The sequence below is a fragment of the Bacteroides sp. AM37-9 genome (assembly GCF_003603455.1).
In the GTDB taxonomy this organism is placed as follows: Bacteria; Bacteroidota; Bacteroidia; order Bacteroidales; family Bacteroidaceae; genus Bacteroides; species Bacteroides xylanisolvens.
Window position 1 is genome coordinate 117,399 of the sequence record NZ_QTNF01000007.1, and the last position, 57,671, is coordinate 175,069.

The 57,671-nt window shown below is 42.4% G+C and carries 44 protein-coding genes and 1 tRNA gene (2 of these 45 cut by a window edge); 20 read left to right on the forward strand and 25 right to left on the reverse strand.

Annotation, left to right across the window (positions count from 1 at the left end):
- Window positions 1–238 carry the final stretch of a hypothetical protein gene (locus DW862_RS07210; RefSeq protein WP_004315419.1) on the forward strand. It extends 242 nt beyond the left edge of the window, so only the last 238 of its 480 coding nucleotides appear in the window; its start codon lies off the left edge, out of view; the stop codon is at window positions 236–238.
- Window positions 239–420: 182 nt separating this feature from the next.
- On the opposite strand, the gene DW862_RS07215 is transcribed toward DW862_RS07210, so the two are convergent.
- Window positions 421–1,203, reverse strand: coding sequence for a head GIN domain-containing protein (locus DW862_RS07215; protein WP_008024080.1), 783 nt, complete (start codon window positions 1,201–1,203; stop codon window positions 421–423).
- A 129-nt stretch (window positions 1,204–1,332) separates the two neighbouring features.
- On the opposite strand from DW862_RS07215, the gene DW862_RS07220 reads away from it, so the two are divergent.
- Complete coding sequence (locus DW862_RS07220; RefSeq protein ID WP_120067567.1) at window positions 1,333–2,031, forward strand: SprT family zinc-dependent metalloprotease; 699 nt, start codon at window positions 1,333–1,335, stop codon at window positions 2,029–2,031.
- Window positions 2,032–2,189: 158 nt separating this feature from the next.
- Here DW862_RS07220 and DW862_RS07225 read toward each other — a convergent pair whose 3' ends face one another.
- Entirely contained in the window at window positions 2,190–2,585 is a 396-nt protein-coding gene (locus DW862_RS07225; protein ID WP_008024082.1) for a hypothetical protein, read from the reverse strand.
- Between the two features lie 172 nt (window positions 2,586–2,757).
- Between DW862_RS07225 and rimP the strand changes: the two genes are divergently transcribed.
- The 9 genes from rimP (at window position 2,758) to DW862_RS07270 (ending at window position 13,994) form a co-directional block, all read left to right on the forward strand.
- Window positions 2,758–3,225 carry a ribosome assembly cofactor RimP gene (gene rimP, locus DW862_RS07230; RefSeq protein ID WP_008642741.1) on the forward strand — a complete coding sequence of 156 codons (468 nt, stop codon included), beginning with the start codon at window positions 2,758–2,760 and terminating at the stop codon, window positions 3,223–3,225.
- Window positions 3,226–3,227: 2 nt separating this feature from the next.
- On the forward strand, window positions 3,228–4,508 hold the full coding sequence (gene nusA / locus DW862_RS07235; protein ID WP_008024083.1) for a transcription termination factor NusA: 1,281 nt from the start codon (window positions 3,228–3,230) through the stop codon (window positions 4,506–4,508).
- A 113-nt stretch (window positions 4,509–4,621) separates the two neighbouring features.
- On the forward strand, window positions 4,622–7,717 hold the full coding sequence (infB, locus tag DW862_RS07240) for a translation initiation factor IF-2 (RefSeq protein WP_008642742.1): 3,096 nt from the start codon (window positions 4,622–4,624) through the stop codon (window positions 7,715–7,717).
- 203 nt (window positions 7,718–7,920) lie between these two features.
- The gene (locus DW862_RS07245; RefSeq protein WP_120067569.1) at window positions 7,921–8,451 is read left to right on the forward strand and encodes a CvpA family protein; all 531 of its coding nucleotides are present in this window, start codon (window positions 7,921–7,923) and stop codon (window positions 8,449–8,451) included.
- The gene (gene sufB / locus DW862_RS07250; RefSeq protein ID WP_004309458.1) at window positions 8,429–9,931 is read left to right on the forward strand and encodes a Fe-S cluster assembly protein SufB; all 1,503 of its coding nucleotides are present in this window, start codon (window positions 8,429–8,431) and stop codon (window positions 9,929–9,931) included. Before DW862_RS07245 ends, sufB begins: the two co-directional genes overlap by 23 nt.
- Window positions 9,932–10,046: 115 nt before the next feature.
- Window positions 10,047–10,799 (forward strand): Fe-S cluster assembly ATPase SufC, encoded by a 753-nt coding sequence (gene sufC / locus DW862_RS07255; protein ID WP_004307398.1) that lies wholly within the window; start codon window positions 10,047–10,049, stop codon window positions 10,797–10,799.
- A 13-nt stretch (window positions 10,800–10,812) separates the two neighbouring features.
- Complete coding sequence (gene sufD / locus DW862_RS07260; protein ID WP_087317649.1) at window positions 10,813–12,156, forward strand: Fe-S cluster assembly protein SufD; 1,344 nt, start codon at window positions 10,813–10,815, stop codon at window positions 12,154–12,156.
- Between the two features lie 19 nt (window positions 12,157–12,175).
- A complete protein-coding gene (locus tag DW862_RS07265) occupies window positions 12,176–13,387 on the forward strand; it encodes an aminotransferase class V-fold PLP-dependent enzyme (RefSeq protein WP_004309460.1) in 1,212 nt (403 codons plus the stop codon).
- Between the two features lie 280 nt (window positions 13,388–13,667).
- A complete protein-coding gene (locus DW862_RS07270) occupies window positions 13,668–13,994 on the forward strand; it encodes a heavy metal-binding domain-containing protein (RefSeq protein WP_004315412.1) in 327 nt (108 codons plus the stop codon).
- A 107-nt stretch (window positions 13,995–14,101) separates the two neighbouring features.
- Here DW862_RS07270 and DW862_RS07275 read toward each other — a convergent pair whose 3' ends face one another.
- Window positions 14,102–16,291, reverse strand: a complete 2,190-nt coding sequence (locus tag DW862_RS07275) for an alpha-galactosidase (protein WP_087320776.1) — start codon at window positions 16,289–16,291, stop codon at window positions 14,102–14,104.
- Window positions 16,292–16,373: 82 nt separating this feature from the next.
- On the reverse strand, window positions 16,374–18,764 hold the full coding sequence (locus tag DW862_RS07280; RefSeq protein WP_120067571.1) for a TonB-dependent receptor: 2,391 nt from the start codon (window positions 18,762–18,764) through the stop codon (window positions 16,374–16,376).
- Window positions 18,765–19,008: 244 nt separating this feature from the next.
- On the opposite strand from DW862_RS07280, the gene DW862_RS07285 reads away from it, so the two are divergent.
- The 4 genes from DW862_RS07285 (at window position 19,009) to DW862_RS07300 (ending at window position 27,109) form a co-directional block, all read left to right on the forward strand.
- Window positions 19,009–21,963, forward strand: a complete 2,955-nt coding sequence (locus DW862_RS07285) for a two-component regulator propeller domain-containing protein (RefSeq protein ID WP_243636456.1) — start codon at window positions 19,009–19,011, stop codon at window positions 21,961–21,963.
- A 525-nt stretch (window positions 21,964–22,488) separates the two neighbouring features.
- A complete protein-coding gene (locus DW862_RS07290; RefSeq protein ID WP_120067603.1) occupies window positions 22,489–24,693 on the forward strand; it encodes a sodium-translocating pyrophosphatase in 2,205 nt (734 codons plus the stop codon).
- 91 nt (window positions 24,694–24,784) lie between these two features.
- A complete protein-coding gene (locus DW862_RS07295) occupies window positions 24,785–25,387 on the forward strand; it encodes a ribonuclease HII (RefSeq protein WP_120067605.1) in 603 nt (200 codons plus the stop codon).
- 180 nt (window positions 25,388–25,567) lie between these two features.
- Window positions 25,568–27,109: a DUF5723 family protein gene (locus tag DW862_RS07300; protein ID WP_008024097.1), complete on the forward strand. Its 1,542-nt coding sequence runs from the start codon at window positions 25,568–25,570 to the stop codon at window positions 27,107–27,109.
- Between the two features lie 139 nt (window positions 27,110–27,248).
- Here the strand turns inward: DW862_RS07300 and DW862_RS07305 are convergent, their stop codons facing one another.
- Both DW862_RS07305 and DW862_RS07310 read right to left on the reverse strand, forming a co-directional pair.
- Entirely contained in the window at window positions 27,249–28,178 is a 930-nt protein-coding gene (locus DW862_RS07305; RefSeq protein ID WP_008770430.1) for a magnesium transporter CorA family protein, read from the reverse strand.
- A gap of 244 nt (window positions 28,179–28,422) precedes the next feature.
- Window positions 28,423–30,882, reverse strand: coding sequence for a TlpA disulfide reductase family protein (locus DW862_RS07310; RefSeq protein ID WP_120067573.1), 2,460 nt, complete (start codon window positions 30,880–30,882; stop codon window positions 28,423–28,425).
- A 172-nt stretch (window positions 30,883–31,054) separates the two neighbouring features.
- On the opposite strand from DW862_RS07310, the gene gpmI reads away from it, so the two are divergent.
- Window positions 31,055–32,569 (forward strand): 2,3-bisphosphoglycerate-independent phosphoglycerate mutase, encoded by a 1,515-nt coding sequence (gene gpmI / locus DW862_RS07315; RefSeq protein WP_087317654.1) that lies wholly within the window; start codon window positions 31,055–31,057, stop codon window positions 32,567–32,569.
- Between the two features lie 66 nt (window positions 32,570–32,635).
- Window positions 32,636–33,217 (forward strand): DUF3109 family protein, encoded by a 582-nt coding sequence (locus DW862_RS07320; protein ID WP_120067576.1) that lies wholly within the window; start codon window positions 32,636–32,638, stop codon window positions 33,215–33,217.
- Here DW862_RS07320 and DW862_RS26150 read toward each other — a convergent pair.
- From DW862_RS26150 to DW862_RS07340, 4 genes are all read right to left on the reverse strand, one after another.
- A complete protein-coding gene (locus DW862_RS26150) occupies window positions 33,214–33,423 on the reverse strand; it encodes a hypothetical protein (RefSeq protein WP_170849023.1) in 210 nt (69 codons plus the stop codon). The genes DW862_RS07320 and DW862_RS26150 overlap by 4 nt on opposite strands.
- A gap of 212 nt (window positions 33,424–33,635) precedes the next feature.
- Window positions 33,636–35,594, reverse strand: coding sequence for a DNA topoisomerase (ATP-hydrolyzing) subunit B (gene gyrB, locus DW862_RS07330; RefSeq protein WP_004315406.1), 1,959 nt, complete (start codon window positions 35,592–35,594; stop codon window positions 33,636–33,638).
- Between the two features lie 198 nt (window positions 35,595–35,792).
- Window positions 35,793–36,047, reverse strand: a complete 255-nt coding sequence (rpsT, locus tag DW862_RS07335) for a 30S ribosomal protein S20 (protein ID WP_004309474.1) — start codon at window positions 36,045–36,047, stop codon at window positions 35,793–35,795.
- Between the two features lie 41 nt (window positions 36,048–36,088).
- Window positions 36,089–36,160, reverse strand: a tRNA-Glu gene (locus DW862_RS07340).
- Window positions 36,161–36,679: 519 nt separating this feature from the next.
- On the opposite strand from DW862_RS07340, the gene recO reads away from it, so the two are divergent.
- The 3 genes from recO (at window position 36,680) to DW862_RS07355 (ending at window position 39,699) form a co-directional block, all read left to right on the forward strand.
- A complete protein-coding gene (recO, locus tag DW862_RS07345; RefSeq protein WP_004309477.1) occupies window positions 36,680–37,408 on the forward strand; it encodes a DNA repair protein RecO in 729 nt (242 codons plus the stop codon).
- Window positions 37,409–37,502: 94 nt separating this feature from the next.
- Window positions 37,503–38,450: a hypothetical protein gene (locus DW862_RS07350; RefSeq protein ID WP_087317655.1), complete on the forward strand. Its 948-nt coding sequence runs from the start codon at window positions 37,503–37,505 to the stop codon at window positions 38,448–38,450.
- A 22-nt stretch (window positions 38,451–38,472) separates the two neighbouring features.
- Window positions 38,473–39,699, forward strand: a complete 1,227-nt coding sequence (locus tag DW862_RS07355) for an acyloxyacyl hydrolase (protein ID WP_120067578.1) — start codon at window positions 38,473–38,475, stop codon at window positions 39,697–39,699.
- Window positions 39,700–39,734: 35 nt separating this feature from the next.
- Here DW862_RS07355 and DW862_RS07360 read toward each other — a convergent pair whose 3' ends face one another.
- From DW862_RS07360 to DW862_RS07430, 15 genes are all read right to left on the reverse strand, one after another.
- Entirely contained in the window at window positions 39,735–41,474 is a 1,740-nt protein-coding gene (locus DW862_RS07360) for an ATP-binding protein (RefSeq protein ID WP_120067580.1), read from the reverse strand.
- A 236-nt stretch (window positions 41,475–41,710) separates the two neighbouring features.
- Window positions 41,711–42,958: a C10 family peptidase gene (locus DW862_RS07365; protein WP_049701642.1), complete on the reverse strand. Its 1,248-nt coding sequence runs from the start codon at window positions 42,956–42,958 to the stop codon at window positions 41,711–41,713.
- A gap of 19 nt (window positions 42,959–42,977) precedes the next feature.
- Window positions 42,978–43,697: a hypothetical protein gene (locus DW862_RS07370; RefSeq protein ID WP_117809525.1), complete on the reverse strand. Its 720-nt coding sequence runs from the start codon at window positions 43,695–43,697 to the stop codon at window positions 42,978–42,980.
- Window positions 43,698–43,720: 23 nt separating this feature from the next.
- Window positions 43,721–44,470, reverse strand: coding sequence for a hypothetical protein (locus DW862_RS07375; RefSeq protein ID WP_117684399.1), 750 nt, complete (start codon window positions 44,468–44,470; stop codon window positions 43,721–43,723).
- Between the two features lie 7 nt (window positions 44,471–44,477).
- On the reverse strand, window positions 44,478–46,025 hold the full coding sequence (locus DW862_RS07380) for a C10 family peptidase (protein ID WP_120067583.1): 1,548 nt from the start codon (window positions 46,023–46,025) through the stop codon (window positions 44,478–44,480).
- A 7-nt stretch (window positions 46,026–46,032) separates the two neighbouring features.
- A complete protein-coding gene (locus tag DW862_RS07385) occupies window positions 46,033–47,475 on the reverse strand; it encodes a C10 family peptidase (protein WP_117684409.1) in 1,443 nt (480 codons plus the stop codon).
- A gap of 44 nt (window positions 47,476–47,519) precedes the next feature.
- Window positions 47,520–47,909: a DUF3244 domain-containing protein gene (locus DW862_RS07390; RefSeq protein ID WP_117684395.1), complete on the reverse strand. Its 390-nt coding sequence runs from the start codon at window positions 47,907–47,909 to the stop codon at window positions 47,520–47,522.
- 159 nt (window positions 47,910–48,068) lie between these two features.
- Window positions 48,069–49,766: a lipopolysaccharide assembly protein LapB gene (locus DW862_RS07395; protein ID WP_117809513.1), complete on the reverse strand. Its 1,698-nt coding sequence runs from the start codon at window positions 49,764–49,766 to the stop codon at window positions 48,069–48,071.
- 754 nt (window positions 49,767–50,520) lie between these two features.
- Window positions 50,521–50,970, reverse strand: coding sequence for a GatB/YqeY domain-containing protein (locus tag DW862_RS07400; protein WP_004324390.1), 450 nt, complete (start codon window positions 50,968–50,970; stop codon window positions 50,521–50,523).
- Window positions 50,971–51,056: 86 nt separating this feature from the next.
- On the reverse strand, window positions 51,057–52,367 hold the full coding sequence (gene ftsZ / locus DW862_RS07405; protein ID WP_004309506.1) for a cell division protein FtsZ: 1,311 nt from the start codon (window positions 52,365–52,367) through the stop codon (window positions 51,057–51,059).
- Between the two features lie 132 nt (window positions 52,368–52,499).
- Complete coding sequence (gene ftsA / locus DW862_RS07410) at window positions 52,500–53,957, reverse strand: cell division protein FtsA (RefSeq protein WP_004315397.1); 1,458 nt, start codon at window positions 53,955–53,957, stop codon at window positions 52,500–52,502.
- Between the two features lie 99 nt (window positions 53,958–54,056).
- Window positions 54,057–54,794, reverse strand: a complete 738-nt coding sequence (locus tag DW862_RS07415; protein WP_004315396.1) for a cell division protein FtsQ/DivIB — start codon at window positions 54,792–54,794, stop codon at window positions 54,057–54,059.
- A 78-nt stretch (window positions 54,795–54,872) separates the two neighbouring features.
- On the reverse strand, window positions 54,873–56,270 hold the full coding sequence (murC, locus tag DW862_RS07420; protein ID WP_120067585.1) for a UDP-N-acetylmuramate--L-alanine ligase: 1,398 nt from the start codon (window positions 56,268–56,270) through the stop codon (window positions 54,873–54,875).
- Window positions 56,271–56,382: 112 nt separating this feature from the next.
- Window positions 56,383–57,501: an undecaprenyldiphospho-muramoylpentapeptide beta-N-acetylglucosaminyltransferase gene (gene murG, locus DW862_RS07425; RefSeq protein ID WP_120067587.1), complete on the reverse strand. Its 1,119-nt coding sequence runs from the start codon at window positions 57,499–57,501 to the stop codon at window positions 56,383–56,385.
- Between the two features lie 60 nt (window positions 57,502–57,561).
- On the reverse strand, window positions 57,562–57,671 hold the final stretch of the coding sequence (locus DW862_RS07430) for an FtsW/RodA/SpoVE family cell cycle protein (RefSeq protein WP_008024120.1). It continues 1,213 nt past the right edge of the window; the window shows 110 of its 1,323 coding nt (coding positions 1,214–1,323); its start codon lies beyond the right edge, outside the window — the gene reads right to left on this strand; it ends in the stop codon at window positions 57,562–57,564.

Below are 57,671 nucleotides of genomic sequence, written 5' to 3' on the forward strand. Positions count from 1 at the left end.
GACCGGTCGTTTTATTCCTCTGTTCAAGGCCGCTGCCGTAATTGCAATCATCCTTTCTTTGGGGAATGTGGCACAACATTCTTTCTCCGGAGATGATGGAAGTGTATTGGCTACGGATACCATTGGTAAACAAGTAACTGCACCGTCGGTCGCTATCTCAAATGATGTGAAAGCGGAACAGGTTCTGGCTGATAGCCTGGCGAAGATCAACCATAAGGTGCAAGTTATAAACGAATAGACATTTTCATTTGCTTTAAACATATAATATAGTTAGTGTGCTTAATTAAAACAACAACGAAGGCGAAACTGTGAAGTTTTCAATTCTCTCAAATTTTTATAATGAAACTAACTAAATAAATGGGCTACCGCGTGATGCAGTAGCCCTTTTATGCTTTTAAACTGTCTTTATTTAAGCTGTCTTTATTTGATCTGCCGTATGTTTTTTCGTGGCGCATCCACTTCTTGAGGATCTCCTTTATAGGCAATATCACCGCTTCCTTTGACGCGGGCAACCAGCTTCTGACTGGCATAGCAGCTGATGTTGCCGGAGCCGCTAATGCTTGCGTCTGTGTTTTCTGCTTGCAAATCGGCAGCTTGAATATTTCCTGATCCGGCAATAGAATAGCTCGCTTGAATGGCTTTGCCGTTCAGATTGATATTGCCCGAACCGGAAATACTTGCCTGACATTCTTGGCTCTCTATTTGTTGTAGTCTTACATCTCCCGAACCATTAATTGAAACGGCCATTTTTTGGCAATTGAATCCTTCTCCCTGAATGTTGCCCGAACCGTTGATGTGGAACTCAATATCTTTAGAGGTTTGTATCCCATTGATTAATCTTATATTTCCTGAACCGTTGACCGACAGCTTATTCAGTTCCGGAGCAAAAACTTTTATTTCCAGTTTTCCTTTCCAGATAGTGACATTCTTCTTGAATTTTATAATGAATGTACTACCCTCCACATACGTTTCTATAAGTGGTATGATGTTGTCGGAACCATGAATTTCGACATGGCTGCATGTGTCTTGCCAATAACTGATGTTGGCACTTCCCACTAGTTTGATTTCATTGAAGTGGTCGGCTTTCACTTCTTTGGAGATGTAATTCTTACTACCTACGATGTGTTTTCCCCGCAAGCAAGAGCCGGCAGTAAGTACTAGAAACATTCCCGTGACTAATACGAGCAATAAACTTGTTTTCATAATTACGCTTTTCTATGATTGATATAATGGTTAGACGTAAGAACTTGATCTAAAGTTGCATCTTCCATAAAGTTTTTCGTTAGCATCTTCTTTTTTATTACTTTTGTGGCTGTTGATAGGAGGATTATAATGGATAAGATTATAGAAGATGATGAGTTAGGGCGTCTGGTGATACGCGTCAATTCACGTGCGAGAAGTCTTGTGTTTCGTACCAAGAGTGATGCTGTTTATGTTTCAGTTCCTCCCGGTACTACCCTGAAAGAAGTGAAACAGGCCATCGAGAATTTGCGTGGAAAACTTCTGGCCTCCCGGCAAAAAATCGCTCGTCCGTTGATTGATTTGAATTATAAGATTGATGCGGAGCATTTTAAACTATCTTTGGTGTCGGGCGAGAAAGATCAGTTTCTGGCTAATTCCCGGTTGGGTGTAATGGAGATCGTTTGTCCGCCTCATGCCGATTTTACAGATGAGAAACTGCAAAGCTGGTTGCATAAGGTTATTGAAGAATCATTGAGACGAAATGCCAAAAGTATTCTGCCTTCACGTTTGGCCTTTTTGTCCAAGCAATGCGGATTGCCCTATTCGAGTGTGAAAATAAACTCCAGTCAGGGCAGATGGGGGAGTTGTTCGGCTCGAAAAGCTATTAATTTATCCTATTACCTGGTTTTGCTGCCTTCTCATTTGATAGACTACGTGTTGTTGCACGAATTATGCCATACCCGCGAGATGAATCATAGCGAACGATTCTGGGTGTTGCTCAATCAATTTACAGAAGGAAAAGCATTGGCCTTGCGGGGAGAATTGAGAAAGTACCGTACGGAAATATAAAATGCTTTACAGCCAAGATAATATTCTCGCATTGTCACGAACTTAGTTTATTCTATCTTGGGTAAAGCCTTGTAAGCTCCTATTTCTGGCTGTTTTCTAAATCTTATACATTCCTGATAATGGTTCGTTATGATACGTAATAGGGGGATATGCCTTTATTATTTGGCTAATTGTTTAATTCCGTCCGATTCTTTTTCAAACTGATAAGCCCCTCCTTTTTCGCTAAGATCAAATGTAGAGACTAATTCTGTGTTATTATCTACGATCAATAAAGCGCTTTGTTCTGCAAAACGTCCTACTTCTACCGTGTAAGGCTCTTCCGATATGGTTTTATTGGAGATAAGACTGTCGTTGACAAACAAAGAGATAGAATCTCCGGCAAAACCTTTTACCAGACTGATTGTGTAGCTTTCGATGAAATGACGTTCTTCCTGCTTTTCCCGTTGTAGCCGCATACTCATGTATACGAAAATAACCACGACAAAAATGACGGCAAAAGCAAGAATTCCGTTACCTACCATAAACTGTTTATTTGTGTTGAGACGATGTGCCATAGTCGTTATTTTTTGAATTGTGGCGTAAAGATACGAATATAGCACTGTTAATTCATACTTTTTTTCTTTAATCTTTTGTAGTCGAATAGATTATTTATATCTTTGCAACCGGAAACGGATGAAAGGTGGAGGGGCAATTAAGCTCCTTTTTTTGTTCTTATATAGTTAATAAATGATAGAAAAGAAAACTGTTTGTCAGATTGTAGATGAGTGGCTGGAAGGAAAAGACTACTTTTTAGTAGAAGTAACTGTGAGCCCGGATGACAAAATTGTGGTCGAAATTGACCATGCAGAAGGTGTTTGGATCGAAGATTGTGTGGAGCTTAGCCGCTACATAGAGTCAAAACTGAACCGTGAAGAGGAAGATTATGAACTGGAAGTAGGGTCGGCCGGTATCGGACAGCCCTTTAAAGTACTGCAACAGTATTATATCCACATCGGACAAGAAGTGGAGGTATTGACTAAAGACGGACGCAAACTGGCCGGCATACTGAAAGATGCCGATGAAGAGAAGTTTACGGTAGCCGTACAAAAGAAAGTAAAACTAGAAGGAGCAAAACGTCCGAAACTGCAAGAAGAGGACGAAACCTTTACTTATGAGCAAATAAAATATACTAAATACTTAATTAGCTTTAAATAGTTATGGCCAAAAAAGAAGAAACAATCAGCTTGATTGATACATTTTCGGAATTTAAGGAACTGAAGAATATCGATAGAACGACGATGGTTAGCGTACTCGAAGAGTCGTTCCGTAGCGTAATCGCGAAAATGTTTGGCACCGATGAGAATTACGACGTGATCGTGAACCCGGATAAGGGTGACTTCGAGATCTGGCGTAACCGTGAAGTTGTGGCCGATGAAGATTTGACTAACCCGAATATGCAGATTTCGTTGAGCGAAGCACAGAAAATTGATGCTTCCTACGAAGAAGGTGAAGAGGTGACTGATGAAGTGATCTTTGCCAAATTCGGACGTCGTGCTATCCTGAATCTCCGCCAGACATTGGCTTCCAAGATTCTGGAACTTGAGAAAGACAGTATTTATAATAAATATATAGATAAGGTAGGTACGATCATCAATGCAGAAGTGTATCAGATCTGGAAGAAAGAAATGTTGCTCTTAGATGATGAAGGAAACGAGTTGCTGTTGCCTAAGACCGAACAAATCCCGAGCGATTTCTATCGCAAAGGTGAAACGGCCCGTGCAGTAGTTGCCCGCGTGGATAACAAGAATAATAATCCTAAGATTATCTTGTCACGTACTTCTCCCGTTTTCCTGCAACGTTTGTTCGAGATGGAAGTACCCGAAATTAATGATGGTTTGATTACCATCAAGAAGATTGCCCGTATCCCTGGCGAACGTGCCAAGATCGCGGTAGAATCTTACGATGACAGAATCGACCCTGTAGGAGCCTGTGTAGGTGTAAAGGGAAGTCGTATTCATGGCATTGTTCGTGAACTTCGCAATGAGAACATCGATGTAATCAATTACACATCGAACATCTCATTGTTTATACAGCGCGCTTTAAGCCCGGCTAAGATTTCTTCTATCCGTTTGAATGAGGAAGAGAAGAAAGCGGAGGTTTTCCTCAAACCGGAAGAAGTTTCGCTGGCTATCGGTAAAGGCGGTTTGAACATCAAACTAGCCAGTATGTTAACTGAGTACACTATCGACGTGTTCCGTGAGTTGGATGAGAATGTAGCGGATGAAGATATCTATCTCGACGAATTCAGAGACGAAATCGACGGATGGGTGATCGACGCCATCAAGGCTATCGGCATTGATACAGCGAAGGCTGTGTTGAATGCTCCTCGTGAGATGTTGATTGAAAAGACGGACTTGGAAGAAGAGACAGTGGACGAGGTAATACGCATTTTGAAATCGGAGTTTGAAGAAGAAGGTGAAAATTCAGTAGAAAATTGAGAATTTAAAATTGAAAAATGAAAGTTATCTCTGTTATACTACATCGTAACTTTTAATTCTTCATTCTTAATTCTTCATTTAAACAAGCTCCATTTATTCATTAATTTTAAAATATGACGATAAGGTTAAACAAAGTTACAAGAGATTTGAACGTAGGAATCGCGACGGTAGTTGAGTTCCTGCAAAAGAAAGGGCATACCGTAGAGGCTAATCCTAATACCAAAATTAGCGAGGAGCAATACGCTATACTCGTAAAAGAGTTTAGTACAGATAAGAACCTTAGACTTGAATCGGAGCGTTTCATACAGGAACGTCAGAATAAGGAACGTAATAAGGCGTCTGTTTCGATTGAAGGCTTCGAAAAGCAGCCGGAGAAACAGAAGTCGGAAGATGTGATTAAGACAGTCGTACCTGAGGATGCACGTCCGAAGTTTAAACCTGTCGGAAAAATTGATTTGGATAAACTGAATGGTCGTAAACCTGAAAAGGTGGAGAAGGAACCGGAACAGAAACAAGAAGAACCTGTTGTAGAACGGCCTGTCGTTAAACCCGAAGTAAAAAAGGAGCCCGAGAAAAGAGAACCCGAGGTGAAGAAAGAAGAGGTGGTGATACCTCCTGTTTCTGTAGTAGAGCCTACTCCAGTGGTAGTTGAGCCCGTAGTAGTGCCGGAACCTGTAGTGGAGACGAAGCCGGTAGAAGTTGAAAAAGTAGTAGAAGAAGTGAAAAAAGAAGAGCCGAAGGTAGTAGAAACTGCACCTGTGAAGGCGGAAGAACATAAAGAAGAAAAAAAGGTGGAAACTGCACAGGCTGAAGTAACCCCGGTAGCAGAAAAAGCTCCGGAGGATGATGGTGTTTTCAAAATCCGTCAACCGGAATTAGGCGCGAAGATCAATGTGATCGGTCAGATCGACTTGGCTGCATTGAACCAGTCTACTCGTCCGAAGAAAAAATCGAAGGAGGAGAAGCGTCGCGAACGTGAAGAGAAAGAGAAAATCCGTCAGGATCAGAAGAAACTGATGAAGGAAGCCATCATCAAAGAAATCCGTAAGGATGATTCTAAAGTGGTGAAGAACGGTCCGAAAGAAAGCGCAGATGCTGCTAAGAAAAAACGCAACCGTATCAATAAAGAAAAGGTAGACGTTAATAACGTTGCGACTTCCAACTTTGCTGCGCCGAGACCTAATATACAAGGTAAAGGCGGCAATGGTAATGGCAATAACAACGGTCAGGGCGGACAAGGAAATAATAACAGAAGAAATAACAACAATAATAAGGATCGCTTCAAGAAGCCGGTTATCAAACAGGAAGTGAGCGAGGAAGACGTAGCAAAACAGGTAAAAGAAACTCTTGCACGTCTGACAACCAAAGGTAAGAACAAGACGTCCAAATACCGTAAAGAAAAACGTGAAATGGCTTCCAACCGTATGCAGGAACTGGAAGATCAGGAAATGGCAGACAGCAAGGTATTGAAGTTGACCGAGTTTGTTACGGCTAACGAACTGGCAACGATGATGGATGTATCTGTCAATCAGGTTATCGCTACTTGTATGAGTATTGGTATCATGGTTTCCATCAACCAGCGTCTGGATGCGGAAACAATCAATCTGGTGGCAGAAGAGTTCGGATTCAAGACAGAATATGTAAGTGCGGAAGTGGCACAAGCTATCGTTGAAGAAGAAGATGCTCCGGAAGATTTGCAACCGCGCGCTCCGATTGTTACAGTGATGGGACACGTTGACCACGGTAAGACCTCTTTGCTCGACTATATCCGTAAGGCGAACGTAATTGCCGGTGAAGCCGGAGGTATTACACAGCATATCGGTGCATATAACGTGCAACTGGAAGACGGTCGCCGTATTACGTTCCTCGATACTCCGGGGCACGAAGCGTTTACCGCTATGCGTGCACGTGGTGCGAAAGTAACGGATATTGCTATCATTATTGTGGCTGCCGATGATAACGTGATGCCGCAGACAAAGGAAGCAATCAATCACGCGATGGCTGCCGGTGTACCTATTGTATTTGCAATCAATAAGGTGGATAAACCGACTGCGAATCCGGATAAGATTAAAGAAGAACTGGCTGCAATGAATTACCTTGTTGAAGAATGGGGTGGTAAGTATCAGTCACAAGATATCTCTGCCAAGAAAGGTATGGGTGTGGAAGACTTGCTGGAAAAAGTATTGCTCGAAGCAGAAATGCTCGACCTGAAAGCAAATCCGGACCGTAATGCTACGGGTTCCATCATCGAATCTTCACTGGATAAGGGACGTGGATATGTAGCTACTGTATTGGTATCTAACGGTACTCTGAAAGTGGGAGACATCGTACTGGCAGGAACCAGCTACGGACGTGTGAAGGCTATGTTCAACGAACGTAACCAACGCATCAAAGAAGCAGGACCTTCCGAACCGGCTTTGGTATTGGGATTGAACGGTGCACCTGCTGCAGGTGATACATTCCATGTTGTTGAAAGCGATCAGGAAGCTCGTGAAATCACCAACAAACGTGAACAGTTGGCTCGTGAACAGGGCTTGCGTACGCAGAAGATCCTTACGTTGGATGAGTTGGGCCGTCGTATTGCTTTGGGTAACTTCCAGGAATTGAACATCATCGTTAAGGGTGACGTGGACGGTTCTGTTGAGGCATTGAGCGACTCGTTAATCAAGTTGTCTACGGAACAAATTCAGGTAAATGTCATCCATAAGGGTGTGGGAGCAATTTCCGAGTCGGATGTTTCTCTGGCTGCCGCTTCGGATGCGATTATCGTCGGATTCCAGGTACGTCCTTCGGGTGCTGCCGCTAAGATGGCTGAACAGGAAGGTGTCGACATCCGTAAGTACTCTGTCATCTACGATGCAATCGAAGAGGTGAAGGCTGCTATGGAAGGTATGTTGGCTCCGGAACTGAAGGAACAAATCACGGCAACTATCGAAATCCGCGAAGTATTTAACATTACGAAGGTGGGTTTGGTAGCCGGTGCAATGGTGAAGACCGGAAAGGTGAAACGAAGCGACAAGGCTCGTTTGATCCGCGATGGTATCGTCATCTTTACCGGAAACATCAACGCGTTGAAGCGCTTCAAGGACGATGTGAAGGAAGTAGGTACAAACTTCGAGTGTGGTATCAGTCTGGTGAACTGCAACGACATGAAGGTAGGCGATATGATCGAGACATTCGAAGAAATAGAAGTGAAACAGACTTTATGATTTATGAGTTATGATTTATGAATTATAAGGGTATAAGGCCATTCGCGAAGTAATGGTTGCAACAATAGATGGGTGGTAATGTGGTACTATTTTATATGGGACACCACCTTACCACTTTATTGTTTTATCACCTGACAGAAATATAAATCACAGATCATAATCATAGAAACATAAATCATAAATCACAAATCATAAATCACAACGTGGCAACGATTGATATCATTATCCTTATTGTAATAGGCGCCGGAGCGGTGGTAGGCTTTGTAAAAGGCTTTATCCGTCAGTTGGCTTCTATTTTGGGGTTAATAGTCGGGCTGTTGGCGGCGAAAGCTTTGTATGCCTCTTTGGCGGCGAAACTTTGCCCGACAGTGACGGATTCGATGACAGTTGCGCAGGTGTTGGCTTTTATCATGATTTGGATTGCCGTGCCGTTGATTTTTGTACTGATAGCTTCGTTATTGACAAAAGCAATGCAGGCAATTTCGCTGAACTGGCTGAACCGCTGGTTAGGGAGTGGGCTGGGAGCACTTAAGTTTCTGTTGTTAACGAGTGTAGTGATCGGTGCGATAGAGTTTGTGGACAGCGATAATAAGTTAATTAGTGCAACAAAAAAGGAAGAATCTTTGTTATATTATCCGATGGAAACGTTTGCGGGGATCTTTTTCCCTGCTGCGAAGAATATGACGCAACAATATATATTAGAGAATAAAGATGCAACAAGAAGAACCCAATAAAATGAAACCCAATCAGAAAGATGAACTCGAAAAGAAGACTGATAATGAGTTTGTCCGGAAATTTGCGGAGGAGAAATATAAATACGGCTTCACCACAGAGGTGCATACAGACATCATTGAGCGTGGACTTAATGAAGATGTCATTCGTCTGATTTCATCGAAAAAAGACGAACCGGAGTGGTTGCTGGAGTTTCGCCTGAAAGCGTACCGCCACTGGCTGACGCTGGAGATGCCGACTTGGGCACATCTCCGTATCCCTGAAATTGACTATCAGGCGATTTCTTATTATGCCGATCCGACGAAGAAGAAAGAAGGACCGAAGAGCATGGAGGAAGTCGATCCTGAATTGATAAAGACGTTTAATAAACTGGGTATTCCTTTGGAGGAACAGATGGCTCTTAGCGGAATGGCGGTGGATGCCGTTATGGACTCCGTTTCCGTAAAGACTACCTTCAAGGAAACGCTGATGGAGAAAGGAATTATCTTCTGCTCGTTCAGTGAAGCCGTGCGGGAGCATCCCGATTTGGTGAAGAAATATATGGGCTCGGTGGTAGGTTACCGGGATAATTTCTTTGCCGCGTTGAACTCCGCTGTCTTTTCTGACGGCTCTTTCGTGTATATTCCGAAAGGGGTACGTTGTCCGATGGAACTTTCCACCTATTTCCGTATCAATGCCCGTAACACGGGACAGTTTGAACGTACACTGATTGTGGCGGACGACGATTCATACGTTTCTTATCTGGAAGGATGTACGGCGCCGATGCGGGATGAAAATCAGTTGCATGCCGCTATCGTTGAGATAATCGTGCACGACCGCGCAGAGGTAAAATATAGCACTGTTCAGAACTGGTATCCGGGCGATGCGGAAGGTAAGGGCGGTGTATACAACTTTGTGACTAAACGTGGTAATTGCAAGGGAGTGGATAGTAAATTATCCTGGACACAAGTGGAAACCGGTTCGGCCATCACTTGGAAATACCCTTCCTGTATTCTGACGGGCGATAACTCGACCGCTGAATTCTATTCCGTAGCTGTAACGAACAACTATCAGCAGGCTGATACCGGAACGAAAATGATTCATCTGGGCAAGAACACCCGCAGTACGATTGTAAGTAAAGGTATCTCCGCCGGACATAGTGAGAACTCCTATCGTGGGTTGGTACGTGTGGCCGAGAAAGCGGATAATGCCCGCAATTATAGCCAGTGTGACTCTCTGTTGCTGGGAGATAAATGTGGTGCGCATACTTTCCCTTATATGGATATTCACAATGAAACGGCAGTGGTGGAACATGAAGCCACAACGAGCAAGATCAGTGAAGACCAGATATTTTATTGCAACCAGCGCGGTATTCCGACAGAAGATGCGATCGGACTTATTGTGAACGGATATGCAAAAGAAGTATTGAATAAACTTCCGATGGAATTTGCGGTAGAAGCACAGAAGCTGCTTACTATCTCATTGGAAGGAAGCGTGGGGTGATTTACTAGTTGGCAATTTACGATTTACTATTTGGCTGCGCGCTTGTAGGAGGTAAATTGTCGGTAGTATAGGTTTTTAATAGTAAATAGTAAATGGAAAAATAGTACATATAATCATGTTAGAAATAAAAGACCTGCATGCCAGCATTAATGGCAAAGAGATATTGAAGGGTATTAACCTGACGGTGAATCCCGGTGAGGTGCACGCTATTATGGGGCCGAATGGTTCCGGTAAAAGTACGCTTTCTTCCGTATTGGTGGGAAATCCGGCTTTTGAGGTAACAAAAGGTTCGGTCACTTTTTATGGAAAGAACCTATTGGAGTTGAGTCCTGAAGATCGTAGCCATGAAGGGATCTTTCTTAGTTTCCAGTATCCGGTAGAGATTCCGGGTGTGAGCATGGTCAATTTTATGCGTGCTGCTGTGAATGAGCAACGCAAATATAAAGGTCTGCCTGCGCTGACGGCCAGTGAGTTTCTGAAACTGATGCGTGAGAAACGTGCGGTGGTAGAGTTGGATAATAAGTTGGCTAACCGTTCGGTGAATGAAGGCTTTTCGGGTGGTGAAAAGAAACGGAACGAGATCTTTCAGATGGCCATGTTGGAACCGCGGTTGAGCATCCTTGATGAGACAGACTCCGGTTTGGATATTGATGCGCTCCGTATTGTTGCAGAAGGAGTGAACAAACTGAAAACTCCTGAAACAAGCACAATCGTTATTACTCACTACCAACGTTTGCTTGATTATATCAAACCTGATATTGTACATGTCCTTTATAAAGGTCGTATCGTAAAAACTGCCGGACCGGAACTTGCGCTGGAACTGGAAGAAAAAGGATATGATTGGATCAAGAAAGAAGTAGGAGAATAACAAATAATAAGTTATGATAGTTGAACAACAATATATAGACCTCTTCTCACAGACGGAAGCAATGATCTGCAAGCATAGCGCCGAAGTGCTGAATGCGCCTCGTGCAGCTGCATTTGCCGATTTTGAACGCCTCGGATTTCCGACCCGTAAGATGGAGAAGTACAAATATACGGATGTGAGCAAGTATTTTGAACCGGATTATGGTTTAAACTTGAATCGTCTGGCTATTCCGGTCAATCCGTATGAAGTGTTTAAGTGCGATGTGCCGAATATGAGTACCGCCCTGTATTTTGTGGTAAATGACGCATTTTATAATAGAGCACTTCCTAAAGTCAATCTGCCGGAAGGTGTGATTTTCGGCAGCTTGAAAGAAGTGGCCGGACAGCATCCGGAATTGGTGAAGAAGTATTACGGTCAGTTGGCAGATACTTCTAAAGATGGAGTGACTGCTTTCAATACAGCTTTTGCACAAGACGGTGTTGTATTTTATGTGCCGAAGAATGTAGTAGTAGAAAAACCGATCCAGCTGGTAAATATCCTGCGTGCAGATGTTAACTTCATGGTGAACCGCCGCGTACTAATCATCCTGGAGGATGGTGCGCAAGCCCGTCTGCTGATTTGTGACCATGCAATGGATAACGTGAACTTCCTGGCAACACAAGTGATTGAAGTATTTGCAGGTGAGAACACGGCATTCGATATGTATGAACTGGAAGAAACACATACAAGCACCGTTCGTATCAGTAACCTGTATGTAAAGCAGGAGGCAAACAGCAATGTATTGTTGAATGGAATGACCTTGCATAATGGTACTACCCGCAACACCACTGAAGTATTGTTGGCAGGAGAAGGAGCCGAGATAAACCTCTGTGGCATGGCAATTGCCGATAAGAACCAGCACGTAGACAATCATACAAGCATCGACCATGCCGTACCGAACTGCACCAGCAATGAGCTGTTCAAGTACGTACTCGACGATCAGTCGGTAGGTGCGTTTGCCGGACTGGTACTGGTGCGTCCCGATGCGCAACATACGAACTCCCAGCAGACTAACCGGAATCTTTGTGCTACGCGTGATGCGAGAATGTACACACAACCTCAATTGGAGATTTACGCGGATGATGTGAAATGTTCGCATGGAGCAACGGTAGGCCAGTTGGATGAGGGTGCATTATTCTATATGCGTTCACGAGGTATTGCGGAGAAAGAAGCCCGTTTGTTATTGATGTTCGCATTTGTCAATGAAGTGATTGATACCATTCGTTTGGAGGCACTGAAAGATCGTTTGCATCTATTGGTAGAGAAACGTTTCCGTGGCGAGCTGAATAGATGTCAGGGCTGTGCCATTTGTAAGTAACCACTAATAATTAATAAACGTGGATATTCAAAAGATACGTGAGGATTTTCCGATATTGAGCCGTACGGTTTACGGTAAACCTTTGGTTTATTTCGATAACGGTGCGACGACGCAGAAACCCCGTCTGGTGGTTGATGCGTTGGTGGATGAATATTATTCCGTTAATGCCAATGTGCATCGCGGCGTGCATTATCTTTCGCAACAAGCTACGGAATTGCATGAGGCTTCCCGTGAAACGGTGCGTCAGTTTATTAACGCCCGTAGCACGAACGAAGTTGTCTTCACCCGCGGAACGACGGAAAGCATCAACCTGCTTGTTTCCAGCTTTGGCGATGAATTTATGGAAGAGGGGGATGAAGTGATTCTTTCCGTGATGGAACATCACAGTAACATCGTTCCCTGGCAACTGTTGGCTGCCCGAAAGGGAATTGCCATCAAAGTGATTCCAATGAATGACAAAGGCGAACTCTTGCTGGATGAATACGAAAAACTATTTTCCGAACGAACGAAAATAGTCAGCGTGGTTCATGTTTCGAATGTGCTGGGTACAGTGAATCCGGTGAAAGAAATGATTGCAACGGCTCATGCGCATGGCGTACCTTGTCTGATAGACGCTGCACAGTCTATCCCTCACATGAAAGTGGACGTACAGGAGTTGGATGCTGATTTTCTGGTGTTCTCTGCCCATAAAATATACGGTCCGACAGGTGTCGGAGTGCTTTATGGAAAAGAAGAGTGGTTAGACCGCCTTCCGCCTTATCAGGGAGGAGGAGAGATGATTCAGCATGTCTCTTTTGAGAAGACCACTTTCAACGAACTTCCTTTCAAGTTTGAAGCCGGTACGCCCGACTACATCGGAACTACCGGACTGGCAAAAGCCCTTGATTACGTGAATGGACATGGACTTGAGCAGATAGCCGCCCATGAGCATGAACTGACAACTTACGCTTTGCAACGGCTGAAAGAGATTCCCCAGATGCGTATATTCGGTGAAGCAGCCGAACGGGGAGCAGTCATCTCCTTTCTGGTAGGAGATATCCATCATTTCGACCTCGGAACGTTGCTGGATCGTTTGGGTATTGCCGTGAGGACGGGACATCATTGTGCACAACCTCTCATGCAACGTCTTGGTATAGAAGGAACTGTACGGGCTTCGTTTGCCATGTACAATACGAAATCGGAAATAGATACATTGGTGGCGGGAATTGAACGCGTCAGCAAGATGTTCTAACAATATAAGCCGCTATTCCTGTGGGATGGCGGCTTTTTTTATTCTTTAACTAAAAAAAGATGCTTTCAAGTGCAGTGATTTGAGCTTTTGTGCGTCTAATAGGTAAAGAAACAAAATGTTCATTGAATATTAGGAGGGTCGTGAGACCATGCTCATATTATATAAATTCTCTCTCTTTAACATTAATCGCAGCTATATCGTAAGAAATTACGGTGTAGCTGCAACTTTTTTAGGGGGACTTGCGTCTAACTAAATACATATAACTAATAAAGAAAAAACTATGCTGATGACAACCACTCCCATCATTGAGGGAAAACGAATAGTGAAATATTATGGAATAGTTTCCGGAGAGACAATCATAGGTGCCAATGTATTCCGCGACTTGTTTGCAAGTATTCGGGATATTGTGGGTGGTCGTTCCGGTTCTTATGAAGAAGTGCTGCGTATGGCAAAAGATACAGCGTTGAAGGAAATGGAGGCACAAGCAGCTCAAATGGGAGCTAATGCCGTGATAGGTGTTGATTTGGATTATGAGACAGTTGGAGGTAGTGGCAGTATGCTGATGGTGACTGCTAACGGCACAGCCGTAAAGATTGAAGAGGATTAATTGATTATTGTTTTTTTACTACAGAGAACACGGAAGACGCAGCGCATATACTTTGTTTATTATCAATGGTATAAAACACTGTGTCCTCCGTACTTCTGTGGTGAATATTATTCGGCAGTCAGCTCAATCACACGGCTGAAAGCCTGATTGGTAGTGAAAGCATTGATTCCTACTTTCATCAGATAATCTCCTGAATAAGTCTTCTCATTGGCAGCAAGATTCGATTTAGAGTTTGGCATCAGGTTGATTTCTTTCACCTTATACATTTTCTTCGCATCCAATCCCTGAAGTTTAACCGGGAGCAGCTTCTCACCGAAACGTGGGTGGATATCGTAGGTATAAAGCACTGCTTTGTTCTTATCCGGTGCGGCGTACATGACAGACATGTGATTACCATCGTATGGAGAAATCAGTCTGTACTGGTCACCATCCAGAATCACTTTCTTCAGACGCGTCCAGTTGGCAACTGCGTTTTGGCAAAAAGTCTGTTCGTCCGCATTCAGCTCTTTCAGTCCGAGGTCGAAGCCCAGTTTACACATACTTGCTACATCGGTACGGAATTTCACACTTGTCTTCTTGTTCCAGCTGGTTACGTGTGCATCCATTGCTTTTGCAGGGAAGATTTGTGAGAATCCCCATTGGATAAACAGACGCTCTATCGGGTCTGTATTGTCACTGCACCAGAATTCTGTGAAGTATTTCAATGCTTCGTAGTCGCAACGGGCGCCACCGCCGGAGCAAAGCATCATCGGTACGTTCGGATATTTGTCTTTGATACGTTCCAATACATTATATATACCACGTACATGGTCGATATAAAGTTGTCCTTGTTTATTCTTCAAATAGGGAGAATAAATATTTGTGATGGGAGAGTTGCAGTCCCATTTAAAGAAAGCCACTTCCGGGTTCGCTGTCAGGATGTTATCCACTACGCTAAATACAAAATCTTGTACTTTCGGATTGCTAAGATCGAGCACCAGTTGGTTACGGTAATAGTATGTTTCGCGATTGGGCAGTGTGATAGCCCAGTCAGGATGCTTCTCGAACAATTCACTTTTGGGGTTTATCATCTCCGGTTCGATCCAGATACCGAATTTCACTCCGGCTTCTTTGGCAGACTTCACGAGTGCAGGAATACCGCCCGGCAGTTTGGATTTCATCACTTCCCAGTCACCCAGTCCGGCATTGTCGCTGTTGCGCGGATGCTTGTTGCCGAACCAGCCATCATCCAACAAGAACATGTCTACACCGAGATGTTTGGCTTCTTTCATCAGTTCGGCAAGCAGTTTCTCATCGAATTTGAAGTACGTATTTTCCCAGTTGTTCAATAAAGTCATGCGGTCGCCTTGTCCGTCTTTCAGTTGGTGGTTGCGTGCCCATGCGTGGAGGTTGCGGCTGGCTTCGCCCGTACCGTTGTTGCTGAAAGTAAAGATGAATTCGGGAGTGGTAAATACTTCGTTCGGTTTTAGTTCATAATCAGATGCATACGGGTTGATGGCGGGGATGACGCGGAGGTTGCCTACGTTGTCCACTTCAAAGGTAAACTGGAAGTTGCCTGTCCATCCGATAGTCCCTAGCATGGCACGTCCTTGTGTTTCCTGTGCCGGTTGTTCAAAACCAAGTTCGAAGAACGGGTGGGTATGCATGGCGGCACGGCTTCCCAGTTTGGTGTCGATCACCTTTTTGCCGAACAATAGAGGTTGTGTGCTCATTTGTGCTTCTTTAGCCCAGTCGCTGCTGAATTCAGTCAGATAATACTCGTTTCCCGAGAAATAAAGCATGGTCGAGGCATAACGCCAGATGGTGACAGGTTTCTTTTCAGCATGTTTGATTTCACTCCACGTCTTGATGACGTTTTCTTTCGGATAAGCGATGTAATGCAGCGTGACTTCCACCGGGTACTGATCGTCTTTCAGTTGGATGACTGTCTCCGTGCCGCCTGCCACTGCTTTTTGTTCGGAAGATACATAACGGAGAATCGTGCTTGGGTTTCCATCATTGTGCGTGATTGCTACAGCCGGTTCAAAATAATCCTCGGCGCCGGAGCCCGGATATACTTCCCATCCACGGGTGGATACGCTGCCGTCACTGCCTCCTTTCACGTATGGAGAAAAGTTGTTGATGTCTTTCTCGTTCAGCAACTTATCGCCCAGATAAGCCTGATAAAGTCGTCCGTTGGGAGCTACTTGGAGAATTAAGTCTGTGTTGTCCGTTGCGATGCGGATAACGTTCTTTTCCTGGGCGTTCACTTGTGCCAGGGTAAACAATGCCGTAAGTAATACGAAAAGTTTCTTCATGGTTTTTTAATAATTAATTAGGTATTAGTTAGTTTGTGGGCATATAATGCCACAAAGATAATTATAATTTGTTTGGTATGAACTAGAATTTGATGCTTGCGCTAAATTCTACGGTGAATGGGCGTAAATAATTTCCACTCATATAATTTCCGGCGTACTGGGCAGCTTCTTCTTTCGTAATCAGTTCCGAACCGTTGATGGTTCCGCTGGCTCCTTTCTGATTCAGGAAGTTGATGACTGTTGCACCTAGAGACAGGTGTTTGTTTACGTTCCAGTTGATTCCTCCGAACGTTTCCCAGCGGCCGTTGAAGTAGAGCGCTTCCTGAAGATTGGCGTACGTCTTGCCGAAATAGCGGAAACTAAGCCAGAGGCGTAAGTCGTTCGTGATGTTGTAGCTTGGGTCGAGTTCGACAAGTATCTGCGGGATCTCTTTTACGATCATTTCGTTGGCATTGACAGACATCTCCGAGCCATCGTTGAAAGTGACACTTGCGTTATAGTTCTTGTAAACAGGCTTCTGATACGTGAACAGGGCATGCAGATGGAAACCTTTGAACGGGTCGATCTCGGCAGAGGTGGTCCATCCCAGTGTTTTGATATTATAGATAAGCAATACGGTCTTTCCTTCTTCCGTTCCCGGTTTCGTGAGGTTTTGCTGGTCGATGTTATTGGATTTAGAGATATAGGTCACCATAGAGGTGAGGTTGATCCAATGGTTCTTGTAGAACAGGCCGCCACGGATTAACGGTATGGTGACCCGTTTGTATTGTTCTTCCGTAGGACCAGTTCCGGCGTATTCGTTGATACGGGGGAAGCGGGTGGCTACTGTTCCGTCGGCAGTCAGTCCGAACTGCCGGGTTACGTTGTAAGTGGCGCGGAGCGTGGCGGCGTAGTTCAGTTTGTCTTTTATCACTTTGGCAGGATGAACACTGCGCGGGGTGGTGATGATATTTCCTGTTTCTTTCTCTTTATGATAAGTGGTAAAGTCGCCGATGTGGAAGTTCGGGAAACGGGAAGCGGATATCTGGTCGGCACTCATCCGGTAATATTCGAGGCGTCCGCCATAATAGATGTTGAATTTGGGAGTTACCTGCCAGTTGTCTGTAAGGTAGAGGGCGAGTTTGTTTTCATATCCCATTGTATATTCGGGGCTAAGCTCGTTGTAGCCGTATGTCTGCACGTGTTGACCGGTCAGTGTGGGATCTAGGGAACTTGTTGCGGTGGAAGTGAGCAGTTGTGGATAGTTCTCTACGGTAGCCATCCATTGCAGAGAAGAGGAGTGGTAGTCAAGATGATAATACCATTCGTTCAATCCCAGGCGCAAATCATGGTTGCCGAAAGTCTTGTTTAGTTCGGAAGTAATCAGGAAGTTTTTCACTTTACCTACGTGCAACCAGGTGCGGCGGCCTTCTGCCAGTCCTTCATACGGATGGCCGTTGGATAACGTAAAACCAGCGTCGGCAGTTACTTCGCTGATGGTGCTGCCTCCGAAATCCACATAGTTGGCGCGTGGGGCATCCATATATTTTAGGTTGAATTTCCACAGCAGGTCGTTTTGGAAACGATAATCGGCAATCAGTGCTATTTCATTGGCACGGTTTTCCGAGCCGTCGCCTAAATTCCATGTTTTCATTTTCCCGTCTCTCACGTCCATGTATTCAAAAGAACCGTTTTGCGGGACATACGAATTCGTTCCCAGTTTGAAGCCGTCTATCTCTTTCACCGAGCCGTCGCCGACATAGATAAAAGGAGCGGCATTGGCATAACTGCCCGGATTCTCACTGCGGGAATGTTTGTAGAGCAGGGATATTTTGCCCCGTCCGTTGTTGAAGAGTCGGGTCAGGCCGGCATGATAGATCTCGGTGCGGTCTGTGTAGTTTGTGAATTTGAGGTCGAAGCTTCCCGGATCGAAGTTCTGATAGATGCTTGCGGTGTAGAGCCAATGGTCGTTGATGGCTCCTGAAACATTGAAATCGAAGTTCTGCATTCCGAAATGATTGGTCCGGTAGTTGAAGATACCTTGAAAATCTTTTTGTCCCAGTTTGCTGAAGGAGTTGACGGAGTAAGCGATGTTACCGGTGGTGATGGCCGACTCGGAAGGAGATAAAAGTCCTACTTCTCCCAGGCTGCTGTCGCTGCGCCAATGGGCGGCGAGCTTGTGAACGGCCGAGGAATAGACGGCGGGAAGCCCATTCTCATATACATTAACGTCCTCGCTGGGAAGCCCGATTTGAATTTCGCGGGGTTTGTTGGCATCGGAAGCATTCAGCATCACATTGCGTTCGCCTTCTTCTGCTTCTTTTTTAGAAGGGTTGGCAGGTTCTTTTGAGAGATTGGCAGGAATTGTGTCCTGCTTCATTTCGGTTCGGTTCGTCTTTTTCTTTTGATCCTGAATGTTCGCTGCATTCCCGTTGGAGGGAATCAGTTGCAACAGGGTTGCTAGAGCAAGGCAACTAAAGGTTACTTTTTTCATTACTTGTATTCATTTTAAGATTTTGGAAGTTCACGTCGGTTGTGTCATTTTGACGAAGGCAAAGATAGGGGGAGGAGAAACAGGTGGCTATACTCTCTTTTGTCAAGATGTGCAAGAGATGTTTCAAATGTATGATAGCGCCCTTGTGGTGCGACATTTATTGCCATCCTTGCAACAAATGTTTCATCCTTCCTATGCATTTAGCGTAAAAAAAACTATATTTGTCGCTATCTAATATCTGTGTATGAAAAGGAATCTGCTGCTTTTTCTTCTTTCTGTTTGTTTCTTCCTTCCGGACTTTGCCGCGACGGGGCAGTATAACTTTATCCGTGTAGATGGTGAAAGCGGTCTTTCGAACAGTCATGTCAAGTCTATTATTCAAGATAGTTACGGTTTTATCTGGTTGGGTACCCGCAATGGACTTAACCGTTACGACGGAGTGTCGATGAAACTGTATAATTGCTATGACGAGACTTTGCAACATGGCAATCAGGTCATATCCGCTCTTTTTGAAGATAATCACCGGCAGTTGTGGATAGGCACGGACGATGGTGTCTATATTCAAGACCTTGCCACCGGGAAGTTTTCTTTTTTTGATGCCCGTACAGAGAGCGGAGAACAAATCAGATACAATTGGATTGAGGATATACTGGCAGACCATTCGGGAAATATATGGGTGAATGCGCCCAATCAGGGAGTTTTCCGCTATCAGGTGGAGACGGGGAAGCTGTTCCGCTACATTCCTTGTCCCGGTAAAGATAAAAGTAAGGACTTTCCGCAATCCATCTGTGTGGATAAAGACGGTACGATTTGGGTCGGTACGTACGGAGCGGGAATCTACCGTTATAGCCCGGAACAGGATAAATTTGTGGCGTATGCCACAGAGGCGCTTAAAGGAGATTTCATATTTACTCTGTGTGATTATGGCGATGAACTGATTGTCGGCGTGCATGAAGAGGAATTGAAACGGTTCAATAAGAAGACAGGGGAGGTGAGCGTGTTCCCTGCGCCAGAAGTGCATCGAAAGATTATTCGTTACGCAGTTTGCTTTGGAGACGAATTATGGGTGGGAACTCAAAATGGTGTTTATGTGATTAATGAGAAACAGAATAGTGTGCAACATATCCCTGCCGATGCCGGAGGAAAGTATGGGCTTGGTGATGCTATCGTGGATAAGATTTATCGCGATCGTGAAGGAGGAACTTGGATCTGTACGCAATTTGGAGGAGCCAGTTATCTGCCTGTACGCTCACTCGACTTTTCTGTTTATCTTCCGGGGGCGCCCGGTACGGTCTGCGGACGTCGCATCAGTGAATTGGCGGAAGGAAAAGACGGGACAGTGTGGATTAGTACGCAGGATGGCGGGGTTTGCTATTGGAATCCGAAGGCGCAGGCTTTTGTAAAAGTTCCCGAGTCGCCGGACCGTCAGAATGTGTTAAGCTTGTTTGCTTCGGATGATTTAGTCGGGGCGGGTTACTTTAAAGGAGGTATTGATCTGATAATTCCGGGGACAGCCTCTTTTGCTTCTTCTTCCATTTCTTCTTCGACTTTTTCATCTTTGACTTCTTCTTCTTCTACTACTGTATCTCCTGTTTCTGTTGCCTCCTCTGCTATTTCTACCACAAACATTTTTCGAGGGCAGGTTCATACATTCTATCCCGCACAACTCGGCATCAGTGAAGGTTCGGTGTTTGCCCTTTATCGTGACCGTGGGGGAGTCATCTGGCTGGGCGATGGTTGGAACATCTTCCGTTCGGTCGACAAAGGGCGGACTTTTGAGAAGATGGAACAATTCGGTTATGCTTATATGCGTGACATCCTCGAAGATAAATCCGGCAATATATGGGTCGCAACAATGGGTAATGGCATATTCCGGTATAATCCGCAGACGGATCAGATGGTCAAGTATCAATGTGTACCGGGAGACAGCACCTCTATCGGAACGAATGAAGTGACAGGCATAACGGAGGATAGCAAAGGTCTTCTCTGGTTTTCTACGGATCGGGGAGGGTTATTGTGTTTTAACCCCGAAACGGGCAGGTTCCGGACATACACTAAAGCGAACGGTCTTCCGGACAACGTGACCTATAAAGTGGTGGAAGACGCACAACATCGCATCTGGTTCGGAACAGACCGTGGACTGGTTTGCCTTCATCCGGAAACAGATAGCCTGCAAATCTTTACCCGAAACGATGGGCTGCCTGATAATCAGTTTAATTATAAATCGGCTTTGGCTGCCTCTGATGGGACTATCTGGATGGGAACCATCAACGGACTTGTCTCTTTTAATCCGCAGATTGTCCGCCGGAACACGTTTGTCCCTCCGGTCCACATCACCGGAATGTATGTACAAGGACGTGAAACTCCTTTCCCGGCAGATGGCGTGCAATTGCCTTACCGTTCTAATGTCGGCTTTGATTTTGTTGCTTTAAGTTATACATCGCCGGGAGCAAACCGTTATGCTTATAAAATGGAAGGTATAGACAACGACTGGAACTATACGTCTGCTGCACATACTGCGTCTTATGCCCAGCTTCCGCCGGGAGACTATTTGTTTCGTGTGCGTGGCAGTAATAATGATGGTGTCTGGAATCAGGAAGAAGCCACTTTATCGGTACGTATTCTTCCACCTTGGTGGCGTACAGTGTGGGCGTACCTTATCTATATCATTGTTGTATCCGGTAGTTTTGTACTAACCCTTCGTGCCTATCGCCGCCGTGAAGTGCAGAAGATACGTGAACAGCAATTATTGGCGGAACTGGCGCGTGAGCGCGAATCCCACCGTACGCATGAGATGTTTATTAATCAGATCACTTACGGCGCCTGCACTCCGCAAGGGGATGCCATGTCACGGGCGGACGAGCAACTGATGTCTCAATTGATAGCCAAAGTGCGTGAGAATCTTTCCGATGCCAACTATAATGTGGAAGCATTAGCTGCGGCTATGAATATGTCCCGCTCCAGCCTTCACCGTAAAATTAAGGCATTGACCGACCTTTCTTCACTCGATTTTATCCGTATCATCCGGCTAAAACATGCTGCGGAATTGTTGCAGGAGGGAGAACTGCGCATCAATGAGATTTGTGACAGGGTAGGATTTCAGTCACCTTCTTACTTCGCCAAAGTATTTCAGAAACAATTTGGAGTCACTCCTACAGAGTTTGCCCAGCAGAATAAGCAGAGAATGACAGATAGTTAGTAGTTATTGCCTATTATTCGTTGTCTCTTTGTTTGAATTTGAACTGAAATTAGTTTATTTCCGTACAGTAATGCACTGTTTCAGCCTATTCTAACAAGGGTATATTCTCACTGCAATGAGAAAAAGTTCTCATTACAGTGAGTATTTCTTCTCATACTTATGAGTATTTTTTCTCATAGGGATAAGTATAGTTGAGAATGTTTACGGAAGTTTTTTTTGAATTATAATTGTATGAGTTTACCTCATTTCCGTACCGTTTCTGGTTAAATGGGAAGTTAATTCAGACAGAAGAACATAAGAACAAAAAATAGAATAGCCGTTCAATAAGCAACAGAAATAATTTTCAAAGCGCAGCCTTTATGTTCTTTTGTTCTTATGTCTAAAAATAACTACCATCTGCTCATTTGTCCAAAGAGACGTATAAAAAATAGGATGATTCAACTCTGTAAATTCTTTCTTTTTTACTTGCTTATTTCGATTGATTTCCATACTTTTAGCCTCCGTAATCCTTTAAAAATTGACCCTATGGACAACATTCTTTTCTGGCTCGTTCCAGTCGCTTCCGTGTTAGCCCTCTGCTTTGCTTATTACTTTCATAAGCAAATGATGAAAGAGAGTGAAGGTACACCCCAAATGATAAAAATAGCTGCTGCTGTACGCAAAGGAGCTATGTCTTATCTAAAGCAACAATACAAAATAGTAGGTTGGGTATTCTTGGGGCTGGTTATTTTGTTTTCAATTATGGCTTATGGTTTTCATGTACAGAATGCATGGGTTCCCATTGCTTTCCTTACAGGTGGATTCTTCTCCGGACTTTCCGGATTTCTGGGGATGAAGACGGCAACATACGCGTCCGCTCGTACCGCTAATGCTGCCCGTACTTCTCTGAATGCAGGGTTAAGAATTGCTTTCCGAAGTGGTGCCGTGATGGGACTGGTGGTCGTTGGCCTGGGACTACTCGATATTTCTTTTTGGTATCTGTTGCTGAATGCAGTGATTCCTGCTGATGCACTGACACCTACTCATAAACTCTGTGTAATCACTACCACCATGCTAACATTTGGTATGGGAGCTTCTACCCAGGCGCTCTTTGCCCGTGTAGGCGGTGGTATCTATACAAAGGCAGCCGATGTCGGAGCCGACTTGGTAGGCAAAGTAGAAGCCGGAATCCCGGAAGATGACCCTCGTAATCCTGCCACTATTGCCGATAATGTGGGCGATAATGTAGGCGACGTGGCCGGTATGGGAGCCGATTTATACGAATCTTACTGTGGCTCGATTCTGGCAACAGCCGCACTGGGTGCTGCTGCTTTTATCCATTCGGCAGATACAGTGATGCAATTCAAGGCAGTGATCGCCCCGATGCTGATCGCGGCTGTTGGTATTATCCTTTCTATTATAGGTATATTTGCTGTCCGTACCAAGGAGAATGCGACTATGAAGGACCTGCTCGGCTCTTTGGCTTTCGGTACGAATCTTAGTTCCGTATTAATTGTTGCTGCTACATTCCTTATTCTGTGGTTTCTGCAACTTGATAACTGGATTTGGATTTCTTGTGCCGTAGTAGTCGGACTATTGGTAGGTATTATCATCGGACGTTCTACGGAATATTATACTTCCCAATCCTATCGCCCTACCCAGAAACTAAGTGAAAGCGGTAAGACCGGACCTGCCACCGTAATTATCTCCGGTATCGGTTTAGGTATGCTTTCTACGGCTATTCCGGTAATTGCAGTCGTGATTGGTATCATTGCTTCCTATCTGTTGGCTTCCGCCGGCGATTTTGCCAATGTCGGTATGGGACTGTATGGAATCGGTATTGCGGCTGTCGGCATGCTTTCTACTTTAGGTATCACTCTGGCAACGGATGCTTACGGACCGATTGCGGATAATGCAGGAGGTAACGCAGAAATGTCCGGCTTGGGTGCCGAAGTCCGCAAACGTACCGATGCGCTCGATTCATTGGGGAATACGACTGCTGCCACCGGAAAAGGTTTTGCAATCGGTTCCGCTGCATTGACAGGCTTGGCTTTGCTGGCTTCTTATATTGAAGAAATCCGAATCGGCCTTACACGGCTTGGTAATGTAGATCTGACCTTTGCGGATGGTAGCTCCATCAGTGTGGCGAATGCTACTTTTATCGACTTCATGGATTATTATGAAGTACATCTGATGAATCCGAAAGTTCTTTCGGGTATGTTCCTCGGTTCCATGATGGCTTTCCTGTTCTGTGGATTGACAATGAATGCCGTAGGACGTGCAGCTGGGCACATGGTAGATGAAGTACGTCGCCAATTCCGTGAAATAAAGGGTATTTTGACAGGAGAAGCGGAGCCGGATTACGAACGTTGTGTTGCAATATCAACAAAAGGTGCGCAACGTGAAATGGTTGTGCCTTCCTTAATCGCTATTATTGCCCCTATCCTTACAGGTCTTATTTTCGGTGTTCCCGGTGTACTCGGTTTGCTGATTGGTGGCTTGAGTAGTGGTTTTGTACTGGCTATCTTCATGGCTAATGCCGGCGGTGCATGGGATAATGCAAAGAAATATGTAGAAGAAGGAAACTTTGGAGGAAAAGGCGGTGAAGTTCATAAAGCAACCGTAGTAGGAGATACCGTGGGCGATCCGTTTAAAGATACATCCGGGCCGAGCTTGAATATCTTAATAAAGCTAATGAGCATGGTAGCCATTGTAATGGCAGGACTTACTGTTGCTTGGAGTTTATTCTAAAAAAAAGCAGGAAAGAAGTAAGAAAAAGGAGGCAAAACAAGTCTCCTTTTTTAATTTGAATTACCTTTGTGTCAAAATAGAAGCGATAAATATGTTATTACCTTATTTAAACGAGAATCTGATTGAAGCCGGATGTGATGAGGCCGGTCGTGGATGTTTGGCGGGAGCAGTATACGCTGCTGCGGTTATTCTTCCGAAAGATTTTAAGAATGAACTGTTGAATGATTCCAAGCAACTGTCGGAAAAGCAACGTTATGCACTACGTGAGGTAATAGAGAAAGAAGCGATAGCCTGGGCAGTTGGCGTCGTGTCACCGGAAGAAATTGATGAAATAAATATCCTGCGGGCTTCTTTGCTAGCTATGCATCGTGCAGTGGACCAACTGACTACCCGCCCGCAACATTTACTAATCGACGGAAACCGTTTCACTAAATATCCCGGCATCCCCCATACCACGGTAGTGAAAGGCGACGGGAAATATCTTTCAATAGCTGCGGCTTCTATTTTAGCCAAGACATACAGAGATGATTATATGAACCGTCTCCACGAAGAGTTTCCTTATTATGACTGGGATCACAATAAAGGCTACCCAACTAAAAAACATCGCGCCGCCATTGCCGAACGTGGAACCACTCCTTACCATCGAATGACGTTCAATCTATTAGGAGATGGACAGCTAACTTTGAACTTCTAAAGTCACTTTGTTTCATTTTGCACAAACATTCTACATTTTTTTGCAAAATAAGCACGATTTTGTTACGGATAACCCTAAAATTGTTCTGTTTAGGCTGAAAAAGTGTTGCCTAGTGCTTTTATTTGTTATTGAAATACTATATCTTTGCAAACAATAATAAGAATTAAAAAGTTTAAAATCATGGCAACGAACAAACTATTGTGGTCTTCTAAAATTATTGGGGTATTTTTTATGATGTTGGTTTGCACTCTTTCTGCAAATGCACAGTTTTTACGTACTTCTTATTTCATGGAAGGTACCCATTATCGTCAACAACTAAATCCGGCCTTAACACCGACGAAAGGTTATTTCAACCTTCCGGTGATTGGTGCTGTTAATGCAACTGTCGGTTCTACTTCATTAGGTTATCAGGATATCATCGATATTATTGATGATGGTGACGATTTCTATACTAAACCAGATTTTATGAATCGTCTGAAAGATAATAATAAGTTGAATGTGAACTTCAGTACGGAGATTCTCTCTGCAGGATGGTACAAAGGTAAGAACTTCTGGTCATTCAATATCGGTCTGCGTACAGATATCGGTGCTAACTTGACTAAGAATATGTTCAGTTTCCTGAATCAAATGGAAACAATTGAGGATAACTGGAGAAATAGCAACTATGATATTAGTGGTCAGCAACTGAATATCAATGCCTATACGGAAATAGGTTTAGGACTTTCACGTCAGATTAATAGTCGTTTAACTGTTGGTGCTAGAGTTAAGGCTTTATTAGGTATCGGCAACATGGAGTTGAAACTTAATAAAATTGCGATGAGTGCTAATTTGCCTACTGATCAACAAATCAATCAATGGTCAAGTGAGAGCTATTGGTCAGGCAGCTCTGCAGAAATTGTTGCAAAGGCTCAAGAATTGAAAGCTAAGTTTGATAATTATCATGCAAACTTAACTGTTGGTGCCGAACTGAAGAGTTCTTTCAAAGGCCTGGAATTAAAAGAAGAAGAGGGTAAAGACTATGTAACTGATTTCGACTTTGACAGTGGTAAATTAGGTATTGCTGGTTATGGATTTGGCATCGACTTAGGTGCATCTTATAAAATTCTGGATAATTTGACTGTATCTGCCTCTATTCTTGATTTAGGCTTTATTTCTTGGTCTAAATCAAGTACAAAGATAGCATCAGCTAATCCGGATCCAATTGATATTAAAGGAAGTACTTATGCAGGCATGATTGATCCGGCCAATGCACAATCTAGTGTTACAAATGCATTGAATCAGTTGCAAAACGATGCTGAAAATTACATGGATCTTGTGACACAAGGTGATGTGCTTAACTATGATATGTTGCAACTTGAAGTAGGAGATGCTAAAGAATCTCGTAAATCTCGTCTTGCTTCTACTCTTGTATTAGGTGCAGAATACGGATTCTTTAATAACAAATTAGCAGTCGGTGTATTGTCAACAACTCGTTTTGTACAGCCTGATGCTCTTACAGAATTAACATTCTCCGCAAACTACCGTCCGAAAAGCTGGTTCAATGTAGCGCTTAGCTATTCAGCTATCCAGTCAGCTGGTAAATCTTTCGGTTTGGGTCTGAAATTAGGTCCTCTGTTTGTCGGAACTGACTATATGTTCTTAGGAAAGAACTCTAACTCTGTTAATGGATTCGTTGGGGTATCTATTCCGTTGGGTGGAAGAAAAGCAAATAAAGAAGGATAAAATATTTTAATTTCTCTCTCTAAACATTCTCTTTTAATTAATTCTCTATAGAATAAAATACGTATAATTACAGCTTACCGTCATAAAGAATCCTTATAAAGGATCATAGATGGTAAGCTGTTTTTTTGTGTTCCTCCTTTTAGAACCACTTAATCTTCCGGAATATCACAAACGCAAGCGTTGACAATCCGATGGAAAAGAGCACAATCAAAGAGAAAGCAAAGGGCACTTCTTCCAGGTGAATGTCCACATTCATGCCATAGAAACTGGCAATCAATGTCGGAAGCATCAGGACGATGGACAGACTTGTCATACGTTTCATGATCGTATTCACATTATTGGAGATAATAGACGCAAAAGCATCCATTGTCCCTGTGAGGATATCACTGTAAATATTCACCGTATTGAGCGCCTGTTTCAGCTCGATAATTACATCTTCCACTAATTCAGTGTCCAGATAATCCGTATCCTGAAAAATAGTCCTTAACTTACCGATCATCACTTCATTTCCACGGATGGAAGTGTTGAAGTAGACAAGTGTTTTCTGCAGTCTCATCAGACGAAGCAGGTCCTCGTTACGGATGCTTCGTTCCAGTTCCTTTTCTGCGGCACTGATGTCTATGTTTATCTGCTTTAGATATTTCAGGAACCACACAGCAGAAGAATAGATTAACCGGAAAATCAGATCTAGCTTGTTGCGTACAACGATCCCTTTTCGACGGGTATGCTCTATGAAATCCGGTAACAAATCCGTGTTGTGATAACAGACGGACACAATAATCTCGTTATTGGTAATAATTCCAATCGGTACAGTGTCGAAAGGCAGACTGCCATTCTGTTTGTTCACTACCGGGATACGGAGAATCGTCAACAACCAGTTGCCTTCCGTATCTGTACGCGGACGTTCGTCCGTGTCGGCTATATCATTCAGAAATGATTCGGGTACGTTGAGAGTTTGAGTTAGAAATTCAAAGTCATCATTGTTTGGGCATACTACATTTACCCAGCTGTTGGGAAGCCATTGTGCTTTTTCCACAAAGCCAGCCTCACAATAAAGATACGTTCTCATCTTATTGCCTCCTTTCGTTTGTTTGACACGAGCAGAGGCATCGGTCTTCAATGGCTCTGTTCGCTTTAATTAATACTAGTTGTGCACGTTCGCGGGTTTGAATCGTCCATATTTCTATGATTTTAATTTAAAAGCGATGCAAAGGTACGGAAAAATGAGATGGTTTCCGTGCTTTGCATTGCTTTTTTTGATATTCTTTTATGGGTGACCTTATATTGGCATCCGTTATTTAGAGGTCCTGATACTATTCACCTTTTACTTCAAAATGATTATCCAGATATTTCCTGATACTGTGGCTGCTTAAACCTTCTTTTGATATACTGCCATCTTTTTCAACAAGTTCGTAGTGCGGTATAGCATTAAATTGAAATAGTTGGCGAAGGTAGTTAAACTCTGTTTCCGATACATAGTAACAGGCTTCTCCTTTTAGATTCTTCTCTACATATTTTTTGTAGGCTTTCTCGGGCGAATCTTTCTGGCTGGTGATATAAATGAACTGAAATTCCGGATGATCTTTGTATTTTTTGCGTAGGTCGGCAGTTGCTTCTATTTCTCCGCGACAAGGTGCGCAAGTAGTTGCCCAGAAATCAACAAACAACACCTTACCGGAATGATTTTTGATGATATTACGAAATATTTCTGTTGCTTTTCCTTCAGGCAGCTGATAAGATTTCGTCATGTCTTTCGGGTGTTTCTTTTCTAGTATCCGTTCGGCTTCTGTTACGAGAAATGGTTCGCTGAATGTTTGTTTGATGCTATCCACATATTCATGTGCTATTTGGCTGTCTTTGATATTTCCTAAATCATAGTCAAAGCTCCGCACTTTGGCTATTTGCCAAAGCAATGGATTGGGAATATGATATAATTGAGCAATGATGGAATCTTTCTTTAAATCATATTTCCGATCTATATTTATCCGTAGCCTATCTTTATCCTGTTGGGATTCTCCTTTTTTCCCCGATTCCTTCAAACATAATGTTGCATATTCTTGTACGAGTTTCTGTTCCTTTTCATAGAGCGATGCAGTCTTCCCTTTTTCATCAATTAACTGCTTGATGATGATTTTGACAGTAGTTCCGGCCAACTTCTCCTGTTTAAGTCTTATCGCTTCCTGCTCCTTATTCAGTTTCACTCCTTTTTCTTTAAGGAAAGTCAACAGGGATTTCTTCGGATAAGTATAATCGATGCTGTCAGATGTAGAAAAGGTTTGATAGGGATATGCTTTTCGGAATATATCCATATATTCGAAACGGTTGATGAATATGCTTGCGTTTTTACTCGCAAGTACGACTGCATCATTGAGCGGCATATCTTTCAAGAAGCTGTAATATGAATCGTTTTCTTTCACTTTTAGTGCCTGATTGGTACTATCCTGTTTTGCATAGTAATCTCTACCCATCAGGAAACCAAGAAACGTGCTTCCAACCTGTAAATCGACCTTGTTCTTTATCAGATGAACTGCCTTGAGAGAAGGCTGATAGATTTGCCTTACGGAATCTGCAATATGTTTCCATTGTGCAATGATAGGCTTCATGTGCTCCTGATACTGGTCGGGGGGTAATGTCTTTTGCGATTTCGACAAGTCTTCGTAGCGATAAGTAATCAGTTTGTCAAGGTCTTTCAGTAAGTAGGAGAGAGGTGCAGATGGTCCCATATATGCTGTGTTCCTGATAGGGAAGTAATGGTCGCGTGCACGGCTGCGTGCCATTACTGCTTCCCAGTCGATATACATGGTGAGAGTTTGTCCGGGTTCGATATAGAATGGAATCCAGTTGTTTCCCAGTACTACCGATGATTCTACCGGATGATTAATAATAAATCGACAGCTAAAACTGCCGTTCGGAGCTATTTGGATAACGGTCGGATAATCTTCGCGAGTGAGTTCGTTTGACAGGTAAATAAGACCGGTGTCGAACCCTAAACGGGGATCGTATCCGTCTATATACCCTTGCAGGTAAGCTGCATCCTGACGGAAGAACTGCTGAAAGTCATCTTCCGCATTAACAAGTGTCACCGGAGTTCTTTCCTTGCTGTATACTATTTCTTCTGTTCCTTTCTGTTGAATCTTACACGTTCCGTCTTTTTGTGGAGTAAATGATAAAGCAATTTCTTCATGACTCTGTTTGTCTTTTAAAGCCATTTCAATCCGCTTTCCCTTTTTTCGGATATTTTCATTGGTGTATATCCGGTTATTCAGAATGCTGATGGAGTCGTAAACTCCATATTCCCATGAACCGGAACCGTCCGTCTTGAACCAATTGCCTTTGATGATGGCTAAAGGGGAAGACTTTTTCTTCTTTTGCGGTACCAGCGATATATCGTAAATATTGCCTTCGGGGTCAGTCGGATTGAGAAAATGAATCGTTTGCGTTTCTGACGGTAACGGTTCGAAAACAAGAACATAATCCATCGTGCCTGAAGCCGGCATATAGACTTCTTTTTTGAGCTCGATGCCTTCGGCACTTTTAAACATATATTTCTTTCCGGTGGCAGCATCTTCCAGATAGGTATCCCCATCTTCCATGATCCACCAGTGAGGGCGGAAGATGGCATGAATATATACTCTTGTGTTTTCGGGAGTACGTTCTATACGGGTGATGTTGGAAATACTTCCTGATCGGGCTTTGAAAGGAGGATTGTCGATTGTTTGTGCGGATATTATACCCGATAACAAAAGGAAGATGCAAAATAAAGTTGTTTTCATAATAATAGTTTTTCGATAAACATGTTGAAAGTAATTTTACAAAGTAAGAAAAATATCCATGAACTGATACACTTCTGCCCTGTAACTTAACATAGATTAAACGTTTACGTAACCATCTTTTTTGTACCTTTGCGCCCGAAAATCAGTGTGATAATTTAAATATTAAAATATTATGAGTAAGAAAGCCCTTTTAATGATCCTCGATGGTTGGGGATTAGGTGACCAAAAGAAAGACGACGTAATCTTCAACACTCCCACTCCTTATTGGGATTATCTGATGAGTACTTATCCTCACTCTCAACTTCAGGCAAGCGGTGAAAACGTAGGTTTGCCCGACGGACAGATGGGTAACTCGGAAGTAGGTCACTTGAATATCGGTGCCGGACGCGTGGTTTATCAGGACTTGGTGAAAATCAATCGTGCATGTGCGGACAACAGCATCATGAAAAATCCTGAAATCGTTTCTGCCTTCTCTTATGCAAAAGAAAACGGAAAGAATATTCACTTTATGGGGCTGACTTCTAACGGTGGTGTACACAGCTCACTCGTTCATCTCTTCAAACTTTGCGATATCGCAAAAGAATATAACATCAACAATACATTTATCCACTGCTTCATGGATGGCCGTGATACTGACCCGAAGAGTGGTAAAGGCTTTATCGAAGAACTTTCTGCACACTGCGAGAAATCAGCAGGAAAGGTTGCTTCTATCATCGGCCGTTATTATGCAATGGACCGTGATAAACGTTGGGAACGTGTAAAAGAAGCATACGACCTGCTCGTAAACGGTGTAGGCAAGAAAGCTACCGATATGGTTCAGGCAATGCAGGAATCTTACGACGAAGGCGTGACAGATGAATTCATCAAACCGATTGTAAACGCTAACTGTGACGGAACAATCAAAGAGGGTGATGTAGTGATCTTCTTCAACTACCGTAATGACCGTGCCAAAGAGTTGACTGTCGTACTGACTCAACAAGATATGCCGGAAGCTGGCATGCATACTATCCCGGGGCTGCAATATTACTGTATGACTCCGTATGATGCATCTTTCAAGGGCGTTCATATCTTGTTCGACAAAGAAAACGTGTCCAACACATTGGGCGAATATCTTGCTTCCAAAGGCTTGAGCCAACTTCATATCGCTGAAACAGAAAAGTATGCTCACGTAACATTCTTCTTTAACGGTGGACGTGAAACTCCGTTCGATAAAGAAGAACGTATCCTTGTTCCTTCTCCAAAAGTTGCTACTTATGACTTGAAGCCGGAAATGAGCGCTTTTGAAGTAAAAGAGAAACTGGTAGCTGCCATCAACGAGAACAAATATGATTTCATTGTAGTGAATTTTGCTAACGGTGACATGGTTGGCCATACCGGTATTTACGAAGCAATCGAGAAAGCGGTTGTTGCTGTAGATGCTTGTGTGAAAGATGTAATCGAAGCCGCTAAAGCACAAGATTACGAAGCGATTATCATTGCCGATCATGGTAATGCTGACCATGCTTTGAACGAAGACGGTACTCCGAATACTGCTCACTCTTTGAACCCTGTTCCTTGTGTTTACGTGACAGAGAATAAGGCTGCGAAAGTAGAAGATGGTCGTTTGGCAGATGTTGCTCCGACTATTTTAAAGATTATGGGACTGGAAGTTCCGGCAGAAATGGACGGAAACGTTTTGATTAAGTAATTTAGATTTCTATAATTGGGAGGGCGGAGTTCTACTCCGCCCTTTTTGTCTCACATAAGGTTTAAAATGATACAAATAGGTGATGTAGTAGTGTCTCTTGATGTATTTCAGGAGAAGTTCCTTTGCGATTTGGGCGCTTGTAAGGGGGCCTGTTGCATTGAAGGTGATGCCGGTGCTCCGGTAGAGCTGGACGAGGTGATGGAGTTGGAAGAAGTTTTGCCAATTATTTGGGATGAACTGGCTCCGGAAGCACGTGCGGTGATTGAAAAGCAAGGAGTAGTATATACGGATGAGGAAGGTGATCTGGTGACTTCTATTGTTAATAATAAGGACTGTGTGTTTACCTGCTACGATGAGAAAGGCTGTTGCTACTGTGCTATTGAGAAGGCTTATCGGGAGAGGAAAACAGACTTCTATAAACCGGTGTCCTGTCATCTTTATCCTATCCGGATCGGCGATTACGGGCCCTATAAAGCGGTGAATTATAATCGTTGGGACGTATGTAAAGCAGCAGTTTTGCTGGGGAAAAAAGAGAATCTTCCCGTATATCAGTTTTTGAAAGAGCCTTTAATCCGTAAGTTCGGTGAAGAATGGTACAAAGAGCTGGTCACTGTTGCTGAAGAGCTGAAAAGGCAACAATATATTTAAATTCTCTTCCGGTTCTTGCGTATGCAATATAGCTGATAGAGCAAAATGCACAATGCGATTATGATTCCGCATGCCGGCATAACCCATGCTTCCGGATGGATAATAATCAAGAAGATACAAGTCGCGATCACGCAGGAAGTCAGTACAATAAGAAACAACCTGATCTTTGCAAATAACGGATTGGGCGCAGTAGTTTTCATTTTCATAGTTATGTTTTCTTTGCTTTTTATGCAAGATAGTGATTTTGTATGGAAAACGTTTCTGCTGTTAGGTTTTATTAAGAGATGGGCGGTTGAACGATTCGAACATGAAAGCCCCTTCAGACAAAAGAAAAACGCCGATCGAAGGATGTTCCTTCGCCATCGGCGTTTCCTCGTTGTAAGATGTGAGGTTGGTTTATAAAAACGTATTATTTAAATTATGCATCGATATTTGCATACGTTGCATTCTCTTCAATAAACTCGCGGCGTGGCCCTACATCTTCACCCATCAACATAGAGAAGATATAATCAGCTTCTGCGGCGTTGTCAATATTTACTTGTTTCAGCATACGGTTTTCAGGGTCCATAGTTGTTTCCCACAACTGCTGGGCGTTCATCTCACCCAAACCTTTGTAGCGTTGTGTATGAATCGCATTTTCTGAACCACCGCCGTAAGTGTCAATAAACTTTTGGCGTTGTGCATCTGTCCAGCAATACTCTTCTACTTTACCCTTTTTGCAGAGGTAGAGCGGGGGAGTAGCGATGTACAGATAACCGTTCTGGATAACCTGCGGCATATAACGGAAGAAGAACGTCATGATCAGTGTGTCGATGTGAGAACCATCGACGTCGGCATCGGTCATGATGATAATCTTGTGATAGCGCAGCTTCTGTATGTTTGCTTCCTTGCTGTCTTCATCAGTTCCGATAGTCACACCGAGAGCTGTGTAGATATTGCGGATTTCATCACTTTCCAAAGCCTTGTGATACATGGCTTTTTCTACGTTCAGAATCTTACCGCGTAATGGGAGGATCGCCTGGAACATACGGTTACGTCCCTGTTTGGCAGTACCACCTGCCGAGTCTCCCTCGACGAGGAACAATTCACATTTTGAAGGATCCTTATCCGAACAGTCGGCCAATTTGCCCGGCAGACCACCACCCGACATCGGCGACTTGCGTTGTACCATTTCACGGGCCTTTCTTGCAGCGTGACGTGCAGTAGCGGCAAGAATCACTTTGTCGACAATTGTTTTGGCTTCCTTCGGATGTTCTTCCAGATAATATGCTAATACTTCGCCCACTGCCTGGTCAACAGCACCCATCACTTCGTTGTTACCCAACTTCGTTTTAGTCTGTCCTTCAAACTGTGGTTCAGCTACTTTTACAGAAATAACGGCAGTCAAACCTTCACGGAAGTCATCTCCCGAAATTTCAACTTTCACCTTTTCCAGCATCTTGCTGTCTTCGGCGTATTTTTTCAACGTACGAGTCAGCGCACGGCGGAAACCTGCCAAGTGTGTACCACCTTCAATGGTGTTGATATTGTTAACGTATGAGTGAACGTTTTCGGAGAATCCGGTATTGTACATGATAGCCACTTCAATAGGAATTCCCTGCTTTTCGGAGTTTAGATAGATCACATCGTTAATCAAGTGCTCGCGTGATGACTCGATAAAACGTACGAACTCTCTCAAGCCTTCTTCTGAATAGAACTGCTCGCTCTTGAAACTTCCATCTTCGTTCACCACCCGACGGTCAGTCAGAGAGATGCGAAGACCGGCGTTCAGATAAGCCAATTCGCGCAGACGTGAAGCCAGAATCTTGTAGTCGTATACCGTTTCAGTAAAGATGGTACCATCCGGCCAGAATTGTTGGCGGGTTCCCGTAATGTCGGCTGTACCGACTTCCTTTACAGAATAAAGCGGTTTACCGATCTCGTATTCCTGCTGATAGATTTTACCATTACGGAATACTTGTGTAGTCATGTGGGTAGACAGCGCGTTTACGCAGGACATACCTACACCGTGCAAACCTCCGGATACTTTGTAAGAACCCTTGTCGAATTTACCTCCGGCGTGCAATACGGTCATGGCAACTTCCAGTGCCGACTTCTTTTCTTTCTCGTGATAGTCAACCGGAATACCGCGTCCGTTGTCCTGTACTGTGATTGAATTGTCTTCGTTGATTGTTACTTCGATATGGTCGCAATAGCCGGCCAATGCTTCGTCGATAGAGTTGTCAACGATTTCGTATACCAAGTGGTGAAGTCCCTTGACGCTGATGTCACCAATGTACATCGCAGGGCGTTTTCTTACTGCTTCAAGACCTTCCAATACTTGGATACTATCCGCAGAATAAGACCCGTTATTGGGAGTGATTTGTTCTTCGCTCATAATTGCCTTTCTAACTTTAATAACAGAGCAAATATAGTGAAAATTGTCGACTTGACGAAGAATAATCAGTGAAAAATAAAGAATGCGGGCGGTTTCTCTGTATTGTTGATAGGTTTGATATTCAGTGGGTTATAAACAAGAAAGGCCGAACTTAAAAGTTCAGCCTGGATGCTATATAGAATTGTTAAATTCTTGTTGTTAAGCGAGCTTGTTGATGTAAAGAGCCAACTTAGATTTCAGATTGTTAGCTTTGTTTTTGTGAATGATGTTCACTTTAGCCAACTTATCCAACATCTTTGTAATGCCTGGGTACATTGCAACTGCTTCTGCTTTATCAGTAGTTGCACGAAGCTTTCTAACAGCATTTCTCATGGTCTTGCCATAATATCTGTTGTGAAGTCTTCTTGTCTCTTCTTGTCTGATTCTTTTCAGTGATGATTTATGATTTGCCATCTCGACTAATCTATTTTTTAGTTCTTTATTCTTTTAACTTGTAGCCCGTGGGGGAATCGAACCCCCCTTTCAAGAATGAAAATCTTGCGTCCTAACCGATAGACGAACGGGCCATCCTGTTGTAGCATTTCTGCTTTTTGCTTTCTCGAATCTGTGTTTGTTTCTCGATTGCGGATGCAAAGGTAGGAACTTTTTTGAAACTGGCAAATGATTCATAGAAAAATTTTCAATGAATATGTGTTTTTTTCACAGATGTCTTTCTTTTTGGCTGATATTCAGTGAAATATATGGTTGTGATTTTTATATAAAAAAATCTCTCCTGTGAAAAACAGTAGGAAGCATGTTTTCTTACCACCTTATTATATATAGAGAAATAAAAAAGCTGCTTATTGGTAACTTCTTTTGTAACTAAATGATTCTTTAGGCGACTAACGGAACAAATACCGGAGACGATGAATGATAACAAAGAATTTATAGGCATACTGCTACAAAATAAGCGTATCATTTATAAGGTTTGTTTCATGTACGCACAAGATAAGGAAGTGGAAGCGATATTTAACGCCGTATGTCTCCGATTATTTTGTGTTTTTTTGTAGCTTTGCTTCGGATTGGAAACGAGATAAATATCGGTTATGCTGCAAAAAACGAAAGGAATAGTTCTTCATACATTGAAATACAATGATACATCTATCATTGTGGATATGTATACAGAGTTGTCCGGCAGGGCTTCTTTTCTTGTAACAGTGCCCCGTTCGCGGAAAGCGGCTGTGAAATCCGTACTTTTCCAGCCCTTGTCTTTTATTGAGTTCGAGGCCGACTATCGCCCCAACGCAACTCTCTATCGTGTGAAAGAAGCGAAATCTTTTTATCCTTTTTCTTCCATTCCATACGATCCGTATAAGTCTTCGATGGCACTTTTTCTGTCGGAGTTTCTTTACAGGGCTATTCGGGAGGAGGCGGAGAATCGTCCGTTATTTGCTTATCTGCAACATTCCATCATTTGGCTGGATGAGTGTGGAGACGGCTTTGCCAATTTCCATCTGGTGTTCCTGATGCGTCTTTCCCGTTTCCTGGGACTTTATCCGAATCTGGAGGATTATCATACCGGCGATTACTTTGATTTATTGAATGCCTGCTTCACTTCTATTCGTCCCCAGCTGCATTCTTCCTATATCAATCCCGAAGAGGCTGCCCGTCTCCGTCAACTGATGCGCATGAACTATGAGACAATGCATCTCTTTGGCATGAGCCGTGCGGAGCGTACCCGTTGCCTGACGATTATGAATGATTATTACCGCTTGCATCTGCCGGACTTCCCGGCATTGAAATCATTGGAGGTGTTGAAAGAACTGTTTGATTAATTAGTAACTTCTTGCGGGTTTGTATGCTGTTTCTGAAAATATATGTTACTTTTGTCCGTAGAGAACAAAAGAGAATGAACAAGCGAGAAACAATATGAAAAGATTCCTGTACCTGACGGTCTGTTTTCTTATCCTTGGGGAGTTTTATGGTTGTAACGGAGACGTGTTTGTCGACGACTTCCGTTCTTCCGATTCCGAACTGACGCTGGACGGGAACGGGGATGTTGCCACTATTCAATTTGCAGCTGCCAATTGGGATTGGATGTATATAGCCTTCGATTTTCCCATTCAATATAAAATATATGATGCGGACAATCGCCTGATAACAACCGACCAAGGTCCATCGCTGAACGGGTTTGGAAAGATTGTGTGCACCGGAGAGATGATTGATTTCATCATCGAACGCGTTCATCCCAAAGAAGTGAAGATAACGGTGGGCGAGAATGCCCTTTCCGCTCCTTTTCAATTCCAGCTCAGGGCGAGCAACGAGTATGAGTGGCAGGAGATACGCGTCGAGATTTCTCCGACAGACAGATATGTGATGGATAGCATCACTTATTCTTTGAATGCATATTCTTACAATCCGGAAAACAGGACAGAGAGAAAAGAAGGCGTCTCCTTTCATAACTTTACAGATGTTTTCTCTACATACACGTTTTCCCCTTTCGAGTCTTTTTACCATTTTATGAGATTCAAAAGCGATGTGCCCGAAGCTTTTCAACTACTGGGCGAAGCCGGTCTGACGGTGGAAATACCAAGCATGAAAGACGGATATTTAGGGATGAACGGCAAGCGGGCGCCGTTCATTTCTGCGCAACAAATGTTGCCTTGCTCCAGTACGGAGCAGGAAGAAGACATAATTCCTCCCCGGACTGCTCGAATCTATACCTTATGGATGGTGTATGATTGGTTGGAAACGCGGTATACCCTCTATGTTTCTCACCCCAAAACCAAGAAACAACGAATCGTAAGCGGCACGTTGCATAGCGAAATGCCTGTAAAATATCACATAACACACAGGGATGTCTCTCTCAAAAACTAACCTTTCAACAACTAATATATCAATGATTAGAAATAGAAACGCCATACGGTTGCTGTGCCTCTTTTGCATCCTGGTACATCCGGCAATCAACGCAAATCTGGAAGCCCGGACAATCATCGGGCAACGGAACGACAGCGTCAGCCATCCCCTGATCCGCCATCAGCTTGGCTTCGACATCCGTCCGGGATATATCGTCTCCACCCATAGTTTTCTGCAAGGAGACAATGCGCAGCAAAAGAAAATCGACCAATCGCTTTCCTTCCATTTCAAGTACGCTTTCAGATTCAGCAAAGAATCCAATCTCGGCAGGCTCTTTCCCCATACCTATCAGGGTATTGGCATTTCCTACCATACTTTCTTTAGTCCCGCTGAATTGGGAAATCCCGTGTCGGTATACGCTTTTCAAGGGTCACGTATCGCGCAACTGTCCCCCCGTTTGTCGCTCGATTACGAATGGAACTTCGGGGCTTCTTTTGGCTGGAAGAAATATGATGAACTATCCAATCCGCAAAACGTGCTGATTGGCTCCAAAATCAATGCGTACATCAATCTCGGCTTTTTGCTGAACTGGCAAGTTCACAAGTACTGGAAACTGGCGGCAGGTGTAGATCTCACCCATTTTTCCAATGGAAACACGCATTATCCTAATGGCGGCCTTAATGTTATTGGAGGAAGAATCGGCATCGTGCGTACTTTGGGCGTGGATGAGGGACCCGGTCCCATCACTCCCGGACGGCTCTTTATAAAACCTCACGTCAGCTATGACCTGGTGATCTACGGAGCCACCCGCAAAAGAGGACTGATTGGAGACGATGTGTCGAGTATGATTCCCGGTTCGTTTGGTGTGGCGGGCATCAATTTCGCCCCGATGTATAATTTCAACAACTATTTTCGGGCAGGGCTTTCTGCGGATGCGCAATATGATGAGAGTGCCAATCTCAAAGAGTATAGAGTGGGCGAGTATTACTTGGGCGATTTGAAGTTTCATCGTCCTCCTTTCCGTAAGCAGTTTGCCGTGGGGTTATCTCTTCGGGCAGAACTGGTGATGCCCGTTTTCTCCATCAATGTCGGCGTCGGTCGGAATTTGATATACAGCGGTGACGATATGGAAGGGTTCTATCAAATTCTGGCTCTCAAGACTTACGTCACACGTCATTTGTTTTTGCACGTAGGATACCAGTTGAGCAAGTTTAAAGACCCCAACAATCTGATGCTGGGGCTTGGATATAGATTCCATGATAAACGATGAAAGAGTATGATAAGGTATAGGGAGGGCTTAGCTGTTTATGCCTCTTCCACTTTCACTAGTTTCCAACCCTGAAATACCAATGCGATGCATTTCAATTCTGTCGTTCCCTTGTCATGCCTGATCCATTCGCTTGTCGCATACTGTTTCAGTTGCGTTTTTGCATCAGACAGTAGCTTTTTGATTTCAGCATCCGAAGCGTCCCGTTTGGCGTATTTCACTTCAATGCAGTAGCTGTATGCCATGTCGGGAAGCTGCATCAGGCGGGGGTGGAGGAAGATGTCGGCATATCCTTTGTTGCTTTCGTATTCGGGGCGTGCGATATAGTAACTATTTAGTCCCAGATAAGCGAGAATGAAAGCTTTCACGTGTGCTTCCCCCTCTATAAATTCACGGATGCTGCTTTGCTTGTTCAGGCGTTCGACGATATATTCGAAGTAAGGATTCCAATCACCTTCGTATGCCATTTCATACATCAGTATGTTTAGCTTTTCCACTTCCAAATTGAGACCGGAGCTATCTTTGTAGATGTCTATCATGTATCCATAGAGTTGCTCGCGCACCGTTTGGTTGGGGATGGAGAGTATATTCATCGGGCCTCTAGTGCCGTTGATGGTAAGCATACCATAATAATAGAGGAGACTCTTGAAGTATTCGGTTTTTATAATATTCTCGGCCGGGAAACTGTCGGCAATGATTCCGCTAGTGGCGCCCTTCTCTACTATTTCCTGTACGACACTTGCATTTTCTCCAAAAGTCTTGTCTACGCGGATAAGGTGGCGCAGTTTGTTATAGTCGGTACGGATGTTGGCATCGAGCATTGTGTTGGGTATGCGCATGTTTAGCAGATAGCGGTTCATGAAGTAGAGCACCATGTCTGAATTGTACATGGACGGTTCGTCCAGTGCTTCGGTGGAAAAGCAATAATTATCATACCACGGTTTCATGATTTCTATCAGTTCGTCTGTAGAGTGCGGTAGGTCCCGGCGTTCTTTGTAATAATCTATCAAATCGCGCACTTCGTATTCGTTGAAACCTATCATATTATTAAATATGGAGTTGCTGCTATAATTATCCGCAATATTGAATCCGCTTGTCAGGTCGTCCATTGTCACAGGACTGACTCCCGTGAGGAAGATTCGCTCGATGACAGAGTTTGAATAATCCTTCACTACCTTGAGGAATCCGCGGAAGAATCCGTTGCCGTGGGTGATGCTGTGATAACGTTCATTGCCGTAATCTACCAGAATGTTATTGGCGAAGTTGTCATATTCGTCAAGGATAAGATATATTTTCAATCCTTTGCTTTTGGCGGACAAGCATAAGAATCCCAATATTTCGGCTGCGGTATCATATTTTTCCAGTTCTTCTGCGATATTTTTCCCTAATAGGTCACTATAATCTTTGGCAAAAGCACTCATCACCAGTTTACAATAGGTATTGAAAGTCTGTTTCAAAGTCTCCATATCGCTGGCTACACTGCTGAAGTTGAGCGTCAACACCAGATATTTGTTACGGTTGGGCGTGGGATGTTTGCCTATATATAATTCTCCGAAGCTTTCCTCGAATTTGTCTTTCTTGTTGATGTCGTAGTAAAGACCCAGCATGTTCAGGAAAAGACTCTTCCCGAAACGACGGGGACGGACAAAGAAAAAGAAACGGCTTATATTTTCTACTTTCTCTATATATTGGGTTTTATCTACATAATAATAACCATCACGGATGATAGACTCGAAGTCCGTCATCCCGTATGGTATTTTCTTGATTGCTGCCTCCATAATTGCCCTTTTTAATTATAGAGAACAAAGTTAGCTTATTTTCTTCTATCCGACAATCAAATAGAGACTTATTCCAGCGTTGGTTGTAAATTTGCCGAAGGGGAAAACTATTTCCCCTTCTTAGTTTCTATTGACTGTTCATCTCTTTCATCGCAGGATTGAGTATATATGTCTTGCAAATATAAAAAGTGATAAAAGAGGTGGACAACTAATGTGTAAATAACGTTGTTTTGAGTTTATCGGTTTCTTATATTAGCGATTATACCAAGATTTATGTCTCTATAAAAATAACCACCGGGCTCAAATACTATGCTTCCGTTATCATTAACCATGTAATAGCCATTAAAACTCTCATTCATACCAAAGTTACAATGGAGGTAAACGGAGTTTTCTTCATTAATGGCATATCCATCAACTAAAAAAGCGACTTTGTCTAGGTCACCTACGAAAACAGGATAAAGAGAAAGTAGGGATTTTTTTACAACTTCTAAATTCCAGCTTTGATCATTATCGCAAGTCAGTCCGCATTGAGAAGTATTTATTTGTCTTGAAATATTTCTTATTGGGGTTTTCACTGCAATAACAGAATTTACAATCTCGGTGGAAGGTCCAGTAGCAGTCCATTTATCATAATTATAACATTCTCCCCATACAGGATATGCACCAATTGTATTGTAGACATATTTTAGTAAAGTTGCGATCATTTTTTCATTGGATTGTGTCGCTTCTTTTTCCATGGTTAATATTTCCCAATTTATATTTATTCCGTCAATGTTTAAATAAGGTCTTAAATATGCCATAGCTTGGGCAATAGCAATAGAAGCTTGTCCTGTAGGATAGTTGCCATATAGAGCTCCTCCAGGTCTGTTAGGAGATATGCGTTCATAACGTTCTACGAAAGCTTGAGGCAATAGTTGGTTATATGGAGTAAATTGATGCCAGTTTGTTCTGCAAAATGGTACAATCATTACGCTTACTTCCCCAGGTATAGACTCTACTGGACGAGAACGTGTTGATGATGTATCTTTGTAGTTTTGAATTTTTTCCATTAAAATATTTTTGGCCATTTGCATCATTATGTTGGGCCCTAAAGAGACTTGATAAACCGAATCATTGAATGAAGGTATATATGCGAGTACTTTTTGGAATCTTTTATCTCCGGAAACAATAATTCTCCCATTCTTCGGACCGTTATTTATTTCTATTTCATAAATTAAGGGGAGTTTTTCACTTGATAAAGCTCTTGTTTTTTCAGAAGCGTGTAGCCTATATGTACTTTTTATACCAAATGCAGTATTATTATCTCTAGTTCGTGGTTCGGATGTTACAGATTCGTGAAACGTTTTGGCAATTGTAAGTGCCTCACTTTCTGACAAATCATAAAGACTACTATTAGTTTCTATATTAATCTCTTTGTCTAGTTCCTCTGTACATGCTGAAATTGATACAGCAAAAATGATACATATAAATATGTTTTTTCTCATAATGTTTTTGTTTACTTAATTATTCAATTGCTGATAGAAAACATTGGATTTTTGCACCTTTTACAGATGCATTCGGATATTTTGATTTATACTTTTCAGTAAAGTCTAATACAATGATAATTGTATGGTCGTTTACTACGGCGAATCCGTGTTTAGATATGTTGTTGTTAAAGTTTAAGGTAAGGCTGTCTTTATCCCACTCGTAGGTTCCGGCCTTTTTATTATTGTCATAGTCGGATGAAGAATAATCAATTTCCACAGCTTTAGTATCTTTATCAAAAGAGTATAGTATTCCCGTTCGGTTCTTGGCAATTTCTTTTAATTCGCTCTCTATTATTTCTCGAATGTGCAGGTCACCACCATTTATCCAAGTGCTGGAGGAATCTCCTTTTTCTATGAACTTTCCGGAAAGGTAGTCGGAAATAACTTCAATCTCTGCAAAATTATCAGGATTTCTTAAGTCACGCAGATATATGGAAGTGTTTCCTACACTGTTTCCTGTGATTAGGATTGCCTTACTATCATTTTGAGGTTCAACTGTTGCTATTCGAGGATTTTCAGACTGTAATCCAAGCCCCATTTGGAATTTTTCTAAATCAGACAATATATATACAATTCTTTTTTCTCCTGCTAAAATATGTATGGAGTTGCTACTTAATTCAATGGGTTCACAATTTAGTTTGTCTTCGTTTGAGCAGCTAATTGTAAATATACAGAATATCAGAAATAACAGTTTCACTTGTCTATCTACTTTTGTATCGATCAAAATGTAAGCCCTCCTAATTGAATTATTTCATTATCCTTCCAGACATAATTAACTTTTACTTCTGTGATACCGGCATCAGGATATCGTTGCTGATATTCTGATGTTTTGTCACTCTGTAGAATATATCCGTGTGACATTCCTGTAGCAAATTTGAAGCCGAATTTCTCTGTTTTATCGTCATACATTAGGGTTAAAGAGGTAATGTTCCATTCGTATGTACCTTCTTTGAATATCCCCGAATCAGTTTTCATTGTGAACTTTTTGGTTTCTTGATTGAATGTATAAGTGGCACCGATGAATGGCTTTTCTTTTTCTCGTAACTCAATTTCTATCTCTGGAGGGATTCTTAGATCTATTGCTTTTATTATTATTCCCGGAGAACCAGGATGACCTTCGAGCGGAATTCCCCAATTGATAATTTCCGAGCTGTTGAAGTATATTACATATACGTAGATCTCACATACTATCTTATTATTGTCAGTATCAATAAGTCGTATCATGGTGCTCCCACTTTTGTATGTAGCGATGCATACGCCCATTACGTCAAGAGTTGCAGTTGCAATTTCTTGATTTTCTGATTCTAATTTATAGTTGTGCTCTGTTAAGTCTGTTTCTATGATGATGTGTGATGTCACTCCTTCCCATATGGAAACTGACTTCTTTTCAACTTCGTATGGTTGTTCTTCAGAGCAACCATACGAAGATATGAGTAATGATGTAATAAATAAAAAAATATAAATTCTCATTGCTGGGCTATTTTCTAGTTATATTATATAACATAGTCATTTCTTGGGTATAGTATGCAACATATTCTTTCTTTGTCTTAAATATGACATCACAATCTTGCAAATCATTACTTGTTCTGAAATAAACTTTAGACCCTATTCCCCATCCAATATTTACTGACCAATAATGGTAGTACCCTGCACGTCGAGGATGTCTGGTAATAACCACTCCATCTATTAACCATGCATGCCCTCCAAGTTTTCCAGTTATATTACCATCTTTATCTACTATATGCCCTGAACCAAATAGGAAAACAGGTTTTCTTTCAAATAAAGATTGCTTGGCAAGATTTCCGTCAAATTTAGTTTTTTGATCTCCCGAAAAATTAGTCATGCTTCTTAAGTAATTTATCATATTGGGAGTAGAAGTTTCTGTTTGCGTAATTACGGACTTTGTGTATTTACTACCTGTTTCGATATCTTGCAATACTTTATCTTCATATGCAGGGTGTGAGCCTGTATCTACATATATTTTATACAATAAGCCGGAAATCATATCTATTAAATCTTGTGGTGAACTTAATTCTGGTTGCCATGGCTTACTGACAATATGATCTACTGAAGTCACATAGTTCCAATCTACTTTTTGGTTATCTTTTATAGACATGGCAGGTTTTATTATACTAAATAACATTCCTATTGCGAGATTAGCACATCCTACTACTATATGCCCTTCATATTCGCTATTGACGTCATCAAAAATCATCATTACAGGCATCGCAGAATTGTATGGAGTATTTTGTGACCATTCGACTTTCGATAAGGGATTAACAAAACCTACTACTTCTGATTTGGGCTTTTCTACACCTCCGGCTGGATTTCCCGGATTATTATTTCTGGTAGATACTTCATCAGTAGTTATAATTTGGTCTTTAATATTTTGATAAGATACTTCTCTTTGGGGAATGTTTAGTTGTTGGGCGATTTTATAGAGGGTAGAATCTCTTTTAGTAGACTTTATATCTTCTATGTGTTGGATATCTAAAAGGATATTCTTTTTGGATACTTCCAGTAAGTAACCTATCCTATTATCAGTTTCACTATCTGGACAATAATTGTCTGTATAGAAAAGGACTTCGGGCATTCTTTCATCACCACATACTACTGCCAGACTTTTGCTGCCATCATCGTTGGCTAACTCAACATTAAATATAGGTACAGCGAGTTCATTGGGTATTGATGAACGAGTTGTAGTTATGGTTTCAATAATATTGTTATTTTGGGTAATATAATACTTCTTTTTAATAGCCACTTTTGATAGTTTTGAGTTTCGTGTAGTAGCTACTTTTTTAGTTTCTATATTATTCTTAAAATCAGAGATAACATTGGTTATTTCCTCGTCAGATAGTTCTTGGGGAGCATCATACGCAATACTGGTAAACTCCTCCGGGGTTAAAATGATCTTATCGCTCTCTGTGTTTTTCTCATTAAAGTTGCTGATAACGTTAGTATCTGTGCATGATAAAAGAAGAAATGAAGCAATAAGTGTGTATAAGAAATATTTATTCTTTGGCATATTGTTTTTATCTTACGGAAATATTATTTAAGTAATCCATTTTGTAGCACCATTCTTTAATACCTTTGGCTTCAAAACACGTATTGGCATTACTGTCTAATTTATAGTAACCTGTACACTCGTCTGCCCATCCTAAGTTGGCATGCCAGTATACATCGTTATTCTTCACTAATTGGCGGGTAACTATGGATTTTTCAGTTATTAACATGCCAGAGATGATGAAGGCATGATCGGAGGTTAACATCATAATTAAGCGTCCTGCACGTAATGCTGCCCATGCTAAATCACCATTAAAAGAGGCTTTAGGTTTGTAGTTAAAATATTTATTCATTGTCTTTAACATGTTTACTTCAGAAACTTCGCTTGCAATGACGGCACCATCCCAATCTTTTTTTGAGGTTGTATGATTTTCGCGGTAAAGATCAATTATTAGACACTCTGCATCACCGCGTCCTCTCTCACTAGATCCTGGATCATCAATCTTAGGAGTTTGTGCCATTAGATCCCAATTCGGAATAAAGCTACCATGTCCATCAGGATTAGGAAATGAAATTTGTGGAATTCTACGACGGTGGGTATACGTCATCATTTGGGCCATAGCAATGTTCACGCATCCTGCGGGAACTGCAGTATAATTTTTTCCCCCATTTTCTGTTCTTACCCAATCAAGTAAATCATTATAACCGAACGCTCCATTGTAGGGAAATTCTTGTCCCCAGTTAGTTTTCACGAGTGGAAAAATAGATGTTTCAAGAATTTGCATTTCTATATCTCCTATTTGTACAGCAGTTGATCTTGTTGTAGGCTTTGCATCAATAACAACTATATTATCTTTGACTTTCTCATAAGAAATTTCATTTATAGGTACTTCTAGTTCTTTACTAATCTTCTTAAGTGTTGGGAGCCGCAAAGAGTCTACAGCTTCTTTCATCTTTATTGTATTATATAGATAACTTGCTTTTGAAGCATGTAATAGTTTGCTAGCTCCTGTTTGCTCCATCATTTTTTCACTACTACATTTAGGAATGAAGGCAATGATGGCAGGAAAATTTGTATTCGCTGAAACTATAGCACGACCCATAGAAGAGCCATTGCTAAATTCGATTTCACAAATTTTAGATGTAATATCGTCATTGCTAATGGCTCTTGTTGCTTGTTCTTGTTCTTTGAATTCTCCCTCTTTATTTATGAAACTCTCTTTTACAATTTTTAATGAAGTTGCATTGCTTCTTGTTGTTGTTCCGTTTTGCAGATTAGCAAAAGCATTTACCATATCAAAAAGAGTTTTCTCTTCCAAATCTTTTGTTTCCTCATAGGAGATGCTGAAGACTTCATCTTGTGTAAGTTTGATCTTCTTTTGAGAGATAAAATCTTCAGAAATATCATTCGTACACGAATGGATGGTGAATAGGCTGGCTATTGCACACAAAGAATAGAATAGCTTTTTCATACTTTTAATTATTAAGTTGCGTAATGATTGCATGTTTGTTACTTTTATGGTATTGAGTGCTCTATTTCAAACTCCCCAATGAAAGTCATGTCTCTTTCTATATAAAGAAGCTCATAATAGCCAGTTTTGTAGCCTGTTAAATCAATTTTATAAGTCTCTTGCTCATTAGGGGGGATTATCACATCTTGGAACATGATATTTCCTTGTTGATCTTTTACTTGGAGAGTGACTTGATTGTCGATGTTTTCAAGAAAACGAATTTCAATAGAGTTTTCGTCGAGAATGGCTTCTATGGGGATAGGAACAAGTGCTCTTTTCTGGTAATGCCATCTTTCGAAAACTAGGTGCTTAGTTCTACGCTCTGATAGATTATTGGCTTCCATTGTCATGAATGAAATACTAATCAATAATAGTACAATACTTAGCTTTCTCATATTTTTAAATGTTTCTTGCAAATTTATGGCAATATGAGGGGTAATACAAGCAAAAGATGTTTTTCGACGTGGACAAACTGATGTTGATAATCAGATGGTTACACCTGATTGCGTGGACATAGCTATACCTAATAAATTATTTCGATCTAAAAAGGAATATTAGCGCATGTTTTCAATTAAATATTCTCGTAATGTCGTATTATTGTTTGGTAACGTAATTCCTAGTTTTTGTCTAAGTCGGAGTCGTTTTTTTCTTACCGAATCGACAGTGATATTTATTAATTGTGCTTCTGCATTAGTGTCAAACCCATACATATAAAGACAACAATACATAAAATCTTGTATCTGTAAATCTGGACACAGACTATATATGTACCTGTGGAGATTGGGGTAAATATGTGTTATTTCATCTGTGATCAGTTTCCATTGCTCATCTGTTATTAATGATCTATTATTTCTTGGTTTATTTTGAGTCGTTAAATGTGTCAGTTCTTTAAATAGAGGTGAATTCTCTAAAGACTTATTTTGTAGTTCTTTATAATTGGCGGTTAAGAGGATTATTTCTTCCTGCATTTTATTATAGTATTCATTTTTCTCTTTGGATGTATCTAATAACCTTTTTTTCTTTTCTAGTTCTAATGACACATTGAGTAAGTTTGTTTTTATCAGGTATAATTCATCCCGTTGTCTTTGGATTTTTTCTTTTGCTTTTTTGCGATATAATAGGTATCCTATTGTTATTAATAGTAACGTTATAATGCAGATAATTGAAATTATAATGTAGCTTTGTTGTTTAATTTTTAATCTATCGACTTCTTTGCTGATTTTTAGGTGATTATATTTGGATTCTATATCTAGTATTTTGGATTGGCTATCTGCATATACAATAGAATCTACCATATTAACATATTCTTCCAGATTGACAAGAGCTTCTTTATAGTTTTCTTCTGCATTATAAATTTGATAATATAGATATTTAATGCTACATGTATATTGGGGGTTATCCTGTGGAATCTTGGATAATAATTCTTTAGCTTTATTAATGGAACCTGATGTCGTATATAAGTCAATCAATGCTACATAGTCGGGCATTTTCTCTCTTCCTGTCAATAATGCTTTGAGGAGATATTTTTCGGCTTTATCATATTTATTTTGCATTGCATAGATGTTTCCTAAAGCATTGTTGATTGATGCAGTAACTTCGATATTTTTAGTTTTATTTGCTACAGAATCAGCTACAATTAGAATATGTAGAGCATGTGATAATGAATCCATTTCTGCATATTCACGTCCTACATCTCTTAATGCGCAAGCATAGCTATCTGTATTATTTTCTTTTTTGAAGCATTCGGCAGCAGCCTCATATCTTTTGATGGCTTCTGTTCGCATGAATTTCTCTCTGTACAAATCGCCTATATAGTCGTAGATATATCCGATGAGATTATTGAATTTATTCTTTTCTGCAATATCCAAAGCATTTGTATATATTGACATTGCTTTATCATAATCTCCATCTGCAAAATAAGAGCGACCTAAATAAATCAGAATTTGCACTTGTTCATCAGGACTACCATGCGAGGAATACCAGTCATAAGCCCTCTCTAATTGATAAGTTGGTAGGATGGTGGTGAAAATCTCGTCTGTAATCTTTCCTGATAACATACACCAGCGTGCAAAAGTTTTGTCGTCTAGTTTTTCAGGAGATGATATGCTGTTTAGTAGGTTGGATGCGCTGTCAGGATTTATGGCAATGGCTTTTTCTACTTCATTTAGCAGTCTGTCAGATACGGATTGTTGTTTGTTGCATCCTGATAGCACTAATATAGATGTTATAATTATAGCAATACTCTTTCTCATTTGTCTGTCGTGGTTTAGTTTCGTTGTAAAAGTAATCTTTATTTTCTATATTATGCTCTTTTATAGGGAGATTATTTTAGTTCGGGGAAATAATAATTAGTACTGTCTATATCATACATTAAATTAATTTCAAATCTGCTTTTACTTTATTAAGTTCATGTGATCTAATTTGATTATTTCCCAGCTATTAATAGACTCTTTCTTATTTATAGTGAGAAAAGTTCCTTTCTATTAATACCTAAATTACTTTACTATAATTCTAAACTTGTTTTTCATTAATCGCAATCTATAATTGCAAGTTGCAATTATATAAATGAAGCTTTTGATTTTATAAATGAAAGCTTTGTTTATAAAAACAAAAGCTTCATTTAGAGATTGCCTTTAATGTTAGTAATCTTTTCTATTAGTGAAAAGGAAGTTTGGCATCAATAGAGAATAAGTTTATATCTAATAGATTGGAATCAGTCTATTAATCAAAATTCGGCAGAAAGGTATAGTGAATCGGGTGAAACCTATGTGAAAGGCAGCCCTTCACCCGAAATCCCTTTATTCATCGATGTTTCAGAGTGGTGAAGGAGGTGAATGTCATGTTTAAAGAAAAGTTGCAGATGTGTGTAAGATGAAACATCTTGCACGCATCTGCAACAGTATCTTGCACAGGTTTATACTGCTATTAATCAAATATATAAACTCTGGTTAGTGTAAGGTGCAAGATAAAATCGAACACTAAAAGGTTCTGTAGAAGTTCCGGAAGTTATCCCAAAAGCTCTTTTACTTTTGCGGAAATGGCACGTCCTTCTGCAAGTCCTGCCAGCTTCTTGGAGGCAACTCCCATGACCTTACCCATGTCTTTACCGCTCGTAGCACCTGTCTCTGCGATAATTTCCTTCAAAGCAGCTTCCAGTTCTTCGGCACTCATCTGTTTCGGCAGGTATTTTTCCATAACGGCTACCTGACCCAATTCTACGTCAGCCAAGTCCTGACGACCCTGTCCGATATAGATTTCAGCAGAATCTTTTCCTTGTTTTACAAGTTTCTGGATAATCTTTAGAGCTGCGTCATCTGTCAATATATCGTTAGCTCCTGGAGCTGTCTTAGCTTCGAGGAAGAACTTCTTTATATTTCTCAAAGTTTCGAGGGCTACTTTATCTTTCGCCTTCATTGCGTTTTTAATGTCTTCGCTGACTTGATCGAATAAATCCATACTATTATAATTATAAATTGAAGATTAAAAATTAGATCTGAAGCCTGATGCTGTGGGACTATAATTTTCGTTCTTAAGCTCTTTGTTTAGAATGTAATTACGCCGTTATCATCCGTAGCTTCTTCTGTTGCCACTTCTTCTTCCAATGCAGCTTTTGTCCGGATTTTAGTAAGAGTCGTCTTATCACGCATATACGTGGGAGAATCTTCTACCATGGCGATGATATCGTCGTTGTCCAAATCTTCCGTGTTGAAAAGATAGATGTGGCGGCGTTTGCGGAGGCTCTTGCTTCCGATATTGCTGGCACTTTCGCCGTATGCCTTGCGGATACGTTCTTTGTTCTTCTCTTTTTCCTCTTCCAGTTGCAGTTGGCGTTCTTCCTCTTCCTGGCTGCGTGCAGCATGCAGGCTGTCCATTCCGGGGACGTCTTCTACACCGAATCCGGTTGCCAATACGGTGATCTTTACTTTGGTATCCAGTGAGTTGTCGATGGCAACACCCCAGATCACTTCCACTCCTTCGCGGAACTTGCTCATGAACTCGTGTATCTCGTTCATCTCCTCCATCATCAGCTCGGATGACGGGCAGAAAGAAACGTTCAACATAACCTTCTTGGCATTGAAAATATCGTTGTTGTTGAGCAGCGGAGAATGCAGGGCATCGTCGATTGCTTTCGTCACACGATTTTCTCCTTCGCCGAATCCGGTACTCATGATCGCTACTCCGCCATCTTTCAGGATGGTTTTCACATCGGCAAAGTCGAGGTTGACCGTACCACGCATGGTGATAATCTCGGCAATGCTCTTGGCAGCGATGGAAAGAGTGTCATCGGCCTTGCCGAAGGCATTCATAAAGGTAAGGTCGGCGTATATTTCGCGCAGGCGTTCGTTGTTGATAACCAATAGGGCATCAACGTGCTGGGCGATACGTTCGACGCCGTCCAGTGCCTGGATGATTTTCTTTTCTCCTTCGAAGATAAAGGGGATGGTGACGATACCGACAGTCAGAATATCCATTTCCTTCGCAATGCGGGCGATGACCGGGGCAGCTCCTGTTCCGGTTCCTCCTCCCATTCCGGCGGTGATGAATACCATCTTGGTGCCGTCGTTCAGTTGTGCCTTGATATCTTCTATACTTTCTTCAGCGGCGTCGCGTGCCCGTTCGGGACGGTTGCCGGCTCCAAGCCCTTGCGTGATGCTACGGCCCAGTTGCAGTTTCACCGGGACAGGTGATTCGGCCAATGCCTGGTTGTCCGTGTTGCAAAGAACGAACGTTACATCATGGATGCCTTCCCGGTACATGTGGTTTACAGCGTTACCACCACCACCACCTACACCAATCACTTTGATGATCTTCGGTGAATCTGTCGGGAAATCGAATTGTACTATCTCGTCCATAATAATATGATTTCTGATTTATGATTTCTGGTTTCTGAACTCTGATTTTTGAATCTTGATTTATAAGTTATGATTTATGATTTATGATATAGCGCGCAGCCAACTCATAACTCATAATTCATAAATCATAAATCACTTCATATCGTCGTCGGAGAAGATTTCTTTCGTCAACGAGTCGATCTTGCGCTGAATCCAGCTCGGACCGGCTTCTCTTTTCCGTCTTTCTTTCTCTTCCTTTTCCTTTTGCTTGCGAAGTTTTTCCGCTTCTTTAGCAGCTAACTTGGCTTCACGCTCTTCTTCCTCTTTCTTGAGGCGGGCGAGGCGGGCCTGTTCCTTCAGCTCCTGGTCGTCTTCAAATATGTCTGCGGTCCTATGCACTTCCGGCTCCGGCTTGGAGACTGGCGGTACAGGAGCAGCAGCTTGCGGGGCGGTTTCAGTCAGGCAACAGTTTTGGTTCCCTTCAAACAGGAGACCGAACAATGTGTTCTGTGAACCGTCTTTTTTTAGTATATTGTTGGGGGCATGGACCGTATTGCGTGGAAGTTTCGCCATCCGTATCTTTTCTATCTTGCTGCGTTTGCGCAAGGTTTCGTCCAAGTTCTTCAGGTTGGCGGCTCCTCCTGTTAGGATAAGTCCTGCCAGCAGTTTGTCTTCGTAGCCGGATAGCTGAATCTGGTTCCATACGTTGGCAACGATTTCTTCGGCACGGGCTTCGATGATATTATTAAGATCTGCCACTTTGATGATACGGTTGTCATCCTCCAGTTTGCAGGTAGCTTCTTCCTCTTGTTCGGGGTCTTCTTCGTAGAGCGCGTCACCATAGGCTTTTTTCAGGCGTTCGGCTTCTTCCTCCTCCATTTGCAGGGTGGTGATGTCACGCGTGATGCTGTTGCCTCCCAAAGGTAATACGGTGAGGAAGCGGAGAATGTTATTCTTATATACAGAGATGGTAGTCGTATCTGCTCCGAAGTCGATCAGTGCACAACCCGAACGGCGTTCGCTTTCTGTCAGTACGGCATTGGCTGTTACTAGCGGGGCGATCAGTTGGTCGGCAATGTCGATTTTTGCCTGCTGGAAGCAATGCTCCAGATTCTTGCGTACGGAAGCACGGGCAACGATGTTGAGGAAACGTCCCTCGATGTGGCTTCCTACCAGACCTACCGGGTTGGCTTGCAGATTATTGCCCACCTTGTATTCTTGCGGAGCTACGTCCAGTATATCCATATCAACTACCGGGATGGCAATGTTCTCATCACCGATAGCGCTTACAAGTTCTTCGGATATGATGGCTTCTTCTTCCAGGTCGCGGCTTACTACATTGCGGACTGTGCGGAGTGATTGTCCGCCGATGCCTACATATACCTTGGCAATTGAGTTTTTCAACTCACCTTCCAGTCTGTTGATGATCGAGGTCAGGCTTTGCGCTGTCTTGTCCAGATTGAAAATAACTCCTTTACGAATAAACGTAGAAGAGTCTTCCTGGGCATACGCTAATACCTGCATACTTCCGTCACTGTTCTTTCTTCCGGCCACACCGGTTATCTTCGATGAACCAAGTTCAATAGCGGCGATAAATTCTGTTGTTGCCATATATATTTATTTACGATTTTACGATTTACAATTTACGATTGAAAAAAGATTGTTCACTCCTCATCTGTCAACTATCAATTATCAACTATCATTTATTATCTATTCTCGTTTGGTGCAGATAATCTGGTTGTTGAATTCGAGGTTGATACGTGAGTATTTGTTCCAGCCTACCCGGTTGAGTCCTTTCTTGTAGAACTCCTTCAAACGTGCCAGTTTATCTTCAAAGTTTTCCAGTTTTCCGAGATAGACGAGATGGTCTCCCACACGCGGCACCAATTCGATGTTCTGGTCGGGCAACACATGGATCTGCTCTATCTGGGCGTCCCAGAATTTATTATTATGCAAAAATACACCAAACTTATATAAATCCTTCATTGCAAACGACTTTTCTACGTTTCCGGTGACAATTACCCGGTGAGCGACGCATTTTGCATCCGGTGGCATGACGGTTCCTTTGTTGTCAAGGTAGTAATTCTGACCGTTGGAGCTCATCACCCGAAGAATAGGGATACGTTGTGTCACTTCCACGCATACTTTGCCGCTGGGTGTTTTGTAACACTCGGCTTCGTCAATCAACGGATGTTTGCTTAGTTCCCGTTCCAGTGACTTGGTAGAGATGCGCTCCATCTTCTTCCCGATGGGGTAGATCCCTTTGTGCTGAAGGATACCTTTCAGCTCTTCTTTGGTGATGAAGCCGGCGTATGCGGTATCCTTGATAACCAATTCCATGTCACGGCAGGTCTGGTCGGCAGGCTTGCGGTTGAATGCGGTGATAGCTACGGCGAGGTAGGCTATAAGCACCAGCATGACGATGGATAGAAGGATTCTCTTTACCATAGTTTTTTTATTAATGAAGAATTAAGAATGAAGAATGAAGAATTGCTGCGCATCAATACGCTGGATAGAGATTCTTCATTATTCATTATTCATTCTTAATTTTTTTGTTTCTAATAGTTCCTTTATTTCAGGGACATAGTTGTCGATGTCTCCAGCCCCCAAAGTGATTAATACTTCAATGTTTTTATCTTTCAGAATGTTCAGTATATCTTCCTTTTTGCACATACTTTTTTCAATGCCCGGACGGAGATTGTCATAAATCAGTTTGCTGGTGACGCCCGGAATCGGTGCTTCACGTGCCGGATAGATGTCTACCAGAATCACTTCGTCGAGTAGCGACAGGCTATCGGCAAAATCTTGATAGAAGTCGCGGGTGCGGGTGTAGAGATGCGGCTGGAAGATGGCTGTGATCTTCTTGTCCTTGTAAAGTTCGCGCATAGACAACACGCTCTGTTTGATTTCAGAGGGGTGGTGGGCGTAGTCACTCAAAAAGACGATACGGTCGTTCTTGATCTTGAAGTCGAACCGGCGGTCTACTCCGCGGAAACTTGCCATGCCTCTTTTTATTTCTTCATCGGTCGCCCCGTTAAGGTGTGCCAATGCCATGGCGGCTACGCCGTTTTCTATGTTGATGCTAACCGGAATTCCCAGTTGAATATCGTTGATACGGGTGTCCGGGGCAACAAAGTCGATGAATATTTCTCCGTTTCCGATGCGGATGTTTTCTGCATGGAAGTCGCCTTCGTCACGTGAGTAAGTATAGACACGAACGCCCGGCTGCACTTTCGGTTGCAGGGAGATGCCTTTGCGGATAATCAGTGCGCCACCCGGTTGGATAAGCGTGGTATAATGCTCGAAACTTTCCAGGTAGGCTTGTTCTGTGCCGTAGATGTCCAGATGATCGGGGTCGGTAGATGTAATTACGGTTGTATAGGGCGACAGCCAGTGGAAAGAACGGTCGAACTCATCTGCTTCAATCACCGTGTAAGGGCTTGTTTGAGAGAGTAGCAGGTTGGTGCCGTAGTTCTTCGAGATTCCTCCGAGAAAAGCGGTACATTCCACGTGCGATTGATGGAGCAAATGGGCTGTCATTGTCGATGTGGTTGTTTTTCCGTGAGTACCTGCCACGCACAGACCTTTGCTCGAATGGGTAATTGTTCCCAATACTTGGGCGCGTTTCTGTATTTCGAATCCGTTGTTGCGGAAATAAACGATTTCTTCATGTTCCTGCGGAACGGCGGGCGTGTATATGACTAACGTGCTTTCCTTGTCTTTGCAGGCTTCGGGAATCAGGTCGACGTTTTCTTCATAATGTATTTGTGCGCCTTCGGCGATCAGGGTTTCAGTCAATGGAGTAGGGGTACGGTCGTATCCGGCCACTATCTTTCCTTTGAAGAGAAAGTAGCGTACAAGTGCACTCATACCGATGCCGCCGGCACCTACGAAATAGACTGATTTTATCGTTTCTATATTCATTTCTTCTGTTTTTTATTTTAGTACGGATTACGTCGTTTGATCCCGGAGTTATACCGCTACTTCAACCTGTATGCAATCCGATAATCTATTTATCTGTTTTTGCTTCTGTTTATCAGCTCTTTGCTTCCGCCAGTTTGATAACCTCTTGTGCGATGATTCTCGCAGAATCGGGCAAAGCCAGCTTGGCGATATTCTCTGTCAGTTCTTTCAGTTTCTGTTCATCATTGACGGTAGATAATGCTACATCCATCAAGGTTGTTTCTGCTTCACTGTCTTTGACGTAGATAGCTGCCTGTTTATTCACCAATGCTAAGGCATTCTTAGTCTGATGGTCTTCCGCTACATTGGGAGAAGGCACTAAGATAACAGGTTTATGTAACAGGCAGAACTCTGAAATAGAACCTGCCCCTGCACGGGAAATCACAAGATCGGCTGCTGCGTATGCGGCTGCCATGTCTTTGATGAAATCCGTTACATATAAGTTCGGAAGTGTACCTGCAGCTTTCACGGTTTCTTTCACTTGCGGGTAATAGTATTTGCCCGTTTGCCAGATGAATTGCACGTCCGTATTTTCTTTGATGGTTGCCAGTCCGGCTGTCAGCGTATTGTTGATGGTACGTGCACCCAGACTGCCGCCTACAATCAGAATCGTTTTTTTGCCTGGCTGTAAGTTGAAGGAGCGCAATGCTTCTTCTTTAGACGGCATATCCTTTGTCAGGTTTTGGCGGACAGGATTCCCCGTCATAATAATCTTGTCGGCAGGGAAGAACTTTTCCATTCCATCATAAGCTACACAAATCACTTTTGCTTTCTGTGCCAGGAGCTTATTGGTCACTCCGGCATAAGAGTTTTGTTCCTGGATTAATGTCGGTACTCCCATCATTCCGGCAGTCTTCAATGTAGGTCCGCTTGCATATCCGCCTACGCCTACCGCCACTTGTGGGCGGAAGTCCTTGATAACTTTGCGTGCTTTCCACTGGCTGCGCATCAGTTTAATCAATACAGATACATTTTTCCATAAACGTTTGCGGTCGAATCCGGCAATCGGAAGCCCGATAATACGGTAGCCTGCATCGGGAACCCGTTGCATTTCCATACGTCCTTCAGCACCTACAAAGAGAATTTCTGCGTCGGGGCGTAGCTCTATTATAGCGTTTGCGATAGAGACGGCAGGAAAGATATGCCCTCCTGTTCCTCCACCACTGATAATAATTCTAAGTTCTTTTTCCATCCTAATTTCTTTTTCTATCCGTTGTTCAACGTTTTTCGTTCACCACTCACCGTTCATCACTTACCGTTTATCAATATCATGCTCGTCTTCAAACTTGGCATCGCTGTTCAGAATCTGTGCTGTCGGTTCGGCGGCAGTCTGTGCCTCGGAACTTGCAGCTGCATCTGCCT

Excerpts from the sequence above, each read along its gene's own strand:
- DW862_RS07215 (WP_008024080.1), bottom strand. The coding sequence starts at position 1,203 with ATGAAAACAAGTTTATTGCTCGTATTAGTCACGGGAATGTTTCTAGTA.
- DW862_RS07220 (WP_120067567.1), top strand. The coding sequence starts at position 1,333 with ATGGATAAGATTATAGAAGATGATGAGTTAGGGCGTCTGGTGATACGC.
- DW862_RS07225 (WP_008024082.1), bottom strand. The coding sequence starts at position 2,585 with ATGGCACATCGTCTCAACACAAATAAACAGTTTATGGTAGGTAACGGA.
- rimP (WP_008642741.1), top strand. The coding sequence starts at position 2,758 with ATGATAGAAAAGAAAACTGTTTGTCAGATTGTAGATGAGTGGCTGGAA.
- nusA (WP_008024083.1), top strand. The coding sequence starts at position 3,228 with ATGGCCAAAAAAGAAGAAACAATCAGCTTGATTGATACATTTTCGGAA.
- infB (WP_008642742.1), top strand. The coding sequence starts at position 4,622 with ATGACGATAAGGTTAAACAAAGTTACAAGAGATTTGAACGTAGGAATC.
- sufB (WP_004309458.1), top strand. The coding sequence starts at position 8,429 with ATGCAACAAGAAGAACCCAATAAAATGAAACCCAATCAGAAAGATGAA.
- sufC (WP_004307398.1), top strand. The coding sequence starts at position 10,047 with ATGTTAGAAATAAAAGACCTGCATGCCAGCATTAATGGCAAAGAGATA.
- sufD (WP_087317649.1), top strand. The coding sequence starts at position 10,813 with ATGATAGTTGAACAACAATATATAGACCTCTTCTCACAGACGGAAGCA.
- DW862_RS07270 (WP_004315412.1), top strand. The coding sequence starts at position 13,668 with ATGCTGATGACAACCACTCCCATCATTGAGGGAAAACGAATAGTGAAA.
- DW862_RS07275 (WP_087320776.1), bottom strand. The coding sequence starts at position 16,291 with ATGAAGAAACTTTTCGTATTACTTACGGCATTGTTTACCCTGGCACAA.
- DW862_RS07280 (WP_120067571.1), bottom strand. The coding sequence starts at position 18,764 with ATGAAAAAAGTAACCTTTAGTTGCCTTGCTCTAGCAACCCTGTTGCAA.
- DW862_RS07285 (WP_243636456.1), top strand. The coding sequence starts at position 19,009 with ATGAAAAGGAATCTGCTGCTTTTTCTTCTTTCTGTTTGTTTCTTCCTT.
- DW862_RS07290 (WP_120067603.1), top strand. The coding sequence starts at position 22,489 with ATGGACAACATTCTTTTCTGGCTCGTTCCAGTCGCTTCCGTGTTAGCC.
- DW862_RS07295 (WP_120067605.1), top strand. The coding sequence starts at position 24,785 with ATGTTATTACCTTATTTAAACGAGAATCTGATTGAAGCCGGATGTGAT.
- DW862_RS07300 (WP_008024097.1), top strand. The coding sequence starts at position 25,568 with ATGGCAACGAACAAACTATTGTGGTCTTCTAAAATTATTGGGGTATTT.
- DW862_RS07305 (WP_008770430.1), bottom strand. The coding sequence starts at position 28,178 with ATGAGAACGTATCTTTATTGTGAGGCTGGCTTTGTGGAAAAAGCACAA.
- DW862_RS07310 (WP_120067573.1), bottom strand. The coding sequence starts at position 30,882 with ATGAAAACAACTTTATTTTGCATCTTCCTTTTGTTATCGGGTATAATA.
- gpmI (WP_087317654.1), top strand. The coding sequence starts at position 31,055 with ATGAGTAAGAAAGCCCTTTTAATGATCCTCGATGGTTGGGGATTAGGT.
- DW862_RS07320 (WP_120067576.1), top strand. The coding sequence starts at position 32,636 with ATGATACAAATAGGTGATGTAGTAGTGTCTCTTGATGTATTTCAGGAG.
- DW862_RS26150 (WP_170849023.1), bottom strand. The coding sequence starts at position 33,423 with ATGAAAATGAAAACTACTGCGCCCAATCCGTTATTTGCAAAGATCAGG.
- gyrB (WP_004315406.1), bottom strand. The coding sequence starts at position 35,594 with ATGAGCGAAGAACAAATCACTCCCAATAACGGGTCTTATTCTGCGGAT.
- rpsT (WP_004309474.1), bottom strand. The coding sequence starts at position 36,047 with ATGGCAAATCATAAATCATCACTGAAAAGAATCAGACAAGAAGAGACA.
- recO (WP_004309477.1), top strand. The coding sequence starts at position 36,680 with ATGCTGCAAAAAACGAAAGGAATAGTTCTTCATACATTGAAATACAAT.
- DW862_RS07350 (WP_087317655.1), top strand. The coding sequence starts at position 37,503 with ATGAAAAGATTCCTGTACCTGACGGTCTGTTTTCTTATCCTTGGGGAG.
- DW862_RS07355 (WP_120067578.1), top strand. The coding sequence starts at position 38,473 with ATGATTAGAAATAGAAACGCCATACGGTTGCTGTGCCTCTTTTGCATC.
- DW862_RS07360 (WP_120067580.1), bottom strand. The coding sequence starts at position 41,474 with ATGGAGGCAGCAATCAAGAAAATACCATACGGGATGACGGACTTCGAG.
- DW862_RS07365 (WP_049701642.1), bottom strand. The coding sequence starts at position 42,958 with ATGAGAAAAAACATATTTATATGTATCATTTTTGCTGTATCAATTTCA.
- DW862_RS07375 (WP_117684399.1), bottom strand. The coding sequence starts at position 44,470 with ATGAGAATTTATATTTTTTTATTTATTACATCATTACTCATATCTTCG.
- DW862_RS07380 (WP_120067583.1), bottom strand. The coding sequence starts at position 46,025 with ATGCCAAAGAATAAATATTTCTTATACACACTTATTGCTTCATTTCTT.
- DW862_RS07385 (WP_117684409.1), bottom strand. The coding sequence starts at position 47,475 with ATGAAAAAGCTATTCTATTCTTTGTGTGCAATAGCCAGCCTATTCACC.
- DW862_RS07390 (WP_117684395.1), bottom strand. The coding sequence starts at position 47,909 with ATGAGAAAGCTAAGTATTGTACTATTATTGATTAGTATTTCATTCATG.
- DW862_RS07395 (WP_117809513.1), bottom strand. The coding sequence starts at position 49,766 with ATGAGAAAGAGTATTGCTATAATTATAACATCTATATTAGTGCTATCA.
- DW862_RS07400 (WP_004324390.1), bottom strand. The coding sequence starts at position 50,970 with ATGGATTTATTCGATCAAGTCAGCGAAGACATTAAAAACGCAATGAAG.
- ftsZ (WP_004309506.1), bottom strand. The coding sequence starts at position 52,367 with ATGGACGAGATAGTACAATTCGATTTCCCGACAGATTCACCGAAGATC.
- ftsA (WP_004315397.1), bottom strand. The coding sequence starts at position 53,957 with ATGGCAACAACAGAATTTATCGCCGCTATTGAACTTGGTTCATCGAAG.
- DW862_RS07415 (WP_004315396.1), bottom strand. The coding sequence starts at position 54,794 with ATGGTAAAGAGAATCCTTCTATCCATCGTCATGCTGGTGCTTATAGCC.
- murC (WP_120067585.1), bottom strand. The coding sequence starts at position 56,270 with ATGAATATAGAAACGATAAAATCAGTCTATTTCGTAGGTGCCGGCGGC.
- murG (WP_120067587.1), bottom strand. The coding sequence starts at position 57,501 with ATGGAAAAAGAACTTAGAATTATTATCAGTGGTGGAGGAACAGGAGGG.